Source organism: Streptomyces sp. HSG2, assembly GCF_016598575.1.
Classification (GTDB): Bacteria; Actinomycetota; Actinomycetes; order Streptomycetales; family Streptomycetaceae; genus Streptomyces.
In genome coordinates, this window is record NZ_CP066801.1 from 1,745,905 (window position 1) to 1,802,873 (window position 56,969).

General features: G+C 72.8%; 50 protein-coding genes, 1 other RNA gene and 1 pseudogene (1 of these 52 running past the window's edge). 12 read left to right on the forward strand and 40 right to left on the reverse strand.

Annotated features, from left to right (window positions below):
- Both rph and JEK78_RS07135 read right to left on the reverse strand, forming a co-directional pair.
- Positions 1-63, reverse strand: the 5' portion of a protein-coding gene (gene rph / locus JEK78_RS07130; protein WP_200263261.1) for a ribonuclease PH. Its footprint begins 675 nt before the window's first position; 63 of the gene's 738 nt are visible here — the first part of the coding sequence; the start codon lies at positions 61-63; its stop codon lies beyond the left edge, outside the window.
- A gap of 87 nt (positions 64-150) precedes the next feature.
- Positions 151-384 (reverse strand): PTS glucose/sucrose transporter subunit IIB, encoded by a 234-nt coding sequence (locus JEK78_RS07135; protein ID WP_200263262.1) that lies wholly within the window; start codon positions 382-384, stop codon positions 151-153.
- Positions 385-611: 227 nt separating this feature from the next.
- Here JEK78_RS07135 and JEK78_RS07140 point away from each other — a divergent pair, with 227 nt between their 5' ends.
- Positions 612-1,880, forward strand: coding sequence for a PTS transporter subunit EIIC (locus JEK78_RS07140; RefSeq protein WP_200263263.1), 1,269 nt, complete (start codon positions 612-614; stop codon positions 1,878-1,880).
- A 78-nt stretch (positions 1,881-1,958) separates the two neighbouring features.
- On the opposite strand, the gene JEK78_RS07145 is transcribed toward JEK78_RS07140, so the two are convergent.
- Positions 1,959-2,711, reverse strand: a complete 753-nt coding sequence (locus JEK78_RS07145) for an MBL fold metallo-hydrolase (protein ID WP_200263264.1) — start codon at positions 2,709-2,711, stop codon at positions 1,959-1,961.
- A gap of 202 nt (positions 2,712-2,913) precedes the next feature.
- On the opposite strand from JEK78_RS07145, the gene JEK78_RS07150 reads away from it, so the two are divergent.
- A complete protein-coding gene (locus JEK78_RS07150; protein ID WP_200263265.1) occupies positions 2,914-3,378 on the forward strand; it encodes a type II toxin-antitoxin system PemK/MazF family toxin in 465 nt (154 codons plus the stop codon).
- A 55-nt stretch (positions 3,379-3,433) separates the two neighbouring features.
- Here JEK78_RS07150 and JEK78_RS07155 read toward each other — a convergent pair whose 3' ends face one another.
- The 6 genes from JEK78_RS07155 to clpS all read right to left on the reverse strand — a co-directional run bounded on the left by JEK78_RS07155 (position 3,434) and on the right by clpS (position 6,531).
- Positions 3,434-4,384 (reverse strand): cysteine synthase, encoded by a 951-nt coding sequence (locus JEK78_RS07155; RefSeq protein WP_200263266.1) that lies wholly within the window; start codon positions 4,382-4,384, stop codon positions 3,434-3,436.
- A 5-nt stretch (positions 4,385-4,389) separates the two neighbouring features.
- The gene (locus JEK78_RS07160) at positions 4,390-4,722 is read right to left on the reverse strand and encodes a MoaD/ThiS family protein (protein WP_200263267.1); all 333 of its coding nucleotides are present in this window, start codon (positions 4,720-4,722) and stop codon (positions 4,390-4,392) included.
- Between the two features lie 92 nt (positions 4,723-4,814).
- Complete coding sequence (locus tag JEK78_RS23765) at positions 4,815-4,910, reverse strand: putative leader peptide (protein WP_346251059.1); 96 nt, start codon at positions 4,908-4,910, stop codon at positions 4,815-4,817.
- A 131-nt stretch (positions 4,911-5,041) separates the two neighbouring features.
- Positions 5,042-5,464 (reverse strand): M67 family metallopeptidase, encoded by a 423-nt coding sequence (locus tag JEK78_RS07165; RefSeq protein WP_200263268.1) that lies wholly within the window; start codon positions 5,462-5,464, stop codon positions 5,042-5,044.
- Positions 5,465-5,592: 128 nt separating this feature from the next.
- Positions 5,593-6,201, reverse strand: coding sequence for a DUF2017 domain-containing protein (locus tag JEK78_RS07170; RefSeq protein ID WP_200263269.1), 609 nt, complete (start codon positions 6,199-6,201; stop codon positions 5,593-5,595).
- Between the two features lie 12 nt (positions 6,202-6,213).
- Positions 6,214-6,531 (reverse strand): ATP-dependent Clp protease adapter ClpS, encoded by a 318-nt coding sequence (clpS, locus tag JEK78_RS07175; RefSeq protein ID WP_200263270.1) that lies wholly within the window; start codon positions 6,529-6,531, stop codon positions 6,214-6,216.
- Between the two features lie 140 nt (positions 6,532-6,671).
- On the opposite strand from clpS, the gene JEK78_RS07180 reads away from it, so the two are divergent.
- On the forward strand, positions 6,672-8,069 hold the full coding sequence (locus JEK78_RS07180) for a nicotinate phosphoribosyltransferase (protein WP_200263271.1): 1,398 nt from the start codon (positions 6,672-6,674) through the stop codon (positions 8,067-8,069).
- Between the two features lie 227 nt (positions 8,070-8,296).
- Entirely contained in the window at positions 8,297-8,899 is a 603-nt protein-coding gene (locus tag JEK78_RS07185; RefSeq protein ID WP_200263272.1) for an isochorismatase family protein, read from the forward strand.
- Positions 8,900-9,033: 134 nt separating this feature from the next.
- On the opposite strand, the gene JEK78_RS07190 is transcribed toward JEK78_RS07185, so the two are convergent.
- The 3 genes and pseudogenes from JEK78_RS07190 to JEK78_RS07200 form a co-directional block, all read right to left on the reverse strand.
- Positions 9,034-10,239, reverse strand: coding sequence for a hypothetical protein (locus JEK78_RS07190; protein ID WP_200263273.1), 1,206 nt, complete (start codon positions 10,237-10,239; stop codon positions 9,034-9,036).
- A 485-nt stretch (positions 10,240-10,724) separates the two neighbouring features.
- A pseudogene (locus tag JEK78_RS07195) lies at positions 10,725-11,045 on the reverse strand (hypothetical protein); the annotation flags it as partial.
- A 133-nt stretch (positions 11,046-11,178) separates the two neighbouring features.
- Positions 11,179-13,539: an immune inhibitor A domain-containing protein gene (locus JEK78_RS07200; RefSeq protein WP_200263274.1), complete on the reverse strand. Its 2,361-nt coding sequence runs from the start codon at positions 13,537-13,539 to the stop codon at positions 11,179-11,181.
- Between the two features lie 378 nt (positions 13,540-13,917).
- Here JEK78_RS07200 and JEK78_RS07205 point away from each other — a divergent pair, with 378 nt between their 5' ends.
- Positions 13,918-14,217: a hypothetical protein gene (locus tag JEK78_RS07205; RefSeq protein WP_200263275.1), complete on the forward strand. Its 300-nt coding sequence runs from the start codon at positions 13,918-13,920 to the stop codon at positions 14,215-14,217.
- A 42-nt stretch (positions 14,218-14,259) separates the two neighbouring features.
- On the opposite strand, the gene JEK78_RS07210 is transcribed toward JEK78_RS07205, so the two are convergent.
- The 4 genes from JEK78_RS07210 to hppD all read right to left on the reverse strand — a co-directional run bounded on the left by JEK78_RS07210 (position 14,260) and on the right by hppD (position 19,510).
- Positions 14,260-14,928: an RDD family protein gene (locus JEK78_RS07210; protein ID WP_200263276.1), complete on the reverse strand. Its 669-nt coding sequence runs from the start codon at positions 14,926-14,928 to the stop codon at positions 14,260-14,262.
- 185 nt (positions 14,929-15,113) lie between these two features.
- Positions 15,114-16,592 carry an RDD family protein gene (locus tag JEK78_RS07215; RefSeq protein ID WP_200263277.1) on the reverse strand — a complete coding sequence of 493 codons (1,479 nt, stop codon included), beginning with the start codon at positions 16,590-16,592 and terminating at the stop codon, positions 15,114-15,116.
- Positions 16,593-16,859: 267 nt separating this feature from the next.
- The gene (locus JEK78_RS07220; RefSeq protein ID WP_242483374.1) at positions 16,860-18,215 is read right to left on the reverse strand and encodes an FAD-linked oxidase C-terminal domain-containing protein; all 1,356 of its coding nucleotides are present in this window, start codon (positions 18,213-18,215) and stop codon (positions 16,860-16,862) included.
- Between the two features lie 149 nt (positions 18,216-18,364).
- A complete protein-coding gene (gene hppD, locus JEK78_RS07225) occupies positions 18,365-19,510 on the reverse strand; it encodes a 4-hydroxyphenylpyruvate dioxygenase (protein WP_200263278.1) in 1,146 nt (381 codons plus the stop codon).
- A gap of 101 nt (positions 19,511-19,611) precedes the next feature.
- Here hppD and JEK78_RS07230 point away from each other — a divergent pair, with 101 nt between their 5' ends.
- The 5 genes from JEK78_RS07230 (at position 19,612) to JEK78_RS07250 (ending at position 23,978) form a co-directional block, all read left to right on the forward strand.
- Entirely contained in the window at positions 19,612-20,112 is a 501-nt protein-coding gene (locus JEK78_RS07230) for an Lrp/AsnC family transcriptional regulator (protein ID WP_200263279.1), read from the forward strand.
- A gap of 39 nt (positions 20,113-20,151) precedes the next feature.
- On the forward strand, positions 20,152-20,799 hold the full coding sequence (locus JEK78_RS07235) for an ABC transporter permease (protein ID WP_200263280.1): 648 nt from the start codon (positions 20,152-20,154) through the stop codon (positions 20,797-20,799).
- Between the two features lie 97 nt (positions 20,800-20,896).
- The gene (locus JEK78_RS07240) at positions 20,897-22,069 is read left to right on the forward strand and encodes an ATP-binding cassette domain-containing protein (protein WP_242483375.1); all 1,173 of its coding nucleotides are present in this window, start codon (positions 20,897-20,899) and stop codon (positions 22,067-22,069) included.
- The gene (locus JEK78_RS07245) at positions 22,066-23,004 is read left to right on the forward strand and encodes an ABC transporter permease (protein WP_242483293.1); all 939 of its coding nucleotides are present in this window, start codon (positions 22,066-22,068) and stop codon (positions 23,002-23,004) included. Before JEK78_RS07240 ends, JEK78_RS07245 begins: the two co-directional genes overlap by 4 nt.
- An 86-nt stretch (positions 23,005-23,090) precedes the next feature.
- Positions 23,091-23,978 (forward strand): glycine betaine ABC transporter substrate-binding protein, encoded by an 888-nt coding sequence (locus JEK78_RS07250; RefSeq protein ID WP_200264031.1) that lies wholly within the window; start codon positions 23,091-23,093, stop codon positions 23,976-23,978.
- A gap of 20 nt (positions 23,979-23,998) precedes the next feature.
- Here the strand turns inward: JEK78_RS07250 and JEK78_RS07255 are convergent, their stop codons facing one another.
- From JEK78_RS07255 to JEK78_RS07295, 9 genes are all read right to left on the reverse strand, one after another.
- On the reverse strand, positions 23,999-24,787 hold the full coding sequence (locus JEK78_RS07255; RefSeq protein WP_200263282.1) for a S16 family serine protease: 789 nt from the start codon (positions 24,785-24,787) through the stop codon (positions 23,999-24,001).
- A 104-nt stretch (positions 24,788-24,891) separates the two neighbouring features.
- The gene (locus JEK78_RS07260) at positions 24,892-25,533 is read right to left on the reverse strand and encodes a helix-turn-helix domain-containing protein (RefSeq protein WP_200263283.1); all 642 of its coding nucleotides are present in this window, start codon (positions 25,531-25,533) and stop codon (positions 24,892-24,894) included.
- Between the two features lie 297 nt (positions 25,534-25,830).
- Complete coding sequence (locus JEK78_RS07265; RefSeq protein WP_200263284.1) at positions 25,831-27,621, reverse strand: DEAD/DEAH box helicase; 1,791 nt, start codon at positions 27,619-27,621, stop codon at positions 25,831-25,833.
- 115 nt (positions 27,622-27,736) lie between these two features.
- Entirely contained in the window at positions 27,737-29,329 is a 1,593-nt protein-coding gene (locus JEK78_RS07270; protein WP_200263285.1) for an MFS transporter, read from the reverse strand.
- A gap of 152 nt (positions 29,330-29,481) precedes the next feature.
- Positions 29,482-31,797: a molybdopterin cofactor-binding domain-containing protein gene (locus JEK78_RS07275; RefSeq protein WP_200263286.1), complete on the reverse strand. Its 2,316-nt coding sequence runs from the start codon at positions 31,795-31,797 to the stop codon at positions 29,482-29,484.
- Entirely contained in the window at positions 31,794-33,671 is a 1,878-nt protein-coding gene (locus tag JEK78_RS23655; RefSeq protein ID WP_200263287.1) for a 2Fe-2S iron-sulfur cluster-binding protein, read from the reverse strand. The genes JEK78_RS07275 and JEK78_RS23655 overlap by 4 nt, the downstream gene beginning before the upstream one ends.
- Entirely contained in the window at positions 33,668-34,561 is an 894-nt protein-coding gene (locus tag JEK78_RS07285; protein ID WP_200263288.1) for an FAD binding domain-containing protein, read from the reverse strand. The genes JEK78_RS23655 and JEK78_RS07285 overlap by 4 nt, the downstream gene beginning before the upstream one ends.
- Before the next feature lie 476 nt (positions 34,562-35,037).
- The gene (locus JEK78_RS07290) at positions 35,038-35,322 is read right to left on the reverse strand and encodes a DUF3039 domain-containing protein (RefSeq protein WP_200263289.1); all 285 of its coding nucleotides are present in this window, start codon (positions 35,320-35,322) and stop codon (positions 35,038-35,040) included.
- 30 nt (positions 35,323-35,352) lie between these two features.
- On the reverse strand, positions 35,353-35,931 hold the full coding sequence (locus JEK78_RS07295; RefSeq protein WP_200263290.1) for a YqgE/AlgH family protein: 579 nt from the start codon (positions 35,929-35,931) through the stop codon (positions 35,353-35,355).
- Between the two features lie 248 nt (positions 35,932-36,179).
- On the opposite strand from JEK78_RS07295, the gene murA reads away from it, so the two are divergent.
- Positions 36,180-37,526 (forward strand): UDP-N-acetylglucosamine 1-carboxyvinyltransferase, encoded by a 1,347-nt coding sequence (murA, locus tag JEK78_RS07300; protein ID WP_200263291.1) that lies wholly within the window; start codon positions 36,180-36,182, stop codon positions 37,524-37,526.
- Between the two features lie 124 nt (positions 37,527-37,650).
- Here the strand turns inward: murA and JEK78_RS07305 are convergent, their stop codons facing one another.
- The 12 genes from JEK78_RS07305 to JEK78_RS07360 all read right to left on the reverse strand — a co-directional run bounded on the left by JEK78_RS07305 (position 37,651) and on the right by JEK78_RS07360 (position 53,770).
- On the reverse strand, positions 37,651-37,932 hold the full coding sequence (locus JEK78_RS07305) for an HU family DNA-binding protein (protein ID WP_200263292.1): 282 nt from the start codon (positions 37,930-37,932) through the stop codon (positions 37,651-37,653).
- A gap of 370 nt (positions 37,933-38,302) precedes the next feature.
- Positions 38,303-39,718 (reverse strand): NAD-dependent malic enzyme, encoded by a 1,416-nt coding sequence (locus JEK78_RS07310; protein ID WP_200263293.1) that lies wholly within the window; start codon positions 39,716-39,718, stop codon positions 38,303-38,305.
- 402 nt (positions 39,719-40,120) lie between these two features.
- Complete coding sequence (locus JEK78_RS07315; protein ID WP_200263294.1) at positions 40,121-42,418, reverse strand: UvrD-helicase domain-containing protein; 2,298 nt, start codon at positions 42,416-42,418, stop codon at positions 40,121-40,123.
- 265 nt (positions 42,419-42,683) lie between these two features.
- A complete protein-coding gene (locus tag JEK78_RS07320; protein ID WP_277953065.1) occupies positions 42,684-43,472 on the reverse strand; it encodes a zf-HC2 domain-containing protein in 789 nt (262 codons plus the stop codon).
- Positions 43,473-43,531: 59 nt separating this feature from the next.
- A complete protein-coding gene (locus JEK78_RS07325) occupies positions 43,532-44,056 on the reverse strand; it encodes a sigma-70 family RNA polymerase sigma factor (RefSeq protein WP_200264033.1) in 525 nt (174 codons plus the stop codon).
- A gap of 288 nt (positions 44,057-44,344) precedes the next feature.
- A complete protein-coding gene (locus tag JEK78_RS07330; RefSeq protein ID WP_200263295.1) occupies positions 44,345-44,983 on the reverse strand; it encodes an ABATE domain-containing protein in 639 nt (212 codons plus the stop codon).
- A 263-nt stretch (positions 44,984-45,246) separates the two neighbouring features.
- Positions 45,247-46,416 (reverse strand): uroporphyrinogen-III synthase, encoded by a 1,170-nt coding sequence (locus tag JEK78_RS07335; protein WP_200263296.1) that lies wholly within the window; start codon positions 46,414-46,416, stop codon positions 45,247-45,249.
- A 129-nt stretch (positions 46,417-46,545) separates the two neighbouring features.
- Positions 46,546-47,958, reverse strand: a complete 1,413-nt coding sequence (locus JEK78_RS07340; RefSeq protein WP_200263297.1) for a nitrate/nitrite transporter — start codon at positions 47,956-47,958, stop codon at positions 46,546-46,548.
- A 158-nt stretch (positions 47,959-48,116) separates the two neighbouring features.
- The gene (locus tag JEK78_RS07345; protein WP_200263298.1) at positions 48,117-48,929 is read right to left on the reverse strand and encodes an amidohydrolase family protein; all 813 of its coding nucleotides are present in this window, start codon (positions 48,927-48,929) and stop codon (positions 48,117-48,119) included.
- A 154-nt stretch (positions 48,930-49,083) separates the two neighbouring features.
- A complete protein-coding gene (locus JEK78_RS07350; protein ID WP_200263299.1) occupies positions 49,084-50,460 on the reverse strand; it encodes an acyltransferase in 1,377 nt (458 codons plus the stop codon).
- Positions 50,457-52,652, reverse strand: coding sequence for a glycosyltransferase (locus JEK78_RS07355; protein ID WP_200263300.1), 2,196 nt, complete (start codon positions 52,650-52,652; stop codon positions 50,457-50,459). The genes JEK78_RS07350 and JEK78_RS07355 overlap by 4 nt, the downstream gene beginning before the upstream one ends.
- Positions 52,652-53,770, reverse strand: a complete 1,119-nt coding sequence (locus JEK78_RS07360; protein ID WP_200263301.1) for a hypothetical protein — start codon at positions 53,768-53,770, stop codon at positions 52,652-52,654. Before JEK78_RS07360 ends, JEK78_RS07355 begins: the two co-directional genes overlap by 1 nt.
- Positions 53,771-54,072: 302 nt before the next feature.
- Here JEK78_RS07360 and JEK78_RS07365 point away from each other — a divergent pair, with 302 nt between their 5' ends.
- Positions 54,073-54,210 carry a hypothetical protein gene (locus JEK78_RS07365; protein ID WP_200263302.1) on the forward strand — a complete coding sequence of 46 codons (138 nt, stop codon included), beginning with the start codon at positions 54,073-54,075 and terminating at the stop codon, positions 54,208-54,210.
- A 357-nt stretch (positions 54,211-54,567) separates the two neighbouring features.
- Here JEK78_RS07365 and ssrA read toward each other — a convergent pair.
- From ssrA to JEK78_RS07380, 3 genes are all read right to left on the reverse strand, one after another.
- Positions 54,568-54,964, reverse strand: a transfer-messenger RNA (tmRNA) gene (gene ssrA / locus JEK78_RS07370).
- 144 nt (positions 54,965-55,108) lie between these two features.
- Positions 55,109-55,588, reverse strand: a complete 480-nt coding sequence (gene smpB, locus JEK78_RS07375) for an SsrA-binding protein SmpB (protein ID WP_200263303.1) — start codon at positions 55,586-55,588, stop codon at positions 55,109-55,111.
- Between the two features lie 58 nt (positions 55,589-55,646).
- Positions 55,647-56,852 carry a S41 family peptidase gene (locus JEK78_RS07380; protein WP_200263304.1) on the reverse strand — a complete coding sequence of 402 codons (1,206 nt, stop codon included), beginning with the start codon at positions 56,850-56,852 and terminating at the stop codon, positions 55,647-55,649.
- Between the last annotated feature and the right edge of the window lie 117 nt (positions 56,853-56,969).

The window sequence follows — 56,969 nt, forward strand, 5'->3', positions numbered from 1 at the left end:
CCAGCCGCGTTCGATGGTGACGGGGCGGAGCTGCTGCGGGGTGCGGCCGTCGATGCGTGACATGCGGGTGAGCCTAGGACATTCGGGTGGTCCCGCGCGGTCCGGGACCATCGCGGCGGGATCGGCGCCGCCGGCCGCGCCCCACGAGGCTCAGCGCATGTCCTCGATCTCGGCGGCGAGGGGGTCGGCGTCGGTGCCGACGACCACCTGGACGGCGGTGCCCATCCTGACCACACCGTGTGCCCCGGCGGCCCGCAGCGCGAAGTCGTCGACCAGCGAGACGTCCCGAACCTCGGTGCGCAGGCGGGTCACGCAGCCTTCCACCTCTTCGATGTTGTCGATGCCGCCCAGTCCGGCGACGATCTTCTCGGCTTTGGTCGTCATCCACTTCTCCCGGGTACGGAGGTCGGCGAGGGTGCGACGGGCGTCCCCGCCCGCCGCACCCGACCGCCCGGGATGGGACGGAGCGTCCGGGTGCGGCGGGTTTCGGGCGACCCGCCGCCGTGCTAGAACAGGTCTACACCACTGGCCCGGTGAGCCGGTGCTGCCGCTGTCTTCCTTCCCGCTCTTCCCGCTCCCTCCCCCACCCGGGCGGACGACTGGAGGATCTCTTGACCACGGCGAACTCCGCTTCGGCGACCGGCGGGAGAAGGGGGCCGGGAGTGACCGCCGGTCTCCAGCGCATCGGTCGGAGTCTCATGCTGCCGGTGGCGGTGCTGCCCGCGGCGGCCCTGTTGGTTCGGCTCGGCAGCGCGGACATGCTCGGTCGCCCGGATTTCCCGGGCCTGCTGACCAGGGTCGCGGGGTTCATGGCCGCAGGGGGGGAGGCGATCCTGGAGGAGATGCCGCTGCTGTTCGCGGTCGGGATCGCCATCGGCTTCGCCCGGAAGTCGGACGGCTCCACGGCGTTGGCGGCGGTCGTCGGCTACCTGGTCTTCCGGAAGGTGCTCGGCACCTTCACCGACGGCAGCCTGCCGCGGGTCGCGGAGGTGGCGGAGGGCAGGGTGGTGACGGTCGGGGCACCGGTGGACGCCAAGGTCCTCGGGGGCGTCGTGATGGGGGTCGTGGTGGCACTGTTGTACCAGCGCTTCCACCGCACCAGGCTGCCGGAGTGGGCGGGCTTCTTCGGCGGGCGGCGCCTGGTGCCTATCCTCGCCGCGTTCGCGGGACTGGTCGCCGGCGTCGTCTTCGGGTACGTGTGGCCCGTCCTGGGCACCGGTCTGCACCATCTCGGCGAGTGGCTGGTGGGATCGGGCGCCGTGGGCGCGGGTGTGTTCGGCGTCGCCAACCGGGCGCTGATCCCGGTCGGGATGCACCATCTGCTCAACTCCTTCCCGTGGTTCCAGGCCGGCGAGTACCAGGGCGCCACCGGCGACATCGCGCGCTTCCTGGCCGGCGATCCGACGGCCGGTCAGTTCATGACCGGCTTCTTCCCGATCATGATGTTCGCCCTCCCCGCCGCCTGTCTGGCCATCACCCACTGCGCCCGACCGGAACGCCGCAAGGTCGTCGGAGGCATGATGTTCTCCCTCGCGCTCACCTCGTTCGTCACCGGCGTCACGGAACCGATCGAGTTCACCTTCCTCTTCATCGCCCCGGCCCTCTACGCCGTCCACGCCGTCCTGACCGGGGTGTCGATGGCCCTGACCTGGGCACTGGGCATGAAGAGCGGCTTCGGCTTCTCGGCGGGCGCCGTCGACTTCACGTTGAATCTGGGGATCGCGACCAACCCGTGGGGGCTGGTCCTGGTGGGGTTGGGCGCGGCGGCCGTCTACTACGCGGTGTTCCGCTTCGCCATCACCCGGTTCGATCTGCCGACCCCTGGTCGTGAGCGCGACGAGGAACCCGCCGGGACACCCGAGACCGAGCCCCGTCCGTAGGTCGCGGCGGATTCCGCCGGGCGGCGGGGGACCTCGAAGACCGGCGACCGTGCTTCGGGGCGCGACACCCGAACGGCGTCAGACCTCGTAGGTGGCTCCCGGCGCGGCCAACTCCACCGGGCCGTCGAAGGCGGCGCGGGCGTCGGCCAGGTTGACCCGGGGGTCGGTCCACGGCGGGATGTGGGTGAGCACCAGACGCCTGGCCCCCGCGCGAGCGGCGCTCTCCCCCGCCTCACGGCCGGTCAGGTGCACGTCCGGGATGTCCTCCTTGCCGTGGGTGAAGGCGGCCTCGCACAGGAAGAGGTCGGCGTTCCGGGCGAGTTCGTCCAAGGCTTCGGTGACACCGGTGTCGCCGGAGTAGGTGAGGACACGCCCGGCGTGCTCGACTCGCAGGGCGTACGCCTCGACGGGGTGGGCGACCCGGTCGGTGTGGACGGTGAAGGGACCCACCTCGAAGGTGCCCGGCTTGACCGTGTGGAAGTCGAAGACCTCGCTCATCGAGGAAGCGGTGGGGGTGTCGCCGTAGGCGCAGGCCAGCCGGTGCTCGGTGCCCTCGGGGCCGAAGACCGGGAGCGGGGCGCAGCGGCCCCCGTCGTGCCGGTAGTACCGCGCGACGAAGTAGACGCACATGTCGATGTAGTGGTCGGCGTGCAGATGGCTGAGGAACACGGCGTCGAGTGCGTAGAGGTCGCAGTGGCGCTGCAACTCTCCGAGGGCGCCGTTGCCCATGTCGAGGAGCAGTCGGAAGCCGTCGGCCTCCACGAGGTAGCTCGAACAGGCCGATTCCGCGGACGGAAACGAGCCCGAGCAGCCGACGACGGTGAGCTTCATCGGGCAGAAACCTCCGCTGGCGCATGGGGGAGACGGGGTTCGTGCGGTCCGTCGAGCGTACGGCGGGATTCCCGGGGTGGCTCCTCCAGGAGGGGGCGTTGTGGGGGAACTCACCTGCACCGTCACCGGTTCGGCTGGATGCCTGGCGCGTGACGGGATTCGGGGGGCGCGTGGGAACGGCGTACGCCGGTACCGTCGTCTCATGGACACGTCGTGGTGGCTCGCGGGGGCCGCGGTGGTGGTGCTCGCCGTGGTCGCCGCCCTGGTGGACGGCTGGGGTCGGGCCCCCCGGCCTCGGCGCCGGCGCCCCGGGGGCCCGGCGGGACCGCCGGGACGTCCGACCGGTCCCGCTCCTCGCCGACCCCGCCCGGCCGAGATCTGGTGGGCGGCGGTGCCCTACGAGGAGGGGTCCGGATCGAAGGACCGCCCCTGTCTGGTGCTGTCGGTCGGGCGGGAGAGGGCACTGGTCGCGAAGATCACCTCTCGCCGCCGGGAGGGACGCCCCGGGGTGATCCCGCTGCCGCCGGGCGCGGCCGGGGAGGGCGGGGGACTCTCCGGGTTCCTGGAGACCGACGAGCTGCGCGAGGTCCCGGTGCCCGCCTTCCGACGGCGGGTGGGGGAGGTCGACCCGGTCCTCTGGGACCGGGTCCGACGACTCGCCCGCTGAGGCTCGCGCCCCCGTCGCGCCCCCCGTCCGTCCGCGTTCGCCCGAGCGCGGCGGCTCAGGCCCAGAGCTGCCCTTGGAGGGCCGCGACGGCCTCTTCGTCGGTCGCCGCCGTGTAGACACCGGTGGAGAGGTACTTCCAACCCCCGTCGGCCACCAGGAAGACGATGTCCGCGGCGGTTCCCGCCTTGACCGCGCGGTTCCCGACTCCGATCGCCGCGTGCAGCGAGGCCCCCGTGGAGACCCCGGCGAAGATGCCCTCCTCCCGCAGGAGTTGTCGGGTGCGGGCGACGGCGTCGGCGGAACCCACCGAGAAACGACCGCTGAGCACCGAGGGGTCGTACAGCTCGGGGACGAACCCCTCGTCGAGGTTGCGCAGCCCGTAGACCAGGTCGTCGTAGCGTGGCTCGGCGGCGACGATCGCCACGTCGGGACGGTGTTCGCGCAGGTAGCGACCCACTCCCATCAACGTTCCGGTGGTACCGAGGCCGGCCACGAAATGGGTGACGGACGGCAGGTCCGCCAGGATCTCGGGACCGGTGGTGGCGTAGTGCGCCCCGGCGTTGTCAGGGTTGCCGTACTGGTAGAGCATCACCCAGTCGGGGTGTTCCGCGGACAGTTCCCGGGCGACTCGCACGGCGGTGTTGGAACCGCCCGCCGCGGGGGAGGCGACGATCTCCGCCCCCCACATGGCGAGGAGGTCGCGGCGCTCCCGGGAGGTGTTCTCGGGCAGCACGCAGACGATCCGGTAGCCCTTGAGTCGCGCGGCCATGGCCAGCGAGATACCGGTGTTTCCGCTGGTCGGCTCCAGGATGGTGCACCCGGGGGCGAGCCGGCCCTCCTTCTCCGCCTGTTCGATCATGTGCAGCGCGGGACGGTCCTTGACGGAACCGGTGGGGTTGCGGTCCTCCAGCTTGGCCCAGACACGGACGTCGTCGGACGGCGAGAGCCGCGGCAGCCGCACCAGTGGGGTGTCGCCGACCGCGGCCAACGGCGAGTCGTACCGCATCGCGGTCAGGCCGTCCCGGCCCGCAGACGGCCCACCGCGCGCGCGGGACGCGGCCGGGCGGCCGAGGAACCGCCCGCGACGGCCGGCAGGACGGTCACGCTGTCACCGTCGGAGAGCTTGGTCTCGATGCCGTCGAGGAAGCGGACGTCCTCGTCGTTCACGTAGACGTTGACGAACCGACGCAGCCGCTCCCCGTCCACGATCCGGGCCCTGATGCCGGGGTGCCGGGTCTCCAGGTCGGCGAGGAGCTCGGCGAGGGTGTCCCCGGTGCCCTCCACCGCCTTCCGGTCGTCGGTGTACTGGCGGAGGATGGTCGGGATACGGACCTCGATGGCCATGCTGAGGACTCCTGTCGGGAGGGTCGGTGTGGAGCGTGACGGCGCGCGACGGCACCACCGCGCACCTCGTGGGGCGCGGCGGCGACGGGTGATCAACAGATGGCGCTGTTCAGCCTGCAGAGATCGACGTGCAACCGCGCCACGAGCAGAGTGCCCGGCGCCTTTTCGCCCACGTCGAGGAGAACCATGGGGTCATCGTATCGATTCCCACCCCGCCCCCCGGAGGGGGATCTCACTCCACGGACCCTTGGCATTCGCATGGCGAGACGCCCCCCGGACGGGCTCGGCGACCGGCCGGGTGAGCGGCCCCGCGACCGACTCAAGGACCGGCCACCACCCTGACGTCCTCCTCGGTCACCTCTCCGTCGACGATCCGGAACGAGCGGAACTGGAACTCCCCGGCGCCGTCGGCGTCCGCGGTGGACACCAGGACGTAGTGGGCGCCGGGCTCGTTGGCGTAGGAGACGTCGGTGCGCGAGGGGTACGCCTCGGTGGCGGTGTGCGAGTGGTAGACGACCACGGGCTCCTCGTCCCGGTCGTCCATCTCCCGGTAGAGCCGGAGCAGGTCCTGGGAGTCGAACTCGTAGAAGGTGGGCGAGCGCGCGGCGTTGAGCATCGGGACGAAGCGCTCGGGCCGGTCCTCTCCCGCCGGACCGGCCACCACGCCGCACGCCTCGTCCGGGTGGTCGGCTCGGGCGTGGGCGACGATCCGGTCGTAAAGGTCCTGGGTGATGGTCAGCATGCGGGCCAGGATAGGCGGGCGCGACGCGGCGTATCACGGGTCGGTACCGGCCCATCCGCATCCCGGACAGGCGACCGCGCCGGGGCGGCCCGAGGTGCGGGACTCGCCGGGGGCGGACGGGGCGCGGATCAAAGGGTCAGGGTGGCCACCAGGGTCTCCTGGAGGCCACCGAGCCACAGGTACGCCATCACCATCGGCTTGCGGGGGTCCTCGTCGGGAAGCCCGTAGAGGAGGTCGGTGTCGTCCTCGCCGGCGATCTCCAACCGGGAGCCGATGGCCAGCCGCAGGTCGTTGAGAGCCCCCAGCCACTGCCGGGACTCGTCCGGCGTCAGCGTCAGGACCGCTCCCCCCTCGCCGGCGGACTCGGCGGCGAGCAGGTCCAACCGGCGGACGACCACGAGCGCGTTGTCCCGCTTGCCCGCGCGCAGGTCGTTCTCCGTGTAGCGGCGGAACTCGGCCGAGTGGGCCCGCCGTTCCTCGGCCTCGGCCGGTCCGGCGTCCGCCTCGGGGTCCCCGTAGGCGTCCGGGAAGAAGCGCCGGAGCACGGGGTCCGATGGCGGCTCGCTCGGCCCCTCGGCGAAGAGTTCCGCGAGGGGGTCGTCGGGAGGGTCGGCGGCGGGCCCCGGGCCGATCAGCTCCAGGAGCTGCGCGGCCAGCGACCGGATGATGGAGATCTCGACGTCGTCGAGCGCGACGGCGGCGCCGCCGCCGGGGAGCGGTTCGAAGTTTCCTGGCATGGAGACGTATCGCTACTTCCGGTCCTGCTGCAGGGTGGCCCACAGCCCGTAGCCGTGCATGGCCTGGACGTCCCGTTCCATCTCCTCGCGCGAGCCACTGGAGACGACCGCGCGTCCCTTGCGGTGGACGTCGAGCATCAGCCGCGTGGCCTTGTCCTTGGAGTACCCGAAGTAGGCCTGGAAGACGTAGGTCACGTAGCTCATGAGATTGACGGGGTCGTTGTGGACGATCGTCACCCACGGCACGTCGGGCTCGGGCACGGCGAAGGTCTCCTCCGCCGGCTCGGTCTTCTCGATCTCGATGGGTGCGGCTGCCGTCACAGGGCCCATGCTGCCACCACCCGGGGGTGGGCGCACAAACGGGCGTGGCCCCTCGCCCGCCCGGCGGCGCCGGATCCGGGTCGCTTCGGGACGGAGGCACGCGTATCGAAATCGTCAGGATGACGAGATCAGGGGTACGCTTTCCGGCCATGAACACCGTAGATCCGGCCCCACTCCGAGCGGCCGGGCCCCAGCGCGCCCCGCGTCCGGACGGCGAGGCGTCGCCGGTGGACGTCCCCTCCACGGCGCTGTTCACCGACCGGTACGAGCTCACCATGCTGCGGGCCGCGCTGCGGGCCGGAACCGCCGATCGGCGATGCGTGTTCGAGGTCTTCGCCAGGAGGCTGCCGGACGGTCGCCGCTACGGCGTGGTCGCGGGCGTGGGCCGCGTCCTGCGGGCGGTGCGCGACTTCCGCTTCGACGACGACCTCCTCGACTTCCTCCGCGACCGGGGCGTCGTCGACGAGGCCACCCTGCGCCGGCTGGCCGCCTACCGCTTCACGGGAGACGTCCACGGCTACCCCGAAGGCGAGGTGTACTTCCCCGGCTCCCCGGTCCTGCGGGTCGAGGGGACCTTCGCCGAGTGCGTGCTCCTGGAGACGGTGATCCTCTCCATCCTCAACCACGACAGCGCCGTCGCCGCCGCGGCGTCACGCATGACGGCCGCGGCGGCGGGCCGTCCACTGATCGAGATGGGCGCCCGGCGCACCCACGAACTGGCGGCGGTGGCCGCCGCCCGGGCCGCCTACGTGGGCGGCTTCTCGGCCACCTCGAACCTCGCCGCAGGCTTCCGCCACGGCATTCCCACCGTGGGCACCTCCGCGCACGCCTTCACCCTGCTGCACGACGACGAACGGGAGGCGTTCCGCGCCCAGGTCGACTCCCTCGGTCCCGACACCACCCTGCTGGTCGACACCTACGACGTGACCGAGGCGGTGCGGACGGCCGTCGAGGTCGCCGGCACGGGGCTGGGAGCCGTCCGGATCGACTCCGGCGACCTGGTGTCGGCCGCGCACCGGGTGCGACGCCAACTGGACGAGCTGGGGGCCGCCGGAACCCGCATCGTCGTGACGTCGGACCTGGACGAGTACGCCATCGCCTCCCTGGCCGCGGCGCCCGTGGACGCGTACGGCGTCGGCACGCGTCTGGTGACCGGGTCGGGCCACCCCACCGCCGCCATGGTCTACAAGCTGGTCGCTCGGGCCACGTCGGCCGATCCGGGGGCCCCGCTGGTCCCGGTGGCCAAGCGGGCCACCGGGGGGAAGACCTCCGTCGGCGGGCGCAAGTGGGCGGCGCGCAGGGTGGACGAGGCCGGGACCCCGATCGCCGAAGTGGTCGGCACCGGGCCGGTGCCCGAGGACCTCGCCGACCGAGGACTGCTCGTCCCGCTGATCGAGGGCGGGGAGATCGTGGGCCGTGAGCCGTTGGACGCCGCCCGCGACCGACACGCGGCCGTCCGCGCGTGCCTGCCCGCCTCCGCCACCCGCCTCTCCCCCGGCGACCCGGCACTCCCGACGGAGTACCTGGGGGTCCACGGGCAGGGATAGTACGGTCTCGGCCGAGGCGACGCCGCCGACACGAGGCCGGGGCGGTGGACCCTGTCGAGGCCGCCGGGCCGGTGGCGTCGCCCGCGGACCTGCGGCGGCGTGTGGCGGGCGCGACGCCACACGGACGGACGTGGCCCCTCCCGGACCGGGCCCGGACTGCCTAGGCTCGAGGACACGGCCCCCGCCGTCCGTCCACACAGCCGCCCGAGAGTCGAGGGACCAACGTCATGCGCCGTGCCCTGATCGTCGTCGACGTGCAGAACGACTTCTGCGAGGGAGGCAGCCTCGCGGTCGCCGGCGGCGCCGACGTGGCCGCCGCGATCACCGAGCTGATCGCGCGGTCGCCCGCAGGCGAGCGGCACGTGGTGGCCACCCGTGACCGGCACATCGCTCCCGGTGGCCATTTCGCCGACGACCCGGACTACGTGCGTTCCTGGCCAGCGCACTGCGTGGCCGGCACGGAGGGGGTGGGCTTCCACCCCAATCTCGCCCCCGCCGTCGCCTCCGGCGCCGTGGAGGCCGTCTTCGACAAGGGCGCCTACACGGCCGCCTACAGCGGCTTCGAGGGAGTCGACGAGAACGGGGTGGCGCTCGCCGAGTGGCTGCGGGCCCACGGGGTCGAGGAGGTGGACGTGGTCGGCTTGGCCACGGACCACTGCGTGAGGGCCACCGCCCTGGACGCGGTCGGGGAGGGCTTCCGCACCCACGTCTCGCTGGATCTGACCGCCGCCGTGTCGGCCGCCACCGCCGAGCACGCCGTCGAGGAGATGGGCCGGGCGGGCGTGGAGCTGAGCGGGAAGCCGCTGCTGCCCCCGGCCAGGCACCAGTAGCGGGCGAAGACCCCGATGAAGCCGACGGCCGCCGCGCGGACGATCGGCGGACCCGCCGGCGTGGATCCCCGCCCCTTCCTCCCCACGAGGACGAGCAGGACGACTTGGTGGGGGACGGGAGGCCAAAGTGGATTCTATTTGACCGGAATGACGCACACCCGCAAACGTGGAGCGGCCGACGGGAAATCAACGAATGCATTGAATTTCAGGTCGTATTCATACTCGCCACCATCGGCGGGAATCCCCCTGTGTTGAGCCATGCTTTTCGGGTCTGACTCCCACGGCGCAATCTTCCTCACCCCGTCGGCGAAAGACAGCGTTCCCTTCGACCGGTCACCCCAGCTCCAGTCGAGAGAAGCCGCACTTGTCCCTTCGATGTGGTACTCGATTCGATAGCATTCGTACGTCCTGGATCCTTCTTGATACTTCGGGGGTGGACACCGCACCGAGATTCCGGCAAGGTACGCCCGGTCCGGGTTCCGGTAATCCTCCCGGCGCATCCCGTCACCCAAAGATTTCACCGTGCTCTCCTGTGGCCCGGAAAAGTGCCACCGAATACTGTTCTCTCCGGTGATCGCGTCCATGCGATCGGGCGGTCCCGTGGGAGGGGCGCATTCATCCACTTCAGGGTCGGGGGGTGCGGGAATTGTGAGCATCGTGTCGGCCATGTAATCGTATTCCACCCCTTCCTTGGGATTGCTCGGCATTTGCCGGGCCATTCTCACTCTTCCCCCGGCAGCGGGGCATTCCAGAATCCAGCCCATTTTGACCACGGCATCCGATACGACGCTCCCCCTCACCAGCCTCGGCCATCCCCCTCCGGGGTCTCTCACCCACTCGTCGGAAACGGATTTCACCTTGAAGTACACAGGTCGAGCCAGGATGGTCTTTCCGATGAGAGGGGTGATTTTGATCTTGTCCCTGACGCCGAAGGTGACCCTGTCCTGCTTGCTGACTGAATCCGCACTGCTCTCGCCAAATCCGAGCAAGCCGAAAATCGCACCGTCGGGAAGGTACGGATACTTCCGCCTCAGAGCATTCTCCGCCGTTCTCACGGCGATTCCCACGACGGATCTGATTGTACTGCGCCAGTCGTCGCCACCCCCGCCCAGAGGGATCGTTTGAGTCGTGGATCGCGTTTCTTCGATTGTCAGCTCGTGAGCTCCTCCTTTCACCTCGATGGTCTTACCCGCATCCTCGATGTAAATCCCGTGCCTCTGGTAGAACGGCAGGGCAACCGCGTACCGGAGACCGCTGGCAGGAATATCTCCGGGGTTCGAAAACGAACCCACCCCCATTCCGCTCACCCCGGGGCCTGCGGCAGTACACGTCTCGTTCATCTATCTCCGGCATCCCTGTCGTCGAATTTTCAGATGATGCGACCGTGCCGGGCGTCGAGAAGCGCGCGACCATGACGCCGGCGTCATGAATTTTCCACGCGATTGACCGTTCGGCAACAGGTTCGCGGGACAATCACCCCCCTGTATCGCGGACCGCGGCCGCGGGTCCTGTGTCGGTTGGCGAGGCGGGGAGCTGTCGAAACACGACTCCTGGGTTTCCGGGCCCTGTCGACCCGCTGGATTCGGGTGTGTCGGAGGGGACCGAGGCAGGGCCGTCGGAAGCGTTCGGGCCGCCGCACCCGGGTGAGCGGTGCGACGGCCGGCGCTCGGAGCTGACGCCCGAGGGCCGGCCGCTACCGGGCGGACCGACTCGGGCGCGTCCCGAAGGTGGTGCCGCCGCCGAGAGCGGGCCCCGGGGCGGGGGTCGCCGGACTCGCCCGTCGCGTCGACTCCCCCAGGGCTGCCCGAGGCCGCGGGGCCGGCGGGGAGGGCGGGCGGAGAAGCGCGCGGATCGGGTGCCACAGCTCCTGCGCGGACGCCACCCCGGCGACGGGCGCGGTGCGCCATATCAGGCCGTCCGGGTGGTGCAGGACCGCGGTGACCTCGTCCGGCGTGGGCGGGGCGGCGTTGCCCCTGAGGTAGATCGGTCCCAGACCGAGGTTGTGGAGCCTGGTCAGGGCTCGGGCGCGGTTGCGGGCGTGCACCAGCACCCGGACACCGGCGGGGCGGTCCGCTGCGGCGCCGGGCAGGTTCAGCGCCACGACGACGGTGCCGTTCGGCAGCTTGCAGAAGCCTCCTGCGGCCATACGGTCAGACCCCCGTGTCGGTCGGTGTCGATACATGTGTCAATAACAGGACCACATGAGGCACCTAAACACGGATCGGCGGTGACCCGCCAGGGGTCACCGCCGATCATGCTCTGACCTGCTAGGACTCGGGTCAGCTCCCGGCGGGGCCGACCAGCAGCTCCATCGTCGAGCCGTTCCGGGCCTCCTTGAGGATCCGGATCTTCGTGTTGGTGTCAGTGATCTTGACGCCACCCGTCGGGTTCGACTCGTCGTAGTAGTCGTGGGTGCGGTCGTTGAAGACCGACACACCCCTGGACCCGGGGATCAGTCGCGCCTCGTCGGCCGAGTGCAGCGTCATACCGTCGGTGCGGTACTTGCTGAACGTCGCGTCGTAGCTCTGGATCCGGTTGCGCATCAACGACCCGTCGGACCAGGTCATCGCCGTGGGGTGGGAGTCGACCGGGAGGACCAGGCCGGTTCCCGGGTGCTGGCTGGTGTTGTTGTCCAGCTGCGAGGTGTCCCACTTCCAGATCAGCAGGCCGTTCTGGTAGGCGAAGTGCTCCACCCAGTCCGGGCGGGAGGCGAACCCGAAGTTGTAGGGACCGACCTCCAACGTCTTGTCGTAGGAGACGTACTGCCGGTTCTCGGCGATGTAGTACTGGGCGTAGTCCTTGGTGAAGGAGGCGCCGACCCGGGAGAAGCCGTCGGCCCGCCAGGCGTCGTCGGCGGTCTCGACGTCGTCGCTGAAGACCGGCTCGCCGTCCTTGGTCACCGTGATCGCGTCGGCCGTGAAGCCCTGCTGGGCCACGCCGCCGTCGGTCTGGTAGCGGAAGCGCAGGTCGATCTCCTGGCCGGCGTACGCGTCCAGGGAGTAGGCGAAGGGGGTGTGGCCCTCCAGGGTGCCGTGCAGGGCCGGCTTGTCGCTGCCGTCCCTCGGGATCGGCTCGCCGTCCACGGTGCCGTCGAGGGCCGTCCAGTTCTCACCGCCGTCGGTGGACACCTCGGTGTAGAGGTAGTCGTAGTCGGCCTCGATGTCGTACCAGCCGTCGAAGGTCAGCTCCGCGGCGGACGCCCCGGTGAGGTCCACGGTGCGCGTGAGGGTGTTCCGCAGGTCGTCACCGCTGCCGCTCCACCACTGCGTGTCGCCCTGCGCCGGCGGGATGATCTCGGTGGTGACCTCCTTCTCCGGCAGTTCGACGACCAGCGCCTGCGCGTGCTTGGTGTTGTACTCGGCGACACCCAGCTTGTGACGCGACTTGGTGCCGGCCTCGGCCGTCTCGTAGTTCAGCCAGCCGAGCTGCAACTTGTCCCAGGCCGTCATGTCGCCCGGGAGGCTGCCGATGTCCTGACCGCCGGTGCCGAGCCAGGAGCCGGAGGACATCAGGGTCCAGAAGCCGGTGGAGTTCTCGCCTCCGCCCGAGGTGTCGTACAGGTCGGGAAGGCCGAGGTCGTGGCCGTACTCGTGCGCGTAGACGCCGAGGCCGCCGTTCTCCGGCTGCACGGTGTAGTCGCCGACCCACACGTCCGTGGAACCGATCCGGGCTCCGCCGAGGCGGTTCTCCTCGGGACCGGTGGCGCCGGCGTCGGTGCCGAAGGCGTACCAACGGTGGGCCCAGATCGCGTCGGTGCCCTGGGCGCCGCCACCCGCGGACTCGTCCTCGCCCGCGTGCACGATCTGGAAGTGGTCGATGTAGCCGTCGGGCTCGTTGAAGTCGCCGTCGCCGTCGAAGTCGTACCGGTCCCACTCGTCGAACCGGGCCACCTCGGCCTCGATCTCGGCGTCGGTGAGGCCGGCGTCCTTCTGCTGGGCCACCCAGGCGTCCAGGCCGTCGCTGACGACGTTCCACACGCTGGTGCAGTTGCTCTGGCCGCAGGCGTTGTTGCCGTAACGGGCCTCGTTGTAGGGGACCTTCACCCAGTCGGAGACCTCGCCCTCGACCGAGTAGCGGCCGGAGGACTGCTTCTCGTAGTAGGTCTTGACCGAGTCGACGCCCTCGCCCTCGCCGAAGTACAGGTCCTGGTAGTACCCGCGGTCGTAGTCGGCCCGCCAGGCGGTGGAGTTGTCGGACGCCCGGTCGGGCTCCGCTATCTGGTTGTGCAGCGGGCCCGGGGTCCCCCCGTAGCGGCTGTCGATCTCGTCGCCGAACTCGACGAGGATCGTGAAGATCTTGTCGGTGCTCTCCCGGCCCAGCTCGACGTACTTGGGCTCGCCGCGCTTGCTCTTGAGCTCGACGACCTTGGAGCCGTCCTTCTCCTTCACCTCGGCATCGCCGGAGATGACCTGCTTCAGGGCCTCCTCACGCTGGGCCTCCTGAGTCCGGCTCATCGGACCGTCGAGGTCGTGGGCGTGCCCGCCCTTCTCCGGGTGCGGGTCGCCGTCGTGGCCGTCCACGGCCGGCGGGAGGGCGGGAGCGGCGGCCTGGGCGACGCCGGCGGCGGACATCGTGGCGCCCGCGGCGGCGAGCGCCACCGCGGTGGCCGCCACTCTGAACGACCAGTTTCGTCTTCTCACTTGAGATCCTCCCCCGCGTGCGCATGCGCGGTGGGGGGTCAGATAGGTACAGAATCCGCGCACGCGTGAACCACGCGTGTATTCAAGTGACGACATTTGACAAGAGGTTCGCCCGAAAAACCAGACCTTGACTTGAGCAGGTCAACTGGACTATGGGACGCGCTCCGCCCCGCCGCCTCGCGCGACCGGACGGCGGGGTGGATCGGTCGGTGCGTGCCTCCGTGCGCCCCCTGTGCGTCGACGCCGTCGATTGCCGGAGGCATACGATCGGCCCCACTCGGGCATGCAGCCCACGAGAGCCGGTCGGCCGTCCAGTCAGCGGACGGCGACACCGGTCGCCCCGATCCCCCCACCACGTCTGCCGAGGACACCATGGCCATGCCCCGCCCGAGCGTCGCCCAGTACGCCTACGGCTCGTGCACCGTGATCTTCTCCGCCGTCGCCCTGCTCTCGGTGGCGGAGGCCGCCTCGGCCGGGAGCGCGGGGGTCGGGCTCGTCGCGGGTTCCTGTGTCCTGGCGCTGGTCCTCGGCCTGGTCGTCGCCCTGCGGGTGCCCGGAGCGGGGCGGGCCCCGGCCGCCTCGACCACCGAAGCCGAGCCGGGACACCCGGTCGGAGGCGCGAAGCTCGGCGGTTCCCCGGGCGCGCGGGAAGGTCGCTGGGGCGAGCGCGCGGCCTGACCCTGGGGCCCCGGGGACCGCCCGTGCGGCGGTCCCGCCGACTCAACGGACGCTGACCACCACCGTCTTGGCCGCCTTGTCGTGCAGCCCCTGTTTGTAGGGCTTGTCGAAGAAGCTCCAGCCACCGCAGAACGCCGTCCACAGACAAGCGCAGCAGAAGGCGAACGGGATCCACAGCACCGCGGCCCTGATCAGGGAGGTCCGGGTCGAGGGCGTGGCCCCGTCGGCGAGGTCGGCCACGCGCAGGCCGAGCCACCGCTTGCCGAGGGTCTGTCCTCGGCGGGCGGTGAGAATCGTGTCGTAGGCGATGTAGAGGACCGCCGCGATCAGCCCCTGTCCGAAGGAACGGGCGGCGGCCACCCCTTGGCTGTCCAGCCGGTAGTCGGTCACGTGAAACGCCCAACTGAGCAGCCAGACCACGATGCCGACCAAGACCATGTCGACGATCCGCGCGAGCGTGCGCCGGCCGCTGTCGGCCAGCGGAGCCATCCCCGCGAGCGGGTCGTCCCCGGGGCCCGCGCCGCCGGGCGGCGGCCCACCGTAGGGGCCGCCGGCGTACGACGGTGGGGCGTCATAGGGCGAGCCCGAACCGGCCTCCGCCGCGCGACCGCCGTCGGCACCCTGTTCGCCCTCGGGAGGCGGCTGCCGCTTCCTGAACGGGTCGTCGTCCGGACCCTGTCGACCCGGTTCCGGGTGCGGTTCGCTGCTCATGGCCCGAGTCGACCGCGAACCCGACGGCGCCGCATCCGGCGCGCCGCCGTCCGAGGGACCCCGCTCCACCGCGCGCCAGGCCGCCCCGCGCCCTCACTCGCCGGAGCGCCCGGTGCCGGTCCGACCGACAAGGACCGCGTCGGCGGCGCCCGCGCCGGCCGAGGTCCGACACGTCCGCCGCCGGTCTATCGGCCGTCGGCCACGAAGGTGTGCGCGGCCTTGTCGTGCCAACACTGGTGCCAGGGGCGGTCGAAGAGGCACCACACGATGCCCGCGACCCCGAAGACCAGCAGACCCGGCACGCTGAAGACGAGCCAGCGGCGCACGGCGGCGCCGAGCGACGGATTGCGGTGTCCCTCGATGTCCCGAACCTCCAGGCCCAGCAGCGCCTTGCCCAGGGTGCGGCCCCACCGGGCGGTGGGCACCGCCTCGTAGCCCACGCCGAAGAGCAGCAGGACCGCCAGGACGATGGCCAGGTACGTGCCGGTGGTGGAGTCGAGCAACCAGACCGTCACCGTCTCCCCGGAGAGCCTCGCGGCGTCGATCTTGCCGTGCAGGTGGTCGAGGGCGCGGATCCCGAGTGGCACGGCGACCAGTGCCGTCACCACCCCCACGACGGCGGTGTCCAGGAGTCGGGCGACCAGCCGTCTGCCGAGGCCCGCCGGACGTGCGGCGGCCATGCGCCGGGCGGCGGCCTGGAAGGGGTCGTCGGCGGGGGGCCGCCGACCCGCGGGCGCCGGTCCGTCGCCCGACCCGGCGAGCCGGTGCACCTGCTGCGCCCAGGAGGCCTGCCCGCCGCCCTCCCCACCGGGGTACGGCCCGAGAGCGGCCTCCGCCGGCGGGTGCCCGGCGGACCGGGGCGGCACGACGGCGGGGCCCGGGGGCGCGGCGGCGGCCCGGCCGGGAGGCGCCGAGCCGGCCGCGCGTTCGGCGGCGGCCTTCCCCGCGCCGAACCCTGGACCGCCGGGGCCCGCCCCGGCGGCGGCCGGCGGCGTCCCCGGGGCGGGTCGAGGAGCGGGCGGGAGAGGGGGCGGAGCGTCGGCCGAGCCGCCCGGCCGGTCGGTCTCGGCGCTCTGCCGCCGGGGCGGGAAGGCGCCCTCCCCGGGCTCCTCGGTGTAGGAGGGTGCCGACGCCCGGTGTCCGCCCGCGGGCCCCTGGGCCGGCTCTGGAGCCGCCGGCCAGGCACCGGCGGGTGCGGGGAGGTCCGCGTGGCGCGGGTCTCCGGTGCCGGGCGCCGCTCGGCCCGTCGGAGCCACACCGCGCGCGCCGTGCTCCCGGGCGCTCCCGGCCTCCGGCCACACGGGCCGGCTCGGGGCGGGCAGGTGGGGCACGCGAGGGTCGGCGACCGGGGGCGGGCGGTCGCCGGAGCGACCCTCCTCCGCCCCCCGGTGGGTTCCGGGCCCGACGGCGTCCCCGTCGCGGGGAGCGGACACCGGCCCGTCCACCACCGGATCCTCGTCGAAGAAGTGCGGCCCGGTCTCCTCGACGAAGAGCCCGGCGGGGGACGGTGGAGCGAGCCGTTCACCGGTCTCGGGCGCGGGGCGGCTGGTGCCCGGGACCCACGCGGTGCCGTTCCAGTAGCGGACGTACCCGGGGATGGACGGATCCGGGTAGAACCCTTCGCCGGGGCCGTCCTCGCCCGGGGCCGGGGTTGGGGCGCTCATCAAGGCCTTCCTTCGTGTACACCGGCCTTCGGACCGGGAGGGAACGAGGCTCTCGCGGTGCGGGACGAGCCGGTTCGCCGCCGGGCGGACCGGCGTTCCCCGGCCACCGACCGACACCCGCCTCACACGGGGTCCACATCTACCAGACGGCCGGGCTCCGCATCGCGGGTCCGGGCGGACCCGCCCCTTTCCGGTCGTTCTCGGTCACCGTGGCCGCCGGCACGCGCCCGGCGCCTCGCGCGGTACGGCGGTGCGGCCGGCCGAGGGTCAGAACAGCTTGCCCGGATTGAGAATGCCCAGCGGATCGAACGCCTTCTTGATCGCTCGCTGCGTCTCGACCCCGACCGGCCCCAACTCCCTCGCCAGCCACTCCCTCTTCAGGACGCCCACGCCGTGCTCGCCGGTGATGGTGCCGCCCAGTTCCAGGCCGAGCGCCATGATCTCGTCGAAGGAGGCGCGGGCCCGCCGTGTCTCCTCGGGGTCGTCGGCGTCGAAACACACGGCGGGGTGGGCGTTGCCGTCGCCCGCGTGCGCGCAGACACCGATGACGAGGTCGTGGGCGTCGGCGACGCGCCGGACGCCGTCGAGCAGCTCCCCGAGCCGGGATCGCGGCACGCACACGTCGTCGATCAGCGTGGTGCCCTTGAGCGCCTCCAGGGCGGGCAGGCACATCCGACGCGCCCCCAGGAGCAGTTCGGACTCGGCCGCGTCGTCGGCGGGAACGACCGCGGTGGCCCCGGCGGCCTCGCACAGCGCTCCGACGGCACCGATCTCGGCCGCCGGTTCGGGGGTGTCGAAGGCGGCGAGGAGGAGAGCCTCCGTGGAACCGGGCAACCCCATCCGCGTCAGGGCGTCGACCGCCCGCAGGGTCGTCCCGTCCATGAGTTCGAGGAGTGCCGGGGTGTGTCCGGCCGTCATGATCCGGCAGACGGCGTCGCAGGCCGCCGCGGTGGAGCCGAACTCGGCCGCCAGGACGAGCTGTTCGGGCGGTCGGGGACGCAGGGCCAGCACGGCGCGGACGACCACGCCCAGGGAACCCTCGGACCCGACGAACAGGCGCGTCAGGTCGTATCCCGCGACCCCCTTGGCGGTGCGCCGGCCGGTGGACAGCAACCGGCCGTCGGCGAGCACCACGTCGAGCCCGAGGACGTACTCGGCGGTCACACCGTACTTCACGCAACACAACCCGCCCGAAGCCGTGGCGATGTTGCCCCCGATGGTGCAGGTGTCCCGGCTGGAGGGATCGGGAGGGTAGTGGAGGCCGTACTCGCCCGCCGCCCGCGAGAGCGCGGCGTTGACCACTCCGGGCTCGACGACGGCGACGCGATCGGTGGGGCTGATCTCCAGGATGCGGTCCATCCGGGTCAGCGAGAGCACGAGGCAGCCGTCGGAGGCGTTGGCGCCCCCGGACAGGCCGGTGCGAGCGCCCTGGGGGACGACGGGGACGCGGCACTCGGTGGCGGTCCGCAGCACGTGCCGGACCTCATCGACGGTGCGGGGCAGGACGACGGCGACGGGGGTGCCCGAGGGGCAGAGGCCGGCCATGTCACGGGCGTAGGCGACGGTGACGTCGGGATCGGTGATCACGGCCCCGGCGGGGACGCCCTCGCGCAGGAGCCGCACGAGACGTCCCTCCGCCGCGCCGGCCGGTACGGGGCCCGCTGCGACACTGCTCACACCCCCAGGCTCGCACCGTCGGCGGCCCGTGTGAACCCCGCGGGCCGCCGGTTGGGCCGGACGGGGCGACGGGCTGCCGGCGGGCCCCCGCTCACTCAGAGGTTGCCGCGCTTCTCCTGCTCGCGTTCGATCGCCTCGAAGAGGGCCTTGAAGTTGCCCTTGCCGAAGCCCATGGAGCCGTGCCGCTCGATGATCTCGAAGAACACGGTCGGCCGGTCCTGCACGGGCTTGGTGAAGATCTGCAGGAGGTACCCGTCCTCGTCGCGGTCGGCGAGGATCCTCAGTTCGCGCAGCGTGTCGACGGGGACGCGGGTCTCTCCGACCCAACTGCCGAGGTCCTCGTAGTAGGAGTCGGGCGTGTCGAGGAAGGAGACGCCCGCCGCCTTCATCGTCCGCACGGTCCGCACGATGTCGTCCGTGTTCAGGGCGATGTGCTGGACGCCCGCGCCCCCGTAGAACTCCAGGTACTCGTCGATCTGGGACTTCTTCCTGGCAACGGCGGGCTCGTTGATCGGGAACTTGACCTTGAGGGTGCCGTCCGCGACCACCTTCGACATCAGCGCGCTGTACTCGGTGGCGATGTCGTCGCCCACGAACTCCTTCATGTTGGTGAAGCCCATGACCCGGTTGTAGAACCCGACCCACTCGTCCATCCGGCCCAGCTCGACGTTGCCCACGCAGTGGTCCACGGCCCGGAAGGTCGGTTCGGCGGGCGGCTCCACCATGGGGGCGGTGGCCACGAAACCGGGCAGGTACGGCCCGTCGTACCGGGACCGGTCGACGAGGGTGTGGCGGGTCTCGCCGTAGGTGGCGATGGCGGCGAGGACCACGGTTCCGTGCGCGTCCTCGACCTCGTGCGGCTCCTCCACGGCGCGGGCGCCGTGCGCCACGGCGTGGGCGAACGCGGCCCGCGCGTCCGGGACCTCGATGGCGAGGTCGACGACGCCGTCACCGTGCTCGGCGACGTGTCTGGCCAGGCGGCGCCCCCGGTCGGTCGTCGGCTTGATCACCGACGTGAGGACGAAGCGGGCCGAGCCGTTCTCCAGCACGTGGCTCGCGGTCTCCCGTTCGCCGTTCTCGGGACCCCGGTAGGCGACCGTCCGCATGCCGAAGGCGGTCGAGTAGTAGTGCGCGGCCTGCTTGGCGTTGCCGACGGCGAAGACGATCGCGTCCATGCCCTTGACCGGGAAGGGGTCGGCCTGACGTGCGGTGTCGGGGGCGCGGTGTGTGGTCTGGGTCATGGCGGCAGGTTCTCCCGGACCCGCAGGGTGCGCAATAGTTCGCGCTTTCGCTGGGCATCCTGCCCAGTGGGGGCCCGGCCGGTGCGGGCGTTCTGTACAGGATGACCAACCGGGAAGGGGCGGATGTGGCGATCGACCGACTCGACGGACGGATCATCGGGCTGCTGGCACGAGAACCGCGGATCGGGGTGCTGGAGATGTCCCGCCGGCTGGGCGTGGCGCGCGGGACGGTCCAGGCGCGCCTGGACCGGCTTCAGTCGAACGGAGTCATCCGGGGATTCGGTCCCGAGGTGGACCCGGCGGCGCTCGGCTATCCGGTCACCGCGTTCGCCACGCTGGAGATAAGCCAGGGCCAGGGAGCCGACGTGCGAGCGCACCTGGCGGGCGTTCCCGAGGTCCTGGAGCTGCACACCACCACGGGGACCGGGGACATGCTGTGCCGGCTGGTGGCCCGCTCGAACGCCGACCTCCAGCGCGTGATCGACCGCGTCGTGGGGTTCGATGGCATCGTCCGCGCCGCCACGGCGATCGTGATGGAGAACCCGGTGCCGTTGCGGGTGATCCCGCTGGTCGAACAGGCGGCGACGGACCGCCGCGACTAGGGTCGCGGACGGGGCCGGCCTCCCGGAGGTGAGTCGCGGATGGGCTTCTGGGGCTTCGTCGCCGATCGGCGCGCGCAACTGCTCGCCGACGCTTTCCAGCACGCCTCCGCCGTGCTGCAGTGCGTCGCGGCGGCGACGGTGATCGGCGTGCTGGTCGGCGCCGCGACCTACCGCCGGGCGTGGGCGGGAAACCTGGCCACACTCACCGCCTCGACCGTGCTGACGGTGCCGTCGCTGGCCCTGATCGGCCTGCTCGTCCCGGTGGTCGGCCTGGGGGTGCCGCCGACCGTGATCGCGCTGACCCTGTACGGCCTGCTGCCGATCGTCCGGAACACCGTCGTGGGCCTGCGGGCGGTGGACGCGGATCTGGTGGACGCGGCCACCGGGGCGGGGATGTCGCCCGGCGCGCGGCTGCTCCGGGTGGAGCTGCCGCTGGCCTGGCCGGCGATCCTGGCCGGTGTCCGTGTCTCCACCCAGTTGCTCATGGGCATCGCCGCCATCGCCGCCTACGTCTCCGGGCCCGGTCTCGGCAACGAGATCTTCCGCGGGCTCGCCTCCCTGGGCAGTGCCAACGCCCTCCACCTGGTGCTCTCCGGCACGCTCGGCATCGTGGTGCTGGCCCTGCTGTTCGACGCCGGGTACGTGCTGGTCGGACGGCTGACCGTGTCGAGGGGGATTCGTGTCTGAGACGTCCCGGAGCGGCGGACCCGCCGGCGCGGGAGGGCGGCCACCCGGGCCGACATCCTCGGGGCGCGCGCCGGGCGAGGCGGCCGGCGGCGTCACGATCGAACTGCGCGGCCTCACCAAGACGTACCCCGACAGCCCTCGACCGGCCGTCGAGGACGTCTCGCTGGGGATCGAGGCCGGGGAGACGGTGGTCCTCGTCGGCCCCTCGGGCTGCGGCAAGTCCACCACACTGAAGATGATCAACCGTCTGATCGAGCCGACGGCGGGCCGGATCAGCATCGACGGGGAGGACGTCACCGGCATGGACCCGGTGCGGTTGCGCCGTCGCGTCGGGTACGCCATCCAGTCCTCCGGGCTCTTCCCGCACCTGACGGTGGCCCAGAACGTCGCCCTGGTGCCGCGAACGGCCGGCTGGGACAGGCGGCGGATCGCCGCACGGGTGTCGGAGATGCTCGACCTGGTCGGGCTCGACCCGGGAGAGTACCGGGAGCGCTACCCGAGGGAGCTCTCCGGCGGGCAGCGTCAACGGGTAGGCGTCGCCCGGGCGCTGGCCGCCGACCCGCCGGTGCTGCTGATGGACGAGCCCTTCGGCGCCGTCGACCCGGTCACCCGGGGGCACCTCCAGGACGAGCTGATCCGCCTCCAGGACGAGTTGCGGAAGACGATCGTCTTCGTCACCCACGACATGGACGAGGCGATCCGGCTGGGCGACCGGATCGCGGTCCTGCGCGAGCGCTCCCGGGTCGCCCAGTTCGACACCCCCGAGAGCATCCTGGCCCGCCCGTCCGACGCGTTCGTCGCCGGCTTCGTGGGAGCCGGCGCCGTGCTGAAGCGGCTGCACCTGGCGCGGGTCGGGGACGTGCCCCTCAGCGCGTGCGCGACCGGGCAGGAGGACGAACCCCCGCGGCGTCTCAGGGACCGACTCCGCGAAGCCGGCACCGCCGGATTGCTGCTGCTGGACCGACGACGGCGCCCCCTGGCCTGGCTGCGCGCGGACGCTCCGCCGCCGGACGGACGCCCGCCGGGAGAGTCCGGACGACCGGTCGGCGACACGGTCACCCCGGACGCCTCTCTCCGGGACGCCCTGGAGGCGGTGGTACGGGACGACTCCGGTCGGGTGGCGGTCACCGGGCCGCGCGGCGAGTACCTCGGCGTGATCGACATCGGGACGCTGACGGCGTCGGCGCGGGCCCTGTGGGAACGCGGCCCGGGGGAGGCGGCGCGGCGCGCGACCGGGCGGAACCGCCCCGGGAAGGGGAGTACGACGTGAGCGCCCCCTCCGAACCCTCCGAACGGCCGACCTCGGGGACGACGCCCGCCAGGACCCGACCGCCGCGCGGCGAACGCCCCGCCGTGGCGCCGGCCGCTCCCGGAGGCGGCGGGCCGGACACCGCCCGGGGAAGCGACCCGCCGGCCGGCGCCACGGCGTGTCGGACCCCCGAACCGGTCGGACGCGCCGCCGCGCCACCGCGCGTCACGTGGCCGAGGCTGATCCTCGTCCCGTCCGTGGTCACCATCGCCCTGATGGCGACCTGGCTGTGGTTCAGGCAGGCCGAGCTGGACCCGCTGAGTCGGAACGCCCTGGCCGACGGCAGGGTCACGGAGGCCCTTCGGGAACACGTGCGGTTGACGGCGGCGTCCGCCCTGCTCGTCCTGATCATCGCGGTTCCGCTGGGCGTCCTGTTGACCCGTCCGGCGCTGCGCCGCGCCTCTCCCCTGGTCCTGACACTCGCGAACATGGGCCAGGCCACCCCGGCGATCGGCCTGCTGGCCCTGCTCGTCGTCTGGCTGGGCGTCGGCAGCGGGACGGCGCTCATCGGCATCGTCGCCTACACGGTCCTGCCGGTGCTGTCGAACACCGTGGCGGGCCTGCGGGGCAACGATCCGGAGCTGCTGGAGGCGGCCCGGGGCATCGGGATGTCCGCGTGGGGTGTGCTGTTCCGGGTGGAGCTGCCGCTCGCCGTGCCCCTGATCCTGGCCGGCGTCCGCACCGCCCTCGTGCTCTGTGTCGGCACCGCTACCCTCGCCGTGTTCTGCGGTGGCGGCGGTCTGGGTGTGCTGATCACCGCGGGGGTCACCAGCAGGCGGATGCCGGTGCTCGTTCTCGGCTCGGTCCTCACGGTGACGCTGGCGCTCCTGGTGGACTGGCTGGCCTCGCTGGCCGAACTCTCGCTTGGTCCACGCGGCCTTCGGGAGGACCGGTGAGGCGCCGGGCGCGCCTCCGGCCGGCCGGGGTGTCCGCCGCCGCGCTCGCCGTCGTGGCGGGCTGCGGGCTCACCAGCGGTTCTCCGATGGCCGACGGGGTCGGCCCCGGCAGCGTCGGCCGTGGCAGGCCGCTGGCCGGCGCACATCTGACGGTCGTCTCCAAGGACTTCACCGAACAGCTGGTGCTCGGCGCGATCATGGGAATCGCCTTCCAGGCGGCGGGGGCCCGGGTGCTGGACCGCACCGGCGTGCAGGGCTCGATCGGTACCCGTGCCGCCGTGGAGAACGGCGACGCCGACGCGGCCTACGAGTACACCGGCACCGCCTGGATCACCTACCTGGGCCACAGCCGTCCCGTCCCGGGCGAACGCGCCCAATGGCGGGCCGTCCGCGACGAGGACCTGCGCAACGGGGTGACCTGGCTGCCGCCGGCGCCCCTGAACAACACCTTCGCGCTGGCGACCAACCGCCACCACCACCGGACCCACCGCACCGACACGCTCTCCGAGGTGGCCGAGTTGTCCCGGCGCGATCCGGACGCCGTGGCGCTCTGCGTGGAGAGCGAGTTCGCCAACCGCGAGGACGGTCTCCCCGGGCTGGCGCGGACCCACGGGATGGACCTCGCGCCGGGCCGTGTCACCCAGATGGACACCGGCGTCATCTACACCCAGACGGCGGAGGGGACCTGCGCCTACGGCGAGGTGTTCACGACGGACGGGCGGATCGAGGCGATGGACCTGGTGGTGATGGAGGATGACCGGGACTTCTTCCCGGAGTACAACGCGGCGCCGATGGTGCGCACCGCGACGATGGAGCGGTGGCCGGCCATCGCCGAGGTGCTGGCACCGGTGACCCGCGCGCTCACCGACAAGGTGGCGCGGTCGCTGAACGGCAGGGTCGACGTCGACGGGGACGACCCCCACCGGGTGGCCCTGGAGTGGATGCTGGAGGAGGGGTTCGTGACCCGGGGGTGAGCCAGGTGGGGCGGGGCGGGTCAGCAGGCCGGGACGGTGCCCTGGCCGGTCTCCAGCGCCGTGAGGGCGTCCACGGCGCCGTCGAGGGTCTCGACCGGGATCAGCCGCACCCCGTCCGGGAGCCCGTCCTCGGCGTCCGCGCACTCGGCTCGGGGTACCAGGAAGACGGTGGCGCCGTCGCGGGCGGCGCCCAGCGTCTTCAGGGGGACCCCGCCCACCGCGCCCACCTCCCCGTCCGAGGTGATGGTGCCGGTGCCGGCGATCACCCGGCCGCCGGTGAGGTCGCGGGTGTCGAGCTTGTCCACGATGCCGAGGGAGAACAGGAGTCCGGCGCTGGGCCCGCCGACGTCGGCGAGCCGCAGGGTGACGTCCACGTCGGCGGGGTCGAGGTCCAGGTAGTCCAGGGCGGCGTCGGTGGCGGCGTCCTGGGACTCGCGCATCTGTTCTCGGTTGAAGCGTTCGATCTCCCGTACGTCGTCGCCGCTGGGGTAGACGGCGTCCCGGGGCATGACCGCCTCGTCGGGATCGAACCAGCCGACGACGACGTCGCCGAAGGAGACGTCGGTGTCGGGGCCGGTCGCCTGGATGGTCGTCATCCGCAGTTGGCCGGTGGTCTCCTGGGTGGGGGCACCGGTGATGGTGATCACCTGGGTACCGCGATTCTCGCCCAGCACGTCCGCCGTCAGCCCGGGCCGCGCCACCGTGAAGGGCAGCGGGGTGAGCAGGGTGACCAGCAGCAGCGCGACGACGGGCAGCGCGCAGACGACGAGGACCCGGGGGCGGGTGAGGCGGAGGAACCGAGAGAGCACGAGGTCAATCTAACGCGGACGGGGTTCCTTCCCACGATCGGTGATCGGCACGCCCCCCGCGACCGCCCGGCTCCCGCCGCCCCGGGCGCCGCCCGACCGCCCGGTCAGGTCAGCGCCCGCGCGACATCGCGGGCCGCCTCCACCACCCGTGGCCCCACCTGTTCGGGGACGACTTCCGCCAGCATGACCACCCCGACACTGCCCTCGACGCCGGGTATCCCGAGGAGGGGCGCCGCGGCGCCGCAGGCGCCGGCCTCCAACTCGCCTCGGGTCAGGGTGTATTCGGGGCGCTGACCCCGCCCCTGCCGAGCGCCCAGTATCGCCTTGCCGGCCGCGCCCCGCTCCAGCGAGTGTCGGAAACCGGCCCGGTAGGCGACGTGGTAGTCCGTCCAACTGGGCTCGACCACGGCGACGGCCAACGCCTCGTCGCCGTCGACCAGGGTCAGGTGGGCCGTGGCGCCGATCTCCTCGGCCAGCGACCGCAGTGCGGGCATCGCGGCCTCGCGCACCAGGGGGTGCACCTGGCGGCCCAGTCCGAGGACGCCGAGCCCCACCCGGGCCCGGCCGCCGACATCGCGGCGAACGAGCGCGTGTTGCTCCAGGGTCGCCAACAGCCGATAGACGACCGTCCGGTTCACCCCCAGCCGTCGGGCGAGTTCGGTGACGGTGAGCCCCTGGTCGGTGTCGGCGAGCAGCTTGAGGACCCGCAGTCCCCTGTCGAGCGTCTGGGAGGTCTCCGCGGTCAAGACGCCCGCTCCTTCGGTGTGAGGTCGGCGGCCCGCGTCCCGGGCGCGTCGCCACGCCCCGAGAGGATCCGCTCCCCGCCGCCGATCGGCCGTCGGTCCGGTGACGTCCGGACCTGACTCGCCTCACGGCCGCGCTCCGCGGCGGCGCTGCCACGGGGCGTGCGCGTGCGTGGACACTAGCGAGACCGGTCCGCTCAGCGGAAGTCTCCGTCCAGAATCCGGGCGGAACCCCAGGGGGACCCTCCGTGTCTGTCCGGATACGTACCGCGCGAGCTCACGAGCGTGCGCCTCCCCGCGTCACCTCATCCGGGTCGCCCACTCCCGCACCTTCTCGATGCGCTGGCGCAGTTGGCCCGCGGTGGCCTCGGCGCTCGGCGGCCCCCCGCACACCCGGCGCAGCTCGGTGTGGACCACCCCGTGCGGCTTGCCGCTCTGGTGGACATATGCGCCGACCAGGTTGTTGAGTTCCCTGCGCAGTTCCATCATCTCCTTGTGGGAGACGACGGGCCTTCGCTCGGCGGGCAGTTCGAGCAGGTCGGCCTCCTCGTCGGGCTTCCTGCGGCTGTGCGCGATCTGCCGGGCCTGGCGTTTGCTCAGCAACAACTGGACCTGGTCGGGCTCCAGCAGCCCCGGGATGCCGAGGTAGTCCTGTTCCTCCTCGCTCCCCGGGTGCGCCTGCATGCCGAAATCGGCGCCGTTGTAGGTCACCCGGTCGAAGACGGCGTCGGACTCCAGCGCCTCGAAGGGGAGCGCGTCCTGGTCGCCGGTGTCCTCGTCCCGCTGCCGCTCCGCCTCCCGGAGCAGCCCCTCCTCCTCCGCGTAGGGGTCCTCCTCGCCGCCCTTGGCGGGCTTGTCCAGGACGTGGTCGCGCTCGCGCTCCATCTCGTTGGCGAAGCCGAGGAGATCCGGCACCGTCGGCAGGAAGACCGAGGCGGTCTCGCCGCGTCGCCGCGAGCGCACGAAACGCCCGACCGCCTGGGCGAAGAACAACGGCGTCGAGACGGTGGTGGCGTAGACGCCGACGGCGAGCCGCGGCACGTCCACCCCTTCGGAGACCATGCGCACCGCCACCATCCACCGTTCGGCGCCGGCGGCGAACGAATCGATCCGGCCCGAGGAGCCGGCGTCGTCCGACAGCACGACGGTGGCGGGCTCACCGGTGATCTCGCGGATCAGCTTGGCGTAGGCGCGCGCCGAGTCCTGATCGGCCGCGATCACGAGGCCCCCGGCGTCCGGGACGGACCTGCGCACCTCGGACAACCGTCGGTCGGCGGCCCGCAGCACCGCCGGCATCCACTCCCCGCGCGGATCGAGCGCCGTGCGCCAGGCCTGGCTGACGGCGTCCTTCGTCATCGGCTCGCCCAGGCGCGCCTCGATCTCGTCGCCGGCCTTGGTGCGCCAGCGCATGTTGCCGCTGTAGGAGAGGAAGATGACCGGGCGGACCACGCCGTCGGACAAGGCCGAGCCGTAGCCGTAGGTGTAGTCGGCGGCGGACCGTCGTATTCCGTCGCCGCCCTCCTCGTAGCGGACGAAGGGGATCGGGTTGGTGTCGGAACGGAAGGGCGTGCCGGTGAGCGCCAGACGCCGCGCGGCGGGCTCGAACGCCTCCTGGCAGGCCTCGCCCCAGGACTTGGAGTCGCCGGCGTGGTGGATCTCGTCGAGGATGACGAGGGTCTTGCGCTGCTCCACGCGGTTGCGGTGCAGCATGGGCCGCACGCCGACCCCGGCGTAGGTGACGGCGACCCCGTGGTAGTCCTTGCCCAGGGGCCCCGCGCTGTACTCGGGGTCGAGTCGAATCCCCACCCGAGCCGCCGCCTGCGCCCACTGCTTCTTCAGGTGCTCGGTCGGGGCGACGACGGTGACCTGGCGCACCACGTGATGGTGGAGCAGCCAGGAGGCGAGGGTCAGGGCGAAGGTGGTCTTGCCGGCGCCGGGGGTGGCGACCGCCAGGAAGTCCCGGGGCTGCTCCTGGAGGTACCTCTCCATGGCCCCCTGTTGCCAGGCGCGCAGTTTGCTCGCGGTGCCCCAGGGGGCACGGCCGGGGAAGGCCGGGGACAGGTGGTGCGAGGAGCTGGCGGTGGTAGTCACGGTCTCCGGAGGGGGTAGAGCGGTTCGGCCACGTACGACAACCGGGCCACCCTACCGGCGGGCCCGCACCGACGACTCCCGGACCGGGGACGGGCACCCGCCGGTGGGACCGACGTCACACCCGGGCCTCCGGCGTCCGGTCGGAGGCCCTCTCGGCGCCCGTCCGGTCCCCCGTCCTCGCGGCGACCGTCCCCGGCAGTGCCCGAGCCGTCGGCGCCGGCGGCACGAGCCGTCGGGTCAGCCAGGCCCCCGCCAGGGCCACCGCCGCCATCGGGAGGAAGACCGCCAGGAAGGCACCCGGCCGCGAGGCGGAGTGTCCGCCTACGGCGTGACCCACGGCTCCCCCGCCGAGGGTGGCGAAGGCCACACCGGCACCGGCGAGCAGCAGGATGTTGGCCAGGCCGTCCGAGATCTGAAGCGCGGCGGAGTCGCGCCCCGTCTCCCCGGGAGCGGAGAGCTTCAGCAGCAGCACGCTGGTCGAGGAGATCACCAACCCCATGCCGAAGCATCCGAACGCCCAGGCGACGGCCAACGTCACGGCGGGCACGGCCTCGACGAGCACACAGGGTGCCGCGGCGACGGCCGCGGCGACCAGCAGCATGCCCAGTGTCATCAGCCGCTCCCGGTGGGGCTCCGTCGCGGGACGGGCCTGGAGCCACGAGCCGAGCGCCCACGTCAGGCCCCCCGCCGCCAGCGACAGACCGGCCGACGTGGGGCTGAGACCGCGCTGGGTGACCAGCATCAACGGCACGAAGGACTCGGCGACGACGAAGGAGCCGGCCGCCACACCCCGAAGCAGGACCACGGAGGGCAGACCGCGTGCCGCGCGCAGGGTGCCGGGCGGCAGCAGCCCGCGAACGGAGGGCACCAACAGCGCCAGCCCGGCGGCGGCGGGCAGGAGTGCGATCAAGCGGCGGTCCTGGGCCGCGTACTGGAGGAGGCCCGCGCCGACCGAGACGGCGAGGGCGAGCCGCACACGCCGACGGTCCAGCGGCGCGCGGGTGTCGCCCCCGTCGGCCGCCGAGCCGGGCCCGGCCACACGCCGGCGGATGCGCGGGAGTGCCAGCGCCAGGGGGGCCAGGACCAGCAACGGGATGCCCAGGAACACCCAGCGCCACCCGAGATGCTCGGTCACGAGCCCGGCGGCCAGCGGACCGACCACGGAGGGCAGGATCCACCCGGCGGCCAGGGCGGCCATGAGCGCCGGGCGGAGTCGCTCGGGGTAGGCGCGCGCGATGACCACGTAGAGGGCCACGATGACCAAGCCCCCGCCGAGCCCCTGCACGGCGCGGCCCAGCAGGAAGGGCCACATGCCCCCGGCGGTCCCGGAGAGCACGAGCCCGCCCGCGAAAGCGAGGATGCCCCAGGCGAACGGCGCCGACGGACCGCGCCGGTCGGCCCACTGGCCGGAGACCACCATGCCGAACAGGCTGGTCGTGAAGTAGGCGGAGAACGCGAAGGCGTAGAGCGCGACGCCGTCCAGTTCGCGGGCCGCGACAGGCATCGCGGTGCCCACGGCCGTCGCCTCGAAGGCGATCAGGACGATGACCGAGACGATGCCGACGCTCAGGGCCCGATGCGCCCTGCCCAGCACGCCCTGGCCGCCGTGGTCGTTCGGATCCGTCGGCTCCGTCGGGCGCACCCCGGGACGGGGAGCGCCCTCGGTGTCGTCGGTGGCCTCACGGCCGCGCTTTCGGGGAAGGGACATGGCGGCAAGCGTAAGGGCCTCGATCGGCCATGGCCCCTGTCCGAGGGAGGGACTCGGACAGGGACATCGGTCCTAGGACTTGACGCGAAGGCCCGGCCGGCCGGGGGCGCCGGCGCCCCCGGCGGGGAAGTCCGCCGCCCGGCCCTTCCGTGTCAGCGCGCCGCCGTCACCACGGCGGCCTGGGGTCTGATCGGCAGCCGGTTGACCGGGCGACCGGTCGCCGCGCGCACGGCCGAGGCGACCGCGGCCGGGGAGGCCACCACGGGGACCGAACCGGCCGCCTTCGCCCCGAACGGGGCGACCACGTCGCGCTCCTCCACCAGCTTCACGATCCGGATGTCCGGAGCGTCCAGGGTCGTCGGCAGGGCGTATCCGGTCAGGTCGGGATGGCGGACGAGCCCTCGCGGGGAGCGCAGGTTCTCGGTGAGGGCGATTCCGACGCCCTGGGTGACGCCGGCCTCGATACGGGCCTCCAGCTGGGCCGGGTTCAGCACACGACCGACGTCTTGGGCGACCGACAGCTCGACCACGCGCACCGCGCCGATCTCGATGTCGACGTCCACCACGGCACGGATCGCGCAGAAGGCCATACCGACGAACGCGTCGCCCTGGCCCGCTTCGTCGAGCGGCTCGGTGGGGTGGGGGCGGCACTGGGCGGTGGCCCACAGTTCCTTGCCCTCCAGTTCCTCGGCGACGGTCGTCGAGAGCACTCCGTCGTAGGAGGTGATCTTTCCGTCGGCGATCTGAAGCAGCTCCGTGGACATACCGAACTTGTGGGCCAGCGGCTGCAACAGTTGGGTGCGCACCATCTTGGCGGCGCGCTCCACCGCGCCGGCGGAGACCCACGTGTGCCGACCTCGGCACCCGGGACCGGCCGGTGGCTGGTCGGTGTCGACGGGGGCCACCCGCACCTCCTCCACCCCGAGCGTCTCCTGCACGATCTGGCGTGCCAGCGTGGTGAAACCCTGTCCGGTCTCGACCGCCGCGCACAGCACCGTCGCGACGCCGCCCTGGACCTTGACCGTGGCCGTGGAGACCTCGTCGGTTCCCTCGGCCCCGAGCAGATGGACCATGCCGACGCCGTAGCCGACGCCCCTGCGCACCGCGCCGGGATCGCCCGCGCCCTCGGGGCCGCCGGGCAACATCCACTCCTCCTCGGGCAGGTCCTTGGGCAACGGCGGCAACGGCGCGTCCCGGACCGCCGCCAGGAGTTCGGCGACCGGGGCGGGACAGGTCACCGTCTGCCCGGTCGGCAGGACGTCCCCGGTGGCCAGGACGTTGCGCATGCGGACCTCGGCGGGGTCCAGGTCCAGCCGCCTGGCGATCTTGTCGAGTTGGGCCTCGTGGGCCGCGCACACCTGCATCGCGCCCTCTCCCCGGACGTGTCCGGAGGGCGGGTTGTTGGTGCGGACCGCCCACCCCTCGATGAAGGCGTTGGGCACGACGTAGGGACCGCAGGCGAAGGAGACGGCGGCGGCCAGAGCATCGGCGGAGGTGTCCGCGTAGGCGCCCGCGTCGAGCAGGATCTGGGCCTCCACCTTCACCAACCGACCTGTGGCATCGGCGTGGTGTCGGTAGCGCAGCAGCGTCGGATGCCGGTGGGCGTGACCGAGGAAGGACTCCTCCCGGGAGGCGCCGAGCTTGACCGGGCGGCCGGTCTTCAGGGCCAGCAGACCGAGCGGCAGTTGGAAGCCCTGGTCCTCCCGGTCGGCGGTGGCGCCAGGCACCCCGGTGACCACGATCCGCACCCGGTCGGCGGGGAGCCCGAGGCAGGCGGCGACGGTGTCGCGGTCGCCGTGCGGGTCGGTGGACGCCAGGTACAGCTCCACGCCCCCGTCGGGACGCGGCACCGCCAGGCCCGCCTCGGCCCCGATGGGTGCCGGGTCCTGACGTCCGACGCGATAGAGGCCCTCCACCACGATCTCCCCCACCGCCTCCGGGTCCCCGTGCCGAAGCGGGATGTGACGGATCAGATTGCCGTCCGGGTGCAGCGGTTCCGCCTCGAACGCCTGCTCGGGATCGGTCACCGGAGGGAGGACCTCGTACTCGACGATGACCGCCGCGGCGGCCATCCGCGCAGTGTCCGGGTGGTCGGCGGCGACGGCCGCGATGGGCTCCCCGTGGTGCCGCACCACCTCGGAGGCGAAGACCGGGCGGTCGGCCCTTCCCCTCCCGTGCAGCGGCGAACCGGGGACGTCCTCGTGGGTGACCACCATCCTGACCCCGGGCATCGCCCGGGCGTGGGAGGTGTCGATGGAGACGATCCGGGCGTGCGGGTGCGGGGAGCGCAGCACGGCCGCCCACAACAGTCCCTCGGCCCACAGATCGGCCGCGTAGGGAAAGGTCCCCTCGGCCTTCGCACCGGTGTCGTCGGACGGCAGCGAGGTGCCGAGGCCGTGGGGCACGGGCTGCGGACCGAGGCCCGCCCCCGTCGTCGCCGGCCGGTCGACGGCCGCTTCGTCGCTCACGCGAGACCTCCTTCCCGACGGTGGGCCGGGTCACCGAGGGGCCGGTCGGACCCCGGCTCCCCGAGGGCCTCGGGGAGCGTGCCGCCCCCACCCGGCCGGGCCTGGCGCGGGATACGTGCTTCCCGAGAACCGCGACCCGGCGGGCCCTCGGGCCCGGTGTCCTCGACCGGCATCGGGCCTCCGTCGTCGCCCTGGCCGGCGGAGCCGCGCTCGGCGACCACTTCTTCCACCGCCCGCAGCACGCCCCGGTACCCCGAGCACCGGCACAGGTTTCCGCAGAGGGCCTGACGCGCCTCCCGCGCCGTCGGGCGCGGGTTGCCCTCCAGGAGATCGTGCACGGTCATGGCGATCCCGGGCACGCAGAAGCCACACTGGACGGCCCCGCACCGGGCCAGGGCCCGTTGGACGTCCGAGGGACGGCCGTCGGCCGCCAGCCCCTCGACGGTGCGGACGTCGCCGCCGGCGGTCGTCACGGCCGGCACCAGACAGGAGGCGACCAGGCGACCGTCGACCTGGACGTTGCACGCCCCGCACTCGCCCTGCGAACAGCCGTCCTTGGCCCCGGCGAGGCCGAGCCGCTCCCGCAGCACGTACAGCAGCGACTCGCCGATCCACGCGTCGGTCACCGGGCGGTCGGTGCCGTTCACACGGAGCAGGTAGGAGGCGAGCGGGCGCTCGGGGTGCCCACCGGCGGCGCCCGACGACGCCGACTCCAGGACGACCTCGGAGGCGGTCCCTTCGGTGTCCGGGTCGACGGGCTCCGGGCGGGAGTCGGCGGGCCCGGTGGCGGGCGGGGACGCGTCCGGGGCGGAGGCGGTGGGGCGGTCCTCGGCGGGTGGCTTCCCCGCCGGCGAGGGGGCGGAGTACGAGGTCGACGGGGCGGAAGCGGCGGAGGCGGGCGAGGGCGCCGGGGTCCCCTCGGCGCCCTCGCCCGGCCCCGGGACCGCGGCGGCCGGGGGGCTCGTGTGGGTCGGCCGGCGGTCCCCCGCCCGGTCGGCGTCGGCAACCGAGGAAGCGGCGCCGCCCACCGGCGCGTCCGGGAGCGCGCCGAGTACCGCGCCGTCGGCGGACGCCGAACCCCGCCCCGCCTCGGGAGGCGGCTCCGCGGCGTCGTCCGCGACGGGGTCCGACGCCCGCCCGTCCGGCCCGCCCGACGCCGGCTCGGCGGGCCCGGACTCACCCGGGGCGGAGCCGTTCCGCCCCTCGGGCGGGCGTTCCTCGGGCGGTCCGACGACCTGCGGGACCGCGGCCCACGGCGCGGGCGCGCCCCCCGGCAACGTGTCGGGGGCGGACCCGGACCACCGGTCCGTGAACGACGTGGCGGTGAACTCGCCCGACTCCTCGGGCAGCTCACCCCCCGCCACCGGGATCGACCACTGCCCGGTCACGTCCTGACCGGGTGTCACCCCGGCCGTCTCGGGCGTTCCGACAGAGGGCGCCCCCGCCCATCCCTCGACGACCTCCGGTCCGTGTCCCCGATCGGGCGGCTCCTGTTCCGCGAGGCCCCACGGGTCGTGGGGGGGCCGCCGCCCGGCCGCGCCGTACGGGTCCTGGTAGCGGTCCGGATAGGGCTCGGGGGCGTCCGTCGGCGATCCCTCGACACCGTCGGGAGGCGTCGCCCGCGGGGCCCACCCGCTCCCGGTATCCGGGTCGGCCGGGGGCGAGGCGGCGATCGGCGGCGGGGTGTACCCGTGGCCCGGCGCGGCGAGCGGGCTGTCCGAACCCGCCAACAGCGCCTCCACACCGCCCTCGGGGAACTGCACGAAGGCGGTCGCACCGTCGTCGTACTCACCCTGGGGCAACGGGTCCCAGCGTCCGCCTCGGCGACCGGTGTCCCCTTCCGGGTGCCGCTCCGCGTGCTGGTCGTCGGTCACGACAGCGCCCTCTCCAGTGCTCGTCGGGCCAGCGCGGCGACGGTGCGCCGCAAGTGCAGTAGGGCCGGCGGGAACCGCCCCGGGGAGCCGTCCTCGGCGGGGGGCGGCTCGGGGACGCACGCCGCGGCGACGTACTCGCCGAAGGCCTGCGGTGCCTCGGGAACGATCGCGCGCTCGCCGTCCCAGTCGACCAGCCCGGCCACCCACTGCTCGGCGTCCAGAGGGCGCAACGGCACGGGGGCGACGGCCCCGACCGCGCACCGCACGGCGCGCCGGGCCGGGTCGAGGACGAGGGCCACGGAGGCCAGGGCCCGCCCGGGCCCCGTCCGCCCCGTGGCCTTCAGGAAGACCTGGGGCGCGTGGAGCAACGGCACCCGCACGTGGCCCACGAGTTCACCCGGACGGATCGGCTCCATGCCGGCCAACAGATGGGACACCGGGATCTCCCGGCGCGCCCCCTCGGGGCCCGCGATGACCAGCGTGGCCTCCAGGGCGGCGAGCACCGGCAGCGCGTCGCCCGTCGGAGCCGCCGAGGCGATGTTTCCGCCCAGGGTGCCGGCGTTGCGGATGTGCGGGGGCCCGGCGGCGCGGGCGGCGGCCGCGAGGGCGGGGATGAGGGCGGCGAAGTCCGGGCGGCCGATGCGGGCGTGGGTGAGGCCGGCACCGAGCAGGGCGTTGCCGTCCTGGTACTGCCAGCCGCGGATCTCGCTGATCCGCCCGAGACCGACGAGCGCGGCGGGGCGGAGCTGTCCGGAGTTGACGGCGGCCATCAGATCGGTGCCGCCGGCCACGGGGACCGCCGCGGGCATGGCGGCGAGCGCCGCCACGGCCTCGTCCAGCGTCGCGGGCAAGGTGACGGCCTGCTCCGCCTGCGGTGTGCGCGTGCTCAAACCGGCTGCCCCTTCCCGCTGTCCCACCGGGTCCCCTGTGCTGCCGTACCGTACGTGCTGACAGGGCGCACGTGGCAACTCTGGCACATCTTCGCGCAGGCGGGACGCGAGGGTCCGCAAGGCGGTATTCGCCCGCGCCACCTGCGGAATGACCGGTTTGGCCGAGACTCCGCCACGGCGTCGGGTGTCGGGCAGATTGCCACTCCCCGGTGACGCGCGGGGCGTTCTTTCCCACCCCCGTCTCCGGCCCGGCACCTTGACTACGCGTCGGTCGACCTCCCTGCGGCGCGGGGTGGGCCCCTTCCGCCACCCGCGGGAGGGTCGGTGCGTCGGCGGCGCTCGGGCGGCAGGCACTCGCCGAGGTCGGGCGCGACGGTGACGGTCGGGTGACCCGGACGGCGCACGGGCCCCGAGCGCGTCGGAGGACGCACCCGGGGCCCGCGGTACCCGAGGTCGAACGGCCCGCTCGGGGCGGACTACTTCCCGCCGCCGTCCTTGCCCTCGTCGCCGCCGGCGCTCATCGACTCGTAGATCTCCTTGCACATCGGGCACACCGGGTACTTCTTCGGGTCCCGGCCCGGCACCCAGACCTTGCCGCACAGCGCCACGACGGGGGTGCCGTCGAGGGCACTCGCCATGATCTTGTCCTTCTGGACGTAGTGGGCGAAGCGCTCGTGGTCGCCGTCGCCGTGCGACACCTGCGGTGTCGGCTCTACGAGGGTCCCCGTACCAGTCCCGCGCTCGGGCTCGTGAGTGCTCATAGCTGCCAAGGGTACTGAAGGCCCGGTGCTTCAGTTGAGCGACGGGTCGTCGGGGTAGGTGGCCACCATCGCCAGTTCTCCGCGTTGCCGACGGAGCACCTCGCGCCAGAGCCGCTCGGGCGCCGGGGAGGAGACGTCGCCCGGTTCGGACTCCACGACGTACCAGGCGCCGTCCGTCAACTCGCCCTCCAGCTGGCCCGGCCCCCACCCCGCGTACCCCGCGAAGATCCGCAGCGACCCCACGGCGGACGCCAGCAGCTCGGGCGGGGCCTCCAGGTCCACCAGACCGATGGCGCCGCGCACCCGGCGCCACCCCGGGGGCTCGCCCCCGTCGGCACCGCCCCCGGGCACCACCGCGACGCCGAGCGCGGAGTCGAGCGACACGGGCCCGCCCTGGAAGACGACACCGGGCTCGCCGGTCAGGGCCGACCAGCCCTCCAGGATGGTGTCTACCCCGACCGGCGTTGGCCGGTTGAGCACGACGCCGAGCGAGCCCTCGTCGTCGTGGTCGAGCACGAGCACCACCGCGCGGTCGAAGTTCGGGTCCGCCAGGGCGGGTGTGGCCACGAGCAGCCGCCCGGCGAGCGAGGACATGGACACCTCGGTCATGGGGGACATGATCCCGCATCGTCGCCCTCCGTGGGGAGGGGATGCGCGGCACCGGAGTGAAGCCGGCCGTCGCGACGTGCTCCGGACACGCCCGCCCCGGGTGCCGTGACACCGGGTGCCGAGGGTCGCACCACCCGTGTTGTGACAGAGCCATGACGTGCCCGCCCGAGCGCGGGCGTGGGAGCCGGGGGCGCCGGGCGATTACGCTGTGCCCTTGACCCCTGCCCCTTCCACGGAACGCGAGATCCATGACCGTCAACGGCGCTGACGACGTAATGCTGGTCCACGGCGGGACCCCCCTGGAAGGCGAGATCCGGGTCCGCGGCGCGAAGAACCTGGTCCCGAAGGCCATGGTGGCCGCGTTGTTGGGCAGCGCGCCGAGCCGGCTGCGCAATGTGCCGGACATCCGGGACGTCAGGGTCGTCCGCGGCCTGCTCCAGTTGCACGGGGTGACGGTCCGCCCCGGGGAGGAACCGGGCGAACTGGTGCTCGACCCGACGTACGTGGAGAGTGCCAACGTCGCGGACATCGACGCCCACGCGGGCTCCAGCCGGATCCCGATCCTCTTCTGCGGCCCGTTGCTGCACCGTCTGGGCCACGCCTTCATCCCGGGCCTGGGCGGCTGCGACATCGGGGGCCGGCCCATCGACTTCCACTTCGACGTGCTGCGGCAGTTCGGCGCGACGATCGAGAAGCGGGCGGACGGCCAGTACCTGGAGGCTCCGCAGCGCCTGCGCGGCACCAAGATCCGCCTGCCCTATCCCTCGGTGGGCGCCACCGAGCAGGTGCTGTTGACCGCCGTGCTGGCGGAAGGCGTGACGGAGCTGTCCAACGCGGCCGTCGAGCCGGAGATCGAGGACCTGATCTGCGTATTGCAGAAGATGGGCGCGATCATCGCGATGGACACCGACCGCACGATCCGGGTGACCGGCGTGGACCGGCTCGGCGGCTACAACCACCGCGCGCTGTCGGATCGCCTGGAGGCGGCCTCCTGGGCCTCCGCGGCGCTGGCGACCGAGGGCAACATCTACGTCCGGGGCGCGCAGCAGCGCTCCATGATGACCTTCTTGAACACCTACCGGAAGGTCGGCGGCGCCTTCGAGATCGAGGACGACGGCATCCGGTTCTGGCACCCGGGCGGCCAGTTGAAGTCGATCGCCCTGGAGACCGACGTGCACCCCGGATTCCAGACCGACTGGCAGCAGCCCCTGGTGGTGGCGCTGACGCAGGCCACGGGCTTGTCCATCGTCCACGAGACGGTGTACGAGTCGCGCCTGGGATTCACCTCGGCGCTGAACCAGATGGGCGCGCACATTCAGCTCTACCGGGAGTGTCTGGGAGGTTCCGACTGCCGTTTCGGCCAGCGGAACTTCCTCCACTCGGCGGTCGTGTCCGGACCCACCAAGCTTCAGGGCGCCGACCTCGTCATCCCCGATCTACGGGGTGGCTTCTCCTACCTCATCGCCGCGCTCGCCGCACAGGGCACCTCGCGAGTGCACGGCATCGAGCTGATCAACCGAGGCTACGAGAACTTCCAGGACAAGCTGGTGGACCTGGGCGCGAAGGCGGAACTGCCCGGCAAGGCGCTGGGCTGACGATCGGCCCGCGCCGCCCGGGTCGGGGCACGCGCGAGGGGGCGGTCACCTCGTCGAGGTGGCCGCCCCCGGCGCGCTCAGCGTTCCCCGTCGACCGCCCTCGCGTGGCGCGGGGACGACGGGATCACTTGCCCTTGGCGGCTTCCTTGAGCTTGGAGCCGGCGGAGACCTTCACGCCGTAGCCGGCGGGGATCTGGATGGGCTCACCGGTCTGGGGGTTACGGGCGGTGCGGGCCGCCCGGTGGGTGCGCTCGAAGGTGAGGAAGCCGGGGATGGTGACCTTCTCGTCCCCCTTGGCGACGATGTCGCCGACGACGTCGGCGAACGCGGCCAGCACGGCGTCGGCGTCCTTGCGGGTCACCTCGGCGCGGTCGGCCAGCGCGGCCACCAGCTCACTGCGGTTCATGTTGTTACTCCCGTGTTCTTCTTGCCGTTGCGGCGTGCCACGCGGCCCGGCCGCAGGATGGGCACGGCCAAGCCGATGCTGCCAGGGTCCCTGGTGAGTCCCGGACCCGGGTCCGTCACCGAACCCCCGCGCCCAGGGAGGCATCCTGCCCGCACCCACGGCGCTAAAGCCAATCCGGTACCCCCGGGGAGTCGTGAGAACACCCAGGGGATTCACACGATCGCGGGGGCCTGAGCCTGGCCGCCACACTAGAGGGCGCCCCGCTCACGCCGGTTCCGCGACGCGCCGGGGCGACGGCCGTGGTACTCCTCACAGCGGCGGCCCGGCGCCGCCCGGGGCCGGGCCCCGGGCGGGGGAGGGCCGGGTCGGGTCAGGTCCCGGCCACGGCCTCCTTGGCCGCGTCCCGCACCGCGCCCGCGACGGCTCCGGCGACCTTGTCGTTGAAGACGCTCGGGACGATGTAGTTCGGGTTCAGCTCGTCCTCGGTGACCACGTCGGCCAGGGCCTGTGCGGCGGCCAGCATCATCTCCGTGGTGACGGTGTGGGACTGGGCGTCCAGCAGGCCCCGGAAGACACCCGGGAAGACCAACACGTTGTTGATCTGGTTGGGGAAGTCGGAGCGCCCGGTGGCGACGACCGCCGCCGTCCGGCGGGCGACGGCCGGGTCGATCTCGGGGTCGGGGTTGGCGAGCGCGAAGACGACGGCTCCGTCGGCCATGGCCGCCACGTCGTCGCCGTCGAGGACGTTGGGGGCCGAGACGCCGATGAAGACGTCGGCACCGCGCACCGCCTCCTTGAGGGTGCCGGTGAGGCCCTCGGGGTTGGTGTTGTCGGCGATCCAGCGGAGCGCCGAGCCCGGGGCCGCGTCCACCAGGTCGGCGCGACCGGCGTGCACCACGCCGTGGATGTCGGCGACGACGGCGTTCTTCACCCCGGCGGCGACCAACAGTCGGAGGATGGCGGTGCCGGCGGCGCCGGCCCCGGACATCACCACGCGGACCCCCTCGATGCCCTTGCCGACCACGCGCAGGGCGTTGGTGAGGGCCGCGAGGACGACGATCGCGGTGCCGTGCTGGTCGTCGTGGAAGACGGGGATGTCCAGCGCCTCGCGCAGCCGGGCCTCGATCTCGAAGCAGCGCGGAGCGGAGATGTCCTCCAGGTTGATCCCGGCGAAGCCCGGCGCGATGGCCTTGACGATCTCGACGATCGCGTCCGTGTCCTGGGTGTCGAGGCAGATCGGCCAGGCGTCGATGCCGGCGAACCGCTTGAACAGGGCCGCCTTGCCCTCCATGACGGGAAGGGCGGCCTGCGGGCCGATGTTGCCCAGGCCGAGGACCGCGGAGCCGTCGGTGACCACGGCGACGGCGTTCCGCTTGACGGTGAGCCTGCGGGCGTCCTCGGGGTTCTCCGCGATGGCCATGCAGACGCGGGCCACGCCCGGCGTGTAGACCATCGAGAGGTCGTCGCGGTTGCGGATCGGGTGCTTGGACGCCATCTCGATCTTGCCGCCCAGGTGCATGAGGAAGGTGCGGTCGGAGACCTTGCCGAGGCTGACTCCTTCGATGCCGCGCAGCTTCTCGACGATCTCGTCGGCGTGGGTGGTGGAGCTGGCGGCCACCGTGACGTCGATGCGGAGCTTCTCGTGGCCGGAAGCGGTGACGTCGAGGCCCGTCACCGAGCCGCCGGAGGACTCCACGACGTTGGTGAGCTGCGAGACGGCGGTCCCGCTCGCTGGCACCTCCAGCCGGACCGTCATCGAGTAGGAGACGCTGGGCGCCGTTGCCATGACCGACTTCCTCTTCTATCCACCGTAGAGCTTGTTGTGCCGTCCGATCGTCGCACCTACCGACGAGTACACGGTAGTCGCGTGATGTTGCGCACGTTTCGGAGGCGCGGGGGCCGGGAAACACCGGGTGCCCGCCCCGCGAGAACACGCACTCCTCCCCCGCGTGGTGCCCCGACGGCGGGGCACCGAGGCGGCTCGCCCAGCGGGCCTGGACACCGGCCGTCGGTTTGTTACCGTGGAGGCGGCACCGGCTCGATCCAAGCCCCCGGGCCCAACCTTCGTCGCTTCGAGCGACCACTTGCCGCGAGGCGAGCATGGCGGGTCGGTGCCGCTGGAATCCCGGCGCGTGAGCGCCCAGAGGCCCGCGCCGAGCACCCCGGCGCGGGCCTCTTCATCGCCCCGTCAGTCGCGCAGCAGGTCCGGCACCCCCGCGCGGTCGGGATCGTCCCGTGCGCCGGACACGACCGTCAGCCGCTGGGTGGCCCGGGTCAGGGCGACGTAGAGCACACGCAGGCCGGCCGGGGACTCGTCCGCGATCTCGGCCGGCGAGACGACGACCGTGGCGTCGTACTCCAGTCCCTTCGCCTCCAGGCTGCCGAGGGCCACCACCCGGTCGCCCGCCCCCGCGAGCCACGTGCCGGCCTCCCGTCTGCGGTCCATGGCGACCACGACGCCGACGGTCCCCTCGACCAGGCCGAGCAGGCGCTCCGCCTCGGCGCGGACCGTGCCGCCGAGCGAGTTTTCGACGGCGACGAACCTCGGCGCGACGCCGGTGGAACGCACCGCCGAGGGGGGCTCGGAGCCGGGCATGGCCAGGGCGAGCACCCGGGAGGCCAGCTCGGCGATCTCCGCCGGATTGCGGTAGTTCACCGTCAGTCGGAAGAGGCGGCGGGGGCGGGTCCCCAGGGCCTCGTCGCGCGCCAGGGACGCCTCCTCCGGGTCGGACCAGGAGGACTGGGCCGGGTCCCCGACCACCGTCCAGGTGGCGTGTCGGCCTCGGCGGCCCACCATCCGCCACTGCATCGGCGTCAGGTCCTGTGCCTCGTCGACGATGACGTGCGCGTACTCGGTCCGCTCCCGGGCAAGGCGCTCGGCCCGCTCCCGGCCGGTCTCCTCGGTCCTCGGCATCAGTTCCCGCACCCCGGTGAGTTCTTCCTGTTCCTCGGACTCCCGCCGGCGTCGGGGGCGGGCCGGAGCACCGAGGAGCGAGTGCAGCTCGTCCAGGAGGGCGACGTCGTGGACCGAGTGGCCGTCGCGGGCCAGGGAGCGGGCGACCCGCCGGGCCTCGCCGGGCGTCAGCACCCGGCGGGCCCAGCGGGCCAGGCGCCGCTCGTCGGCCATGGCCGCCAGGACTCCCGCGGGCGTCAGCTCGGGCCACCAGGCGTCGAGAAAGGCGACGAAGGAGTCCTCCTCGACCACGTCCTCGTCGAAGGAGGCGCGCAGTTCGGCGGCGAACGCGGGATCGGTGTGCCTCGCCTCGGCACCCGAGCGGGCCCACAGGGCGTCCAGCAGCAACCGTCGGGCCCGGGGGCGCAGGAGGTTGACCGGTGCCGTGCCGCCGAGAGCGGCGCGACGGATCTCCGCCAGCTCCTCGCTCCCCAGCTCCAGCCGTCGACCGAAGGCGACCACGCGCAACGACGCCGACGCGTCGTTCAGCTCCAGAGTGCCCCGGGCGGCCCGGCGCAGGACCTTGGACATCCGGGCGGAGCCCTTGGCGCGGGCCGTGGCGGGTGTGTCGTGGAGCGTGGCCTCGGTACCGTCCACCAGCGACCCCAGGGCACGGATGGCGACCTGTCCCTCCTCGCCGAGCGACGGCAGCACGCCCTCGGTGTAGGCGACCAGCAAAGGCGTCGGGGAGACGATCAGGATGCCCCCGGCGTAGCGGCGCCGATCCTGGTAGAGCAGGTAGGCGGCGCGGTGCAGGGCGACCGCGGTCTTGCCGGTGCCCGGGCCGCCCTCCACCTGGGTCACCGAGGCCGCCGGGGCACGGATCACCAGGTCCTGCTCGGCCTGGATGGAGGCGACGATGTCCCGCATGCTGTGCGAACGGGCCCGGCCGAGGGCGGCCATCAGCGCGCCGTCCCCGACGACGGGAAGCTCCCGGCCGTCGAGCAGGGCCGTCAGCTCCGGGCGCATCAGATCGTCCTCGACGCCGAGCACCCGCCGGCCCCTGGAGCGGATCACCCGGCGCCGGACGACGCGGCCGGGGTCGACCGGGGTCGACCGGTAGAAGGGGGCGGCTGCCGGCGCCCGCCAGTCGATGACCAGTGGCGCGTACTCGGCGTCGAGGACGCCGATCCGACCGATGTGAAGGGTCTCGGCGATGTCGGCCGTGCCGTCCGATCGCACCACCCCCGGCGCGGGCTCGACAGCCGTGTAGGCGCCGTCGGGGCCCTTGGCACCGTCCGCGCCTTCCAGGAGGTCGACCCGGCCGAAGAGGAAGTCCTCGAACTCGCTGTTCAACCGATGGAGGTGGACGCCGGCCCGGAAGACCTGGGCGTCCCGCTCGGCCAGCGCCCCGGGCGTTCCGACCTGCCCGCGCCGGGCCGCGTCGTCCATCAGGAACTCGGCCTCGTGGATCTTCTCTTCCAGGCGACGATAGACCCGGTCCAGGTGCTCCTGTTCCCCGCGGATCTCTCGGTCGCGTACGGAGTCCTGGACCGGCTCCGCCGCCGAGTCGTGTTGCGCCTGCGCGGCCACCCGGGCCCCCTTCTGACGTGCTGGGCAGCCGTCAACCGTACGCGAAAGGGGCGCGCGAGGCCACGGCCCCGCCACCGAGTCCTGTTCGCGGCGCACCGGACCTCGGCCCGGTGGTGAAGCGCCGGACCGGCGGTGTCGGCCTGCCGAGCGCGGGTGGGACGGGCACCCGTGCCCGCACCGCGCGGCGAAGCGGGAACCCGCCCGAGGCACCGACCCATCCGGCGGGAGCGGGCGGGAATCCCCGGCCCGGAGGCCGGGGAGGGTCTCACGCGTCGACCTCCACGAAGACGTCCCCGTCTCCGTCGACCACCTCGAAGTGGTCGATCCGGTCCGGCGCGAACGCGGATCCGCCGTGGACGTAGAGCGGCTCCGCGCCACGCCCCTCCGCCGCCCCCGGGATGCCGTAGCCCCACTCGGGGACCGACCAGTTCGTCACCGCCTCCCGCTCGCCGTCGTCACCGACGACGATCAGGGTGCACTTCTCCGGCCCCTTGACGTTCTTCAGCTCCAGCACCATGTGGGTGCCCCAGTCCTTCTCCTCCACCGCCACGGTCGCGGTGACCTCGGTCTCGGGGTCGGTCGCGCTGAAGCGGTCGGGGAGCGCGGCGAAGGCGGAGGCGGCCGGTGCGGCCTCCGGCGCGGCGGAGGTCGGCCGGTTGACGACCTCGCCGTCGGCTGCGCCGCCGGTCGTCGCCACCGCGGCGAACGGGCCCCCGATGATCAGCGCGGCGGCCGTGCCGACCAGGTAGAGGTTGCGGCGCCGCTTGCGGGCCCGACGCTCGGCGACCTCGTCGACCAGCTTCTCCGCGAGTCGGGGGCCGGGTCGGGCCGACAGCGACTCGCCGACGGCCGGTGTACCGGAACCGGGGAGGTCGGCGAGGGCGGCCAGCATCGGTTCCATGCCGGCCAACTCGTCCAACTGCTGAGCGCACCATTCGCAGCCGGCGAGATGCGTCTCGAAGGCGGACGCCTCGACGTCGTCGAGAATTCCCAACGCGTAGGCGCCGACCGTCTCGTGTTCGTTCGGAACTGTCGATCCCTGTATGGGGCCCATGGGACCAGAGTTACCCATGCCGCCCGCACCGAATCCAGGAAGTCCCCCGTGCTCGCCCATCAGGCCGTCACCCCCCGCTCCTCCAGTGCCAGCTTCATCGAACGCAAGGCGTAGAACACCCGTGAGCGGACCGTTCCGCTGGGTATGCCCAGTGTTTGCGCCGCCTCTTTGACGGTACGCCCTTTGAAATATGTCTCGACGAGGACCTCCCGGTGAGCCGGAGTCAGGTCGTCGAGCGCGTCAGACAGCGTCATCAGCCACAGCGCCTTGTCTATCTCGTCCTCCGCGGGGATGACCTCCAGCGGCGACGGATCGACCTCCTGCGGCCGGGCCTGCCGGCTGCGGTGGCCGTCGATGACGATGCGCCGGGCGACCGTCACCAGCCAGGGGCGTACCGAACCGGTCGCCCGATTGAGCTGACCGGCGTTCTTCCAGGCACGGATGAGCGTTTCCTGCACCACGTCCTCTGCGCGCTGACGGTCCCCCGCGACCAGCCGCAGCACGTAGGCCAGCAATGGGCCGGCGTGTTCCCGGTACAGCGCACGCATCAACTCCTCGTCCGGTTCCGAGGGCTGTGAGGACATGCGATGTCGGGCCCTCGTTCCACTTTCCTTGGCCACGACGGAATCCTTGCGCACGCCCACCTCCGATGTCCGGGGGTTCCCCCGAGTCGGTCGCTCGCCCATCCGGTACGGACCCGGGGCGGGAGCTGTTCAAAGGGAGTCGCGAGTTTTCCGCGAGCGCGGCGACAAGCGGGACATGGGGTCACATGTCTCCCCGGATTTCCGCCAAGTCCCGTGTTTTTCCGGGTGGTCGACGGGGCATGGGCCACCCTCGCGGGAAGGCCGTCGCCCAGGTGGGTGTAGCCGACGTCACACGCTCCGGTCCGACGTCGCCGCCCCGAGGTCCGCTTCGCCGCGGTCGCCGGTGCCACCGGCGGAGCGTCGCCGGTGTCGGGCGACGCGTTCGCGGTTGCCGCAGGTCTCGCTGCGGCACCAGCGACGGCGCCGCCCCCGGGAGGTGTCGAGATAGACGATCCGGCAACCGACGCCCTGACACCGGCGCAGAGCGGCCCGCGCGGCGGGGTCGGTGAACAGGTCCACCGCGTCGCGCGCCGGCACCGCCAACATCGCGGCGAGACCCGGCGTCTCGCCCGACTCCCGGATCAGTGCGCCCTCTCCTCCGGGGACCGCGCGCAGCACCGGGGGGTTGGCCCGAGCCAGGGCGTTGACATGGGCGAGCGCCCGGTCGTACGCCGGGTCGGGAGCCGGGCGGGTCACGAGCAGCCGCGCGGTGTGTGCGCGCAGTTCACGGAAGGCGGCCGGCCAGGAGGCGTCCACGTGGCTCAGGTCGGTCCCGGCGGGCACCAGGCCGCGTCCGATGATCCAGGCACGCAGCGCCCTCGCCGAGCGGAGGCGCTCCCTCGGATGCGCGGTGGCCATCAGGTCCAGGCAGACGCGGCCGGTGTCCAAGCGCGACGCGTCCGCGGAGACTACCGAGCCCGGTGCCATCTGCCTGTCACCGCCTTGGGCCCCTGTGGGGCGAGGAGGATTCATGGGAGGAAGGAGCCCTCTCCCCCCACAGTGCCCGGTGCCCGGGGACGCGGGAACCCCTTGGATCGGACGGACGTCCCCCGGCGGGCGGGGAGTCGACGACGCGGAACGGACGACCCGCGCGCCCGCCCCTCTCCGGGCGTCGTGTCCTCGGTTTCTCCCGTCCGGCGGCTCGGCGGCTCCCGCCGCTCCTTCCCCCGCCCGCCCCGACAGCCCGGGTGTCACCCGCCGGGCGGGGTCCGCGCGACGTCGTCCCGACTCCCGGCCACCGGGTCCAGATCCAGGCGGTAGCCACGCTTCACCACGGTGCGGATCACCTCGGGCGCCCCGAGAGCGGCACGCAGCCGGGCCACCGCCGTCTCCACCGCGTGCTCGTCCCGACCCGCGCCCGGCAGCTCACGCAACAGGTCCGCGCGTGCCACCACCCGACCCGGCCGGCGCACGAGCGCGCGCAACAGCGCCATCCCGGCGGGTGGCACGGGCCGGAGCACACCGTCCACCAACACCGCGTGCCCCCGGACCTCCACCCGCCGGCCCGCGACCGTCAGCGGGCGCGCCCTGGCGGGGAGTTCCGCGCAGAGCAGCCGGACGAGCGGGCCGAGTCGGAACCGCTCGGGCCGGACGGTGTCGACGCCGCGCTCCCGCAGCGGCAGCGCGGTCACCGGGCCCACGCAGGCCGCGAGCAGGTCACCTCCGAGCGCGCCCAGCAGGTCGGGCAGCAGACCCCGGCGCTCCGCCCGGGCCAGCAGGGAGGCCGCGGCGGGCGCGCTGGTGAAGGTCAGCGCGTCCAGGCCTCGTGAGACGGCCGCGTCCAGCAGCCGGTCGACCGGGCCGGTGTCCTCGGGGGGCGACCAGCGGTAGACGGGGACGCCGACGACCTCGGCCCCGCCCTCCCGCAACGCCCGGACGAAGCCGGGCAGCGGCTCTCCGTGGAGCTGCACGGCGATCCGCCGCCCGGCGACGCCCCGCGCCAGCAATCGGTCCAGGACCTCGGCCAGGGACTCGGAGGTCGGCGACCACTCCTCGGCGAGCCCTGCGGCCCGCACCGCTCCCCTCACCTTCGGGCCTCGGGCCAGCAACTCCGCGTCTCCCAGCCTCTCCCGGAGCGATTCGCCGAGTCCCCAGCCGTCGGCGGCCTCCACCCAGCCGCGGAAGCCGATGGCGGTGGTGGCCACCACCACGTCGGGCCGCCGATCGACGATCCCTCTCGTCGCGGCGAGCAGTTCGCCGTCGTCGGCGAGCGGCACGATCCGCAGCGCGGGCCCGCGGACGACGGCCGCCCCCTGGCGTCGGAGGAGCGCCGTCAACTCGTCGGCGCGTCGAGCGGCCGTCACCCCCACCGTGAACCCGGCCAGTGGCCCCGGTCCCGCCCGCGTTCCTCGTTCTTCCATGCCGGCTCTCTCGCCTCGATCCGGTCGCTCCTCGCCCGTGTGGCACACGGTGGCGCGCCGTCCCGCCAGCCGCCGGGCCAGCCTGCCGGCGGCCCGTGACGGGACGGGTTCGTCGGGATGTCGGTGCCGTTACCCACCGGCCCGCCGTCCCGCCGGATCGGGTTCGGGCGACGGACCGGGGGCGGTGTGGGAGGCGGCTCGGCCGGGGCGCGGACGAAGGTACACCGCCCAGGTCACCAAGGAGCACAGGGCGTAGTAGCCCAGGAAGGCGACGAACGCGCCGGTGGCGCTGCCCACGGTGAGGAAGGACTGGCGCAGCGCCAGGTTGATGCCGAGTCCGCCCAGCGCGCCTACCGCCCCGATCAGTGCCATGGCGGCTCCGGATAGCCGGCGTGCACGCTCGGCGGCGGCTTCCCCGCTCAGGCCCCGCTCGGCCGCACGGGCGCGGAAGATGCCGGGGATCATCTTGTACGTCGACCCGTTTCCGACTCCGGTGAGGACGAACAGCGCCACGAAGGCGCTGATGAACAGAGGCAGGGACTGGCGCACGGAGGCGACGACCACCACCCCCGCCGCGCCGCCCATCAGCCCGAACGTGACCAGGGTGACCCGGGCCCCGCCCAGCCGGTCGGCGAGCGCTCCGCCCAGGGGTCGGATCAGCGAGCCCAGCAGCGGGCCGACGAAGGTCAGCGACGCGGCCTGGAGCGGGGTGCGCCCGAACTGGTTCTGCAGCACGAGGCCGAAGGCGAACCCGTATCCGATGAACGAGCCGAAGGTGCCGACGTAGAGGAGGGACATGATCCAGGTGTGCGGCTCGCGCAGGGCCTCGCGGGCGGCGCCGGTGTCGTTGCGGACCGGGGCGAGGTTGTCCATGCGACGGGCGCTCCACACGGTCGCCACCACGATCAGCGGCAGGTACAGGGCCGGGAGCACCCGCGGATGGTCGGCGCCCACGGTCCCGATCACCACCAGGCCCAGCACCTGCACGACCGCGACGCCGATGTTGCCGCCGCCGGCGTTCACCCCCAGGGCCCAGCCCTTGAGTCGCTGGGGATAGAAGGCGTTGACGTTGGTCATGGAGGACGCGAAGTTGGCCCCGCCGACACCGGTCAGCACGGCCACGGCCATAAGGACCGCGTACGGTGTGCCGGGCTCCATGACGACCAGCAGGGCGGCGGTGGGAAGCAGCAGCAGTCCCGCGCTGAACACCGTCCAGTTCCGGCCGCCGAAGCGGGCGACCGCCAGGCCGTAGGGCACCCGCAGGACCGCGCCGACCAGGGAGGCGACGGCGACGAGGAAGAACTTGCCCGCCGCGTCCACTCCGTACTCCGGCCCCATGAAGAGTGCCAGCACCGCGTACATGCTCCACACCGAGAAGCCGATGTGCTCGGAGAGGACCGAGCAGACCAGGTTGCGTCGGGCGACTCGGGCGCCCCGAGCCCTCCAGAACTCCTCGTCCTCCGGGTGCCATTCCTCGATCCATCGGCCTCCCCGGCCTGGGGGCGCGGGGGCGGCACTCGGCAGGGTGGTCGGGGCTGTCATCACGCCTCCACGGGCTCCAGGCTCGAACACGGCCGGGAACCGACCCTAGGGACGCCGCGTTTCGGTGCCGTGGCCACCGATGACCGTGAGGGAACGTCGCTCTCACCTCGCCGGGCCCTCCGGTGAGAGGACGACGGTCGGCCCCGCGCCGGGGTCCGTCAGAGTCCGAAGACCCGACGGGCGTTGCCCGACAGGAACAGCTCGGTCGTCTCCTCGTCCAGGCCCAGTTCGTCGAGGTGCTCCAGCGCCCGACTCGGCGTGATCATCGGGTAGTTGGTGCCGAAGAGGACCTTTCGACGACCTCGGCCGCGCAGGTACTCGACCAGTTCGCGGGGGTAGCGCCGGACGGTGTAGGCGCTGGTGTCGATGTGCACGTTGGGGTGCTTGTCCGCCACCGCGATCATTTCGGCGGTCCACGGGTACCCGATGTGGCCGCACACGATGGCCAGTTCGGGGAAGTCCAAAGCGACCTGGTCGATGTAGGGGATGGGGCGGCCGGTCTCCGAGGGGCGCATCGGGCCGGTGTGCCCGACCTGGGTGCAGAAGGGTACGCCCAGTTCGACGCAAGCGGTGTAGAGCGGGTAGTACAACCGGTCGGTGGGCGGCAGTTGCCACAACCAGGGGACGATCCGCAGTGCCACGAAGTCGAGTTCCGTCACGGCTCGGCGCAACTCCCTTACCGCCCGCACCGGTCGGGTGAGGTCCACCCCGGCCACACCGCGCAGCCGGCCTCCGGACCTGGCGACGAAGTCGGCCACCTCGTCGTTGTCGATCAAGGGTCCCCCAGGGCCGTACCAGGCGGCCGACAGGCCCACCTCGACGCCGGCCTCCGCCATGGCGGCCACGGTGACCTCTACCGGCAAGGGTTCGGTCGGTCGCTCCGAACCCGTCCACCGACGCAGGGAATCGAACATCTCGTGGTCGGAGTGGCGGAGAGTCGGGTGCTGCATCCACGCGTCGACGACGGACATCGGCGTTCGCCTCCCTGAGGGCGCTCGGGCTGGTGTCGCGGCACCCCGGCCCGGAGGTCCGCTCGGGGCGCGGCCGAGAGCGCCGGCCGGACGGCGCGGGGCCGCCCGCGGGCAAGCGGGCTTCCACGGGCCCGCCATGCCCCGGACACGGACCCTAGCGGTCGCTCGACCTCGTGGACACCCCCGGTCCGCTCGCGGCGGACCGCGCCGATTCGGCCCCCCGGCCTCGACCGCCCCCCGCAGTCCGGCGTCCGCCTCGGCCCCGACTCCGGCCACGCCCGCGCCGCCTTCCGTCCGGCCAGAGCCGCGGGGCACGCCCGGCGGCCAGGTCCTCGACCCACCCGATCGCGAGGATCGCCAGCCCGATCAACGGCCACACCAGGCAGAACATCCACAGCTGGTAGGTGCCGTCCAGGGCCGCGACGGCCTGAGGGTCCGTCATGACGGGCAGCCGGTAGGCCAGGTCGATGATCGGAACGGTGGCCATGATGAGAGGGTTGTGCCACAGATAGACGGTGACCGCGCGGTTGTTGGACAGGGTGACCAGGCCGTCCCACCTCCGCAGCCGGCCCGGCAGTTCCCGCCATGACGGGGAGTACCGCAGGAGGATCACCACGAAGCCGAAGGACCAGGTGGCCTGCGCGAGAGGGATGTCGTTCAGGTCCCAGCCGTCGGGCCCCAGGTGGTCCGACGCCCACCAGAGACCGAAGGCCATGATCAGGGAAGCGCCGGAGACGGACACGTAGCGCGGGACCCGACGCAACAGCCCTTCCTGGTGGGCGAAGCCCAGCACCCAACAACCGCCGTAGACGGCGAAGTCGGTGACCGCGTTGCCGGTCTCCCCCGGGATGGAAACCAGGCCGGTGCCGACGATCGCGGTGAGACCCAGCGGGGCGAACAGCGTCGGCCAGGGCGCCCGTCGAAAGGCCCACAGCAGCAGGGGGGAGGCGACCACGAACCACAGGTAGGCGCGCAGGTACCAGAGCGGCCCCGCCGCCTGCACCGCCCAGGTGTCCTCCAGCAGGCCCGACGGGGAGCCGATGTGCCAGGGGAACGGCGGCGCGCCGATCGGGACCAGGTAGTTGGCCAGGCTCAGCAGGCCCCAGGAGTCGCCGACCGCCGGGTCTCGCGCCGGGTTCCAGCCGCCGGCGAACAGCAGCGTGAGGACGAGCGCGTTCAGGGCCCACATGGGGGGCAGCAGACGGCGAATCCGGCTCTTGATCACACCGGGCGCCGGCCGGCCGGCCAGCGAGCGGGCCATGAGGGACCCGGCCAGCGCGAACATCACGCCCATGGACGGGAACAGCACGGTCAGCCAGGCCCAGCCGAAGAGGTGGTACACGACCACCCGGACCAGGGCGAGCGAGCGGAGCAGGTCCAGGTAGCGGTCACGGCCGGGCCTCGCGGGCGCGGTCCCCGACCCCGCCGGGGGCGACGGATCGGGTGTCGGGTCGGCGTCGGCGGGACGCGGGGCCCGATCCGCGAACGCCCCGTGGGTGGTGCCCGTGCCGCTCGGCTGTCCGCCGTTCATCCGACCGGCCTCCGGTCCTCGGCGTCCGCGCGCCCCCGGGACGCCGAGCCGCCGGGCGCCCCGACGACGCCGGTGCGACGCAGCTTCTGCCAGCGCAGCCGACCGCCGGTCAGGGCGGTGATCCAGGACTGCAACAGCACGACGTACATCAACTGGCGGTACAGGACCTGCTGGAGGGGCAGCGAGATCAGATGGGTCATGCGTTCCTTGTCCAACCGGAAGGCGTACGCGGCGCAGACCGCCTGGATCGCGAGGACGCCCAGCCACGCCAGGATCGTCTTCTCCGTCGGCCCGAAGAGCAGCCCGTACAGCAGGAAGATGTCGATCAGGGGGGCGAGCAGGGGGGCCACGACCATGAAGAGCGACACGAACGGCAGGCCGACCCGGCCGAAGCGGCCCGAGGGGCCCCGCTCGACGACGGCCCCGCGATGCTTCCAGATGGCCTGCATCGTGCCGTACGACCAGCGGTAGCGCTGCGACCACAGCTGCTGGACGGTCTCCGGTGCCTCGGTCCACGCGCGGGCGTTCTCCGCGTAGACCACCCGCCAACCGTCCCGGTGCAGGGCCATCGTGACGTCGGTGTCCTCGGCGAGGGTGTCCTCGCTCATGCCGCCCACGCGTTCCAGGGCGGAGCGGCGGAAGGCGCCCACCGCGCCCGGAATGGTCGGCATGCAGCCCAGCACGTCGTACATCCGGCGGTCGAGGTTGAAGCCCATGACGTACTCGATGTGCTGCCAGGCGCCGATCAGGGAGTCCTTGTTGCCGACCTTGGCGTTGCCGGCGACGGCTCCGACGCTCGGGTCACCGAACGGCTGCACCAGCTCGCGGACCGTGCTCGGCTCGAAGACGGTGTCGCCGTCCATCATCACGACGATGTCGTGGGAGGCGTTGGCCAGCCCTCGGTTGAGGGCGGCCGGTTTGCCCGCGTTGAGCTGTCGGACCACCCGGACTCCGGGCAGCCCCATCGCCTCGACGATGCGGGCCGTGCCGTCGGTGGATCCGTCGTCGATGACGAGGATCTCGACGGGATGCTCGCCGGCGACCAACGAACGCACCGTGTTCTCGATGCACTTGGCCTCGTTGTACGCGGGCACCAGGACGGAGACCGGTTCGGTGACCGGCGGGCCCCAGCGGAAGTTCCGGGCCCGCACCCGCCGGGCGTGTACGCCGGAGAGAATCAGCATCAGCAGGAAGCGTCCGATGACCAGCACACCGATGATCGCGAGCCCCACCACGAGGGCGTCGGTGATGTGCTCGGAGGCTCCGACCAGGAAGACCCACACCTTGGCCTTCCACAGCTCCGCTCCGGTGACCGGGGTGTGCGCGCCGGGGGCGTCCAACGCCTCGGTGAGGTTGTGGAACTCGTAGCCCCGCTCCTTCAGTTCGGGGATGAACCGATCGAGCGCCTCGACCGTCTGGCTGCGGTCGCCACCCGAGTCGTGCATCAGGACGATGGCTCCGGCGCCGTCCTTCGGGGTGGCCCGGCGGATGATCTCGTCGACTCCGGGGCGCTGCCAGTCCTCGCTGTCGGTGTCGTTGACGACGGTGATGTAGCCCCGGGTCCCGATGTACTCCGTGACCGGCCACGACTCGTTGTCCATGGCGTGGGAGAACGACGAGTAGGGCGGGCGGAAGAGGGAGGTGCGGATGCCGGCCGCGCCGGTGATGGCCATCTGGTTCTGCGACAGCTCCCAGTCGATGCGGGAGTGGGACTGGAAGGAGAGGTCGGGGTGGTTGAAGGTGTGGAGCCCGATCTCGTGACCCTCGTCGACCATCCGCCGGACGAGGTCCGGGTGGCGGGAGGCCATGGTGCCGGTGAGGAAGAAGACGGCGTGGGCGTCGTGCTTCTTCAGGATGTCGAGGACCTTCGGGCTCCACTCGGGGTCCGGTCCGTCGTCGAAGGTGAGGACGAGCCGGCCGTCGGGGACGCTGTGGGTCTCGGCGCGCCCGTCTCGGGAGTCGATCACCGGTCCGCCCCGCCGGATCTCCTCGGGGACCCGGTCCGCGGCGACGGGGGGACGGACACGGTGGTCGGCCAGGATCTCGCTGTGCACGTAGCCGCGCAGCACGAGCATCGCCATCAGGGCGCCCAGGACGAGCAGGGGCAGCAGCAGGCGCAGGGGCAGCCGGTGCCGCGAAGAGCCGCCACCGGCCTTCTTCGCGGACCGGTGGCGGCGGTTGCGGGGTGCCATCAGAAGGTGAACTCCTGGGACGAGGAGGGGGATGTGCCGGTGTTCGCGTCGCCGCCGGCGCGGGCGGGTCCGGCGGCCAGGGGCGCCACGCCGGCTCCGGCGGACAATTCCGGGTCGGTGTCCCCGTCGCCTTCGTCGGAACCGTCGGCGGGGGCGGGCGGGTCGTCGGTCTCGGGCACGCCGTCGTCGCCGGCCGGGGGCGAGACCTCCGGGTCCGGCTCGGGGTCCGGTTCCGGGGCGACGGGATCGGGGGCGACGACGACGCCTTCCGACGCGGGCCCACTGCTCGCGGTGGTCGGCTCGGGAACGGTGCCGGTCTCGGTCGTGCGCGTGGGGGGTTCGGTGACGCCGGCCGGGACCCCGGGGGCCGCCGCCGGGCTCTCGGCACCGGTGACGGGCGAGGCGGTGACGTCCCCGGGGGCCGGGGTCCGCGGGGCGGCCTCGTCGACCGCGGCCGTCGGTTCGGGGGATTCCGCAGGCCGAGGGTCGGTCTCCACCTGTCCGGCCGTTTCGCCCGGCCGCGCCGGCACGGGCAGCCAGGGCGCGGCGGAGTTGCCGGACAGCAGGGTCGCCACCATGACGACGGCGTACCCCGCGGAGGCGACGCCGACGGCGAGCCCCAGCCGCCGAACGCGTCGACCTCGCCGACCCGAGGTGTCGACGAAGACCGGCCTGTCGGCGTGGGCGGGATCCCTGCGAGGCCCGCCGTCGACCCTGCGAAGCGAGCCGTCGCCGAGTTGGACCGCGTCGAGTTGGACCGTCACCTCGTGCGGGTCGTGGGTGTGTCCCGTTCCGGGTTCGGTCCGGGCCCCGGCGCCCTCGGAACCGCCGGGCACCTCGCCCCGGGCATCCAGGAACGGGAGCGACCCGCCGTCGGGCGAGGGGTGGGCGTGGGAGGAGGTGTCGCGGCGGAACGCCTCGCGGTCGGCCGGTCCCGGTTGCCTGGGTACGGCCTCGGACGCCGCCTCGCCGGTCGCCGGAATGAGATGGGTGGCGGCTATCGGTGGAAGTACGTCGGTGGGCTCGTCCGATGCGGGTCCCGGCCGCCCGCGGTTCGCTCGCGCGCCACCCGTCGGCCATGGCCACTCGGGCCGAGCGTCCTGCTGCCGTTCGTTCACGCGCCTGCTTCCCCCCACGGGACCGATTCGGGTGCGCGTTCGACTCCGGGCATCCGCCGATCGAGACGACCCCCACCGTCTACGAGCGCCCCTACTACCACATCGTGCCCGGGGATGAATGTAGCGCACGCCGAGCACACCCGAGCGACCGGAGTCGGGTTTCGCCGGCAGGCGTCGGGGTGCCGGTGGAAACGCGTCACGAGCAGTGAACGGCGGTGATCTTGCAGAGGTGTCGCCCGTATGGGTGAGTCCGGGGTCGTACAGCCGCGCGGGGTGAGGCTCCGAGAGGCCGATCGACAATCGTGGCCCGTACCGCTTTGGACCCGGACGCCCCGGTCGAGCACTGGACACTGTCGAAGGACGAGCGGGGACTCGTGTCCGGCGAGCGCGGCGCGACGCGACTGGGCTTCGCCGTGTTGCCGAAGTTCTCTACGCAGTGAAGTTCTCTACGCAGTACGGCCGGTATCCCCGGGGCCGGTTCGAGTCGCCGGGCGGGGCGGTCGAGTTGGTCGCCCGGCAGGTACGGGTTCCCGCATCCGGTTCGGACGCTTGCGAGTAGCGGTTTCGTTCGGCTCAGCGGGCGAACCAGGAATGCCGGCGAGCCGAACGACGGAGCTCGTTGGTACAGGCGGTCGATCAAGACAGCTTGTGCTCGAGGAGCTCCCGGTGCTCTCGCTTCGAACCCTCAATGTGCTCGCAGGACCTGCGAGCACGCTGAATTCCCGGCCTTGGGGATGCCTGGGCAGACAAGACGAGGGGCCCGGTGGCCACTGGCCACCGAGCCCCTCGTACACGGGTCGTGGAGATGGCGGGAATCGAACCCGCGTCCAACGGTGCGGAACCAGGGCTTCTCCGTGTGCAGTCCGCTGCGATTTTCTCGGCCCCGGAGATCACGCGGACAAGTCTCCGACGGGCTCAGTCACTGTGGGATGTTCCTCTGGACCCCGTGACCGGGTCTAGAGGTGGAGTTCCCTAGCTGATGCCAGGATCCGGGACGGGAACGAGCCCGGGCTGACACTCCCGTGTAGGAGGCCCGCTCGCGCTGCCGTCAGGCAGCGAGGGCGAAGGCCTGCTGGGAGGAATCGCGCTTGGTGTTGGCGATTATTTTTTTCGGCCTGTGGTTTACGAGATCATGGCCGCTTCCTCGACACGCTTCCCCTGCTTCGACAGCCGCTGTCGAAACCGATCATCCCCATGTTGATTTGTCACACCCTCCGAGGAGGGCCGCGACGCACCGTGTGCGGTACGGATACATCGTACGTGATCGACGCCGACACGTGCCAGCGCTTTTCCCGGCGGCCGGGCCGGGAGGCGCGCCGTGCGGCGTCCACCGCCCGGTCAGGCCCGCTGCTTGCGCCGGATCGCCGAGATCACCCGCTCCGCCTCCCGCCGGTCCTGCTTCTCCCGCAGGGTCTGACGCTTGTCGTACTCCTTCTTCCCTCGCGCCAGCGCGATCTCGACCTTGGCTCGACCGTCCTTGAAGTACAGGGCGAGCGGGACGATGGTGTGCCCGGTCTCCTGGGACTTGGACTCCAGCTTGTCGATCTCCGCGCGGTGCAGCAGCAGCTTCCGCTTCCGGCGGGCGGTGTGGTTGGTCCAGGTGCCCTGGCTGTACTCGGGCACGTGCACGTTGTACAGCCACGCCTCGTGGCCGTCCAGCTGGACGAATCCGTCCGCGAGCGAGGCCCGACCCTGGCGCAGCGACTTCACCTCGGTCCCGGTCAGGACCAGGCCCGCCTCGTAGGTGTCGAGGATCGCGTAGTCGTGCCGCGCCTTCTTGTTCTGCGCGATCAGCTTGCGCCCTTTTTCCTTAGCCATAGTGCAGCCCATTTTGGCACCAGGCGGGGGGTCGGGGGAAAGCGGTTTCCCTCCCGGATCAGGCCGCCGGGCGGGGCCGGGGCGCCGGGTCGTCCCGACCGAGCCCGTCGAGCACCGTCTCAGCGCGGCGCAACGTCGCCTCGTCGGAGGTGTCCGTCTCCAGATCCGGGGTCAGGCCGACGCCGTCCACCCCGTGGCCCGCCGGGGTGCGGTAGTGCCCGACCGTGAGCTCGGCGGTGGAGCCGTCGGGCAGCGTGCTCGGCATCTGCACCGCGCCCTTGCCGAAGGTGCGGGCGCCCAGGACGACGGCCCGGCCCCGGTCCCGGAGGGCGCCGGCGAGCAGTTCGGCCGCGCTCATCGTGCCTCCGTCGACGAGGGCGACCAGCGGTCGGGCGGTGTCGCCGCCCGTCTCCGCGTGGAGGGCCCGCTCGGACCCGTCGACGTCGTAGGTGGCGACCAGCCCGCCGTCGAGGAAGACCGAGGCCGTCTCCACTGCCTCGGCCACCAGACCGCCGGAGTTCCCGCGCAGGTCGAGGACGATCCCGGCTTCCTCCGGCGCGGCGCGGACCGCCGCGCGCACCTGTTCGCCCGCGCCCCGGGTGAAGGACGCCACCCGGACCAGGGTGGCCCCGCCGTCGAGATCGCGCGTGGTCACCGGGCGCGTGGTGACCGTCGCCCGGCGCACCGTCTCGGTCCACACGCGGGTGCCGCGCTCCAGTTCGATCGACACCTCGGTGCCCGCTGGATCCCGTACCGAGTCGCCGCGCAGGAGGGCGACGACCTCGGTGACCGGCACCCCGTCGACCGACCGGCCGTCCACACCGCGCAGCCGGTCTCCGGCGACGATCCCCGCGTCGGCCGCCGGCGAATCCGGCCTGACCCGCGCCACCTCGACGGCGCCGCCCCGAACCCGTCGCGCGGCGATCCCGACACCGGTGTAGCGGCCGTCGAGAGCCTCGGCCAGCTCCCGGTACTCGCTTCGCGAGTAGACGGCCCCCCAGCGGTCGCCGCTGCGGCCGACGGCCCGCTCGGCGGCCTCCACCGGGGAGCCGCCGGCGGCCATCGCCTCGGCCGCCGCCCGGGCGACCTCCGCGTGGTGCGGGGCGGGGGCGACGTGGCCGGGCCGGTCGGAGGATGCTCCGGGCGGTGCCTCCACGGGCGATCCGGTGGCGGCTCCGGCCACGAGGACACCGACGAACGCCAGTGTCAGGGAGCCCCCGTGACGGACGTGGCGGGGCGGGCGGAACAGGTCGCGACCTGACATGGCGGCGAGTGTAGTGCCGCGAATGGAGGGCGCCCCCTCGGACCGGCGACTCCGGCCGGGTGTCGCGCCGCGCCGCACGCGGGGGCCGGGGTCCCTCCCTCGGAAGCCCGGGCGGCC

Bases quoted from the DNA above. Each gene is read 5' to 3' on its own strand.
- JEK78_RS07135 (WP_200263262.1), bottom strand. From the start codon at position 384: ATGACGACCAAAGCCGAGAAGATCGTCGCCGGACTGGGCGGCATCGAC.
- JEK78_RS07145 (WP_200263264.1), bottom strand. From the start codon at position 2,711: ATGAAGCTCACCGTCGTCGGCTGCTCGGGCTCGTTTCCGTCCGCGGAA.
- JEK78_RS07150 (WP_200263265.1), top strand. From the start codon at position 2,914: ATGGACACGTCGTGGTGGCTCGCGGGGGCCGCGGTGGTGGTGCTCGCC.
- JEK78_RS07155 (WP_200263266.1), bottom strand. From the start codon at position 4,384: ATGCGGTACGACTCGCCGTTGGCCGCGGTCGGCGACACCCCACTGGTG.
- JEK78_RS07160 (WP_200263267.1), bottom strand. From the start codon at position 4,722: ATGGCCATCGAGGTCCGTATCCCGACCATCCTCCGCCAGTACACCGAC.
- JEK78_RS23765 (WP_346251059.1), bottom strand. From the start codon at position 4,910: ATGGTTCTCCTCGACGTGGGCGAAAAGGCGCCGGGCACTCTGCTCGTG.
- JEK78_RS07165 (WP_200263268.1), bottom strand. From the start codon at position 5,464: ATGCTGACCATCACCCAGGACCTTTACGACCGGATCGTCGCCCACGCC.
- JEK78_RS07170 (WP_200263269.1), bottom strand. From the start codon at position 6,201: ATGCCAGGAAACTTCGAACCGCTCCCCGGCGGCGGCGCCGCCGTCGCG.
- clpS (WP_200263270.1), bottom strand. From the start codon at position 6,531: ATGGGCCCTGTGACGGCAGCCGCACCCATCGAGATCGAGAAGACCGAG.
- JEK78_RS07180 (WP_200263271.1), top strand. From the start codon at position 6,672: ATGAACACCGTAGATCCGGCCCCACTCCGAGCGGCCGGGCCCCAGCGC.
- JEK78_RS07185 (WP_200263272.1), top strand. From the start codon at position 8,297: ATGCGCCGTGCCCTGATCGTCGTCGACGTGCAGAACGACTTCTGCGAG.
- JEK78_RS07190 (WP_200263273.1), bottom strand. From the start codon at position 10,239: ATGAACGAGACGTGTACTGCCGCAGGCCCCGGGGTGAGCGGAATGGGG.
- JEK78_RS07205 (WP_200263275.1), top strand. From the start codon at position 13,918: ATGCCCCGCCCGAGCGTCGCCCAGTACGCCTACGGCTCGTGCACCGTG.
- JEK78_RS07210 (WP_200263276.1), bottom strand. From the start codon at position 14,928: ATGAGCAGCGAACCGCACCCGGAACCGGGTCGACAGGGTCCGGACGAC.
- JEK78_RS07215 (WP_200263277.1), bottom strand. From the start codon at position 16,592: ATGAGCGCCCCAACCCCGGCCCCGGGCGAGGACGGCCCCGGCGAAGGG.
- hppD (WP_200263278.1), bottom strand. From the start codon at position 19,510: ATGACCCAGACCACACACCGCGCCCCCGACACCGCACGTCAGGCCGAC.
- JEK78_RS07230 (WP_200263279.1), top strand. From the start codon at position 19,612: ATGACCAACCGGGAAGGGGCGGATGTGGCGATCGACCGACTCGACGGA.
- JEK78_RS07235 (WP_200263280.1), top strand. From the start codon at position 20,152: ATGGGCTTCTGGGGCTTCGTCGCCGATCGGCGCGCGCAACTGCTCGCC.
- JEK78_RS07250 (WP_200264031.1), top strand. From the start codon at position 23,091: ATGGCCGACGGGGTCGGCCCCGGCAGCGTCGGCCGTGGCAGGCCGCTG.
- JEK78_RS07270 (WP_200263285.1), bottom strand. From the start codon at position 29,329: ATGTCCCTTCCCCGAAAGCGCGGCCGTGAGGCCACCGACGACACCGAG.
- JEK78_RS07290 (WP_200263289.1), bottom strand. From the start codon at position 35,322: ATGAGCACTCACGAGCCCGAGCGCGGGACTGGTACGGGGACCCTCGTA.
- JEK78_RS07295 (WP_200263290.1), bottom strand. From the start codon at position 35,931: ATGACCGAGGTGTCCATGTCCTCGCTCGCCGGGCGGCTGCTCGTGGCC.
- murA (WP_200263291.1), top strand. From the start codon at position 36,180: ATGACCGTCAACGGCGCTGACGACGTAATGCTGGTCCACGGCGGGACC.
- JEK78_RS07305 (WP_200263292.1), bottom strand. From the start codon at position 37,932: ATGAACCGCAGTGAGCTGGTGGCCGCGCTGGCCGACCGCGCCGAGGTG.
- JEK78_RS07310 (WP_200263293.1), bottom strand. From the start codon at position 39,718: ATGGCAACGGCGCCCAGCGTCTCCTACTCGATGACGGTCCGGCTGGAG.
- JEK78_RS07320 (WP_277953065.1), bottom strand. From the start codon at position 43,472: ATGGGCCCCATACAGGGATCGACAGTTCCGAACGAACACGAGACGGTC.
- JEK78_RS07325 (WP_200264033.1), bottom strand. From the start codon at position 44,056: ATGTCCTCACAGCCCTCGGAACCGGACGAGGAGTTGATGCGTGCGCTG.
- JEK78_RS07330 (WP_200263295.1), bottom strand. From the start codon at position 44,983: ATGGCACCGGGCTCGGTAGTCTCCGCGGACGCGTCGCGCTTGGACACC.
- JEK78_RS07335 (WP_200263296.1), bottom strand. From the start codon at position 46,416: ATGGAAGAACGAGGAACGCGGGCGGGACCGGGGCCACTGGCCGGGTTC.
- JEK78_RS07340 (WP_200263297.1), bottom strand. From the start codon at position 47,958: ATGACAGCCCCGACCACCCTGCCGAGTGCCGCCCCCGCGCCCCCAGGC.
- JEK78_RS07345 (WP_200263298.1), bottom strand. From the start codon at position 48,929: ATGTCCGTCGTCGACGCGTGGATGCAGCACCCGACTCTCCGCCACTCC.
- JEK78_RS07350 (WP_200263299.1), bottom strand. From the start codon at position 50,460: ATGAACGGCGGACAGCCGAGCGGCACGGGCACCACCCACGGGGCGTTC.
- JEK78_RS07355 (WP_200263300.1), bottom strand. From the start codon at position 52,652: ATGGCACCCCGCAACCGCCGCCACCGGTCCGCGAAGAAGGCCGGTGGC.
- smpB (WP_200263303.1), bottom strand. From the start codon at position 55,588: ATGGCTAAGGAAAAAGGGCGCAAGCTGATCGCGCAGAACAAGAAGGCG.
- JEK78_RS07380 (WP_200263304.1), bottom strand. From the start codon at position 56,852: ATGTCAGGTCGCGACCTGTTCCGCCCGCCCCGCCACGTCCGTCACGGG.